Origin of the sequence: Noviluteimonas gilva (genome assembly GCF_009740395.1) — a bacterium.
Taxonomy (GTDB): domain Bacteria; phylum Pseudomonadota; class Gammaproteobacteria; order Xanthomonadales; family Xanthomonadaceae; genus Noviluteimonas; species Noviluteimonas gilva.
The window spans coordinates 229640-285653 of sequence record NZ_WOXT01000001.1; the positions used below are offsets into that span (position 1 = coordinate 229640).

The 56014-nt window shown below is 67.3% G+C and carries 57 protein-coding genes and 1 tRNA gene (2 of these 58 cut by a window edge); 25 read left to right on the forward strand and 33 right to left on the reverse strand.

Going from position 1 to position 56014, the window contains the following annotated elements; genetic code table 11:
- Positions 1-59, reverse strand: the 5' portion of a protein-coding gene (gene waaA, locus GN331_RS01000) for a lipid IV(A) 3-deoxy-D-manno-octulosonic acid transferase (RefSeq protein WP_156639534.1). It extends 1252 nt beyond the left edge of the window; only the first 59 of its 1311 coding nucleotides appear in the window; the start codon lies at positions 57-59; the stop codon falls past the left edge of the window.
- Between the two features lie 439 nt (positions 60-498).
- On the opposite strand from waaA, the gene lpxL reads away from it, so the two are divergent.
- Entirely contained in the window at positions 499-1407 is a 909-nt protein-coding gene (gene lpxL / locus GN331_RS01005) for an LpxL/LpxP family Kdo(2)-lipid IV(A) lauroyl/palmitoleoyl acyltransferase (RefSeq protein WP_156639535.1), read from the forward strand.
- On the opposite strand, the gene GN331_RS01010 is transcribed toward lpxL, so the two are convergent.
- Genes GN331_RS01010 through GN331_RS01040 form a run of 7 tightly spaced genes read right to left on the reverse strand, consistent with a single transcriptional unit; the run spans position 1398 to position 6822 of the window.
- Positions 1398-2159 carry a glycosyltransferase family 2 protein gene (locus GN331_RS01010; protein ID WP_331713317.1) on the reverse strand — a complete coding sequence of 254 codons (762 nt, stop codon included), beginning with the start codon at positions 2157-2159 and terminating at the stop codon, positions 1398-1400. The two genes, lpxL and GN331_RS01010, sit on opposite strands and share 10 nt — an antisense overlap.
- The gene (locus GN331_RS01015; protein WP_156639536.1) at positions 2156-3484 is read right to left on the reverse strand and encodes an O-antigen ligase family protein; all 1329 of its coding nucleotides are present in this window, start codon (positions 3482-3484) and stop codon (positions 2156-2158) included. Before GN331_RS01015 ends, GN331_RS01010 begins: the two co-directional genes overlap by 4 nt.
- Positions 3462-4580 carry a glycosyltransferase gene (locus GN331_RS01020; protein WP_156639537.1) on the reverse strand — a complete coding sequence of 373 codons (1119 nt, stop codon included), beginning with the start codon at positions 4578-4580 and terminating at the stop codon, positions 3462-3464. The genes GN331_RS01015 and GN331_RS01020 overlap by 23 nt, the downstream gene beginning before the upstream one ends.
- Positions 4581-4593: 13 nt before the next feature.
- The gene (locus GN331_RS01025; protein WP_156639538.1) at positions 4594-4809 is read right to left on the reverse strand and encodes a zinc-finger domain-containing protein; all 216 of its coding nucleotides are present in this window, start codon (positions 4807-4809) and stop codon (positions 4594-4596) included.
- A 59-nt stretch (positions 4810-4868) separates the two neighbouring features.
- Entirely contained in the window at positions 4869-5579 is a 711-nt protein-coding gene (locus GN331_RS01030) for a pirin family protein (protein WP_156639539.1), read from the reverse strand.
- Positions 5576-6163 (reverse strand): YceI family protein, encoded by a 588-nt coding sequence (locus tag GN331_RS01035; protein ID WP_156639540.1) that lies wholly within the window; start codon positions 6161-6163, stop codon positions 5576-5578. Before GN331_RS01035 ends, GN331_RS01030 begins: the two co-directional genes overlap by 4 nt.
- A gap of 50 nt (positions 6164-6213) precedes the next feature.
- Positions 6214-6822 carry a malonic semialdehyde reductase gene (locus GN331_RS01040; protein WP_156639541.1) on the reverse strand — a complete coding sequence of 203 codons (609 nt, stop codon included), beginning with the start codon at positions 6820-6822 and terminating at the stop codon, positions 6214-6216.
- A gap of 121 nt (positions 6823-6943) precedes the next feature.
- Here GN331_RS01040 and GN331_RS01045 point away from each other — a divergent pair, with 121 nt between their 5' ends.
- Positions 6944-7912, forward strand: coding sequence for a mitochondrial fission ELM1 family protein (locus GN331_RS01045; RefSeq protein ID WP_156639542.1), 969 nt, complete (start codon positions 6944-6946; stop codon positions 7910-7912).
- A gap of 6 nt (positions 7913-7918) precedes the next feature.
- Here GN331_RS01045 and glnE read toward each other — a convergent pair whose 3' ends face one another.
- The 8 genes from glnE to groES form a co-directional block, all read right to left on the reverse strand.
- Positions 7919-10690, reverse strand: a complete 2772-nt coding sequence (gene glnE / locus GN331_RS01050; protein ID WP_156639543.1) for a bifunctional [glutamate--ammonia ligase]-adenylyl-L-tyrosine phosphorylase/[glutamate--ammonia-ligase] adenylyltransferase — start codon at positions 10688-10690, stop codon at positions 7919-7921.
- A 156-nt stretch (positions 10691-10846) separates the two neighbouring features.
- Positions 10847-12460, reverse strand: a complete 1614-nt coding sequence (locus GN331_RS01055) for a flavin monoamine oxidase family protein (RefSeq protein WP_156639544.1) — start codon at positions 12458-12460, stop codon at positions 10847-10849.
- Positions 12461-12518: 58 nt separating this feature from the next.
- Positions 12519-13265 (reverse strand): TorF family putative porin, encoded by a 747-nt coding sequence (locus GN331_RS01060; RefSeq protein ID WP_197426949.1) that lies wholly within the window; start codon positions 13263-13265, stop codon positions 12519-12521.
- 51 nt (positions 13266-13316) lie between these two features.
- On the reverse strand, positions 13317-14549 hold the full coding sequence (locus GN331_RS01065; protein ID WP_156639546.1) for a S8 family peptidase: 1233 nt from the start codon (positions 14547-14549) through the stop codon (positions 13317-13319).
- 3 nt (positions 14550-14552) lie between these two features.
- Entirely contained in the window at positions 14553-15209 is a 657-nt protein-coding gene (locus tag GN331_RS01070; protein ID WP_197426950.1) for a zf-HC2 domain-containing protein, read from the reverse strand.
- Positions 15206-15814, reverse strand: coding sequence for an RNA polymerase sigma factor (locus tag GN331_RS01075; RefSeq protein WP_231734309.1), 609 nt, complete (start codon positions 15812-15814; stop codon positions 15206-15208). Before GN331_RS01075 ends, GN331_RS01070 begins: the two co-directional genes overlap by 4 nt.
- 215 nt (positions 15815-16029) lie before the next feature.
- Complete coding sequence (gene groL / locus GN331_RS01080) at positions 16030-17670, reverse strand: chaperonin GroEL (protein WP_156639548.1); 1641 nt, start codon at positions 17668-17670, stop codon at positions 16030-16032.
- Between the two features lie 59 nt (positions 17671-17729).
- The gene (gene groES, locus GN331_RS01085; protein WP_156639549.1) at positions 17730-18017 is read right to left on the reverse strand and encodes a co-chaperone GroES; all 288 of its coding nucleotides are present in this window, start codon (positions 18015-18017) and stop codon (positions 17730-17732) included.
- A 632-nt stretch (positions 18018-18649) separates the two neighbouring features.
- Between groES and GN331_RS01090 the strand changes: the two genes are divergently transcribed.
- The 14 genes from GN331_RS01090 to purD all read left to right on the forward strand — a co-directional run bounded on the left by GN331_RS01090 (position 18650) and on the right by purD (position 32680).
- A complete protein-coding gene (locus tag GN331_RS01090; protein ID WP_156639550.1) occupies positions 18650-19078 on the forward strand; it encodes a helix-turn-helix domain-containing protein in 429 nt (142 codons plus the stop codon).
- Between the two features lie 79 nt (positions 19079-19157).
- Positions 19158-19484, forward strand: coding sequence for a divalent-cation tolerance protein CutA (gene cutA, locus GN331_RS01095; protein WP_331713318.1), 327 nt, complete (start codon positions 19158-19160; stop codon positions 19482-19484).
- Positions 19485-19497: 13 nt separating this feature from the next.
- On the forward strand, positions 19498-21690 hold the full coding sequence (locus GN331_RS01100) for a protein-disulfide reductase DsbD (RefSeq protein ID WP_197426951.1): 2193 nt from the start codon (positions 19498-19500) through the stop codon (positions 21688-21690).
- On the forward strand, positions 21687-22283 hold the full coding sequence (locus GN331_RS01105; RefSeq protein WP_331713319.1) for a TlpA disulfide reductase family protein: 597 nt from the start codon (positions 21687-21689) through the stop codon (positions 22281-22283). The genes GN331_RS01100 and GN331_RS01105 overlap by 4 nt, the downstream gene beginning before the upstream one ends.
- A gap of 126 nt (positions 22284-22409) precedes the next feature.
- Positions 22410-22862, forward strand: coding sequence for a type II 3-dehydroquinate dehydratase (aroQ, locus tag GN331_RS01110; protein ID WP_156639551.1), 453 nt, complete (start codon positions 22410-22412; stop codon positions 22860-22862).
- Positions 22863-22870: 8 nt separating this feature from the next.
- Complete coding sequence (gene accB, locus GN331_RS01115; protein WP_156639552.1) at positions 22871-23347, forward strand: acetyl-CoA carboxylase biotin carboxyl carrier protein; 477 nt, start codon at positions 22871-22873, stop codon at positions 23345-23347.
- 10 nt (positions 23348-23357) lie between these two features.
- On the forward strand, positions 23358-24725 hold the full coding sequence (gene accC / locus GN331_RS01120) for an acetyl-CoA carboxylase biotin carboxylase subunit (protein WP_156639553.1): 1368 nt from the start codon (positions 23358-23360) through the stop codon (positions 24723-24725).
- 52 nt (positions 24726-24777) lie between these two features.
- Positions 24778-25464, forward strand: a complete 687-nt coding sequence (locus GN331_RS01125; RefSeq protein ID WP_156639554.1) for a hypothetical protein — start codon at positions 24778-24780, stop codon at positions 25462-25464.
- 120 nt (positions 25465-25584) lie between these two features.
- A complete protein-coding gene (locus GN331_RS01130) occupies positions 25585-26862 on the forward strand; it encodes a hypothetical protein (RefSeq protein ID WP_156639555.1) in 1278 nt (425 codons plus the stop codon).
- Positions 26863-26889: 27 nt separating this feature from the next.
- The gene (gene prmA, locus GN331_RS01135; RefSeq protein WP_156639556.1) at positions 26890-27810 is read left to right on the forward strand and encodes a 50S ribosomal protein L11 methyltransferase; all 921 of its coding nucleotides are present in this window, start codon (positions 26890-26892) and stop codon (positions 27808-27810) included.
- 33 nt (positions 27811-27843) lie between these two features.
- Entirely contained in the window at positions 27844-29361 is a 1518-nt protein-coding gene (locus GN331_RS01140) for a DUF3426 domain-containing protein (protein WP_156639557.1), read from the forward strand.
- A 97-nt stretch (positions 29362-29458) separates the two neighbouring features.
- Complete coding sequence (gene fis / locus GN331_RS01145) at positions 29459-29728, forward strand: DNA-binding transcriptional regulator Fis (protein ID WP_156639558.1); 270 nt, start codon at positions 29459-29461, stop codon at positions 29726-29728.
- Between the two features lie 65 nt (positions 29729-29793).
- The gene (gene purH, locus GN331_RS01150) at positions 29794-31365 is read left to right on the forward strand and encodes a bifunctional phosphoribosylaminoimidazolecarboxamide formyltransferase/IMP cyclohydrolase (protein WP_156639559.1); all 1572 of its coding nucleotides are present in this window, start codon (positions 29794-29796) and stop codon (positions 31363-31365) included.
- 22 nt (positions 31366-31387) lie between these two features.
- Positions 31388-32680, forward strand: coding sequence for a phosphoribosylamine--glycine ligase (gene purD / locus GN331_RS01155; RefSeq protein ID WP_156639560.1), 1293 nt, complete (start codon positions 31388-31390; stop codon positions 32678-32680).
- Between the two features lie 3 nt (positions 32681-32683).
- Here purD and GN331_RS01160 read toward each other — a convergent pair whose 3' ends face one another.
- The 4 genes from GN331_RS01160 to GN331_RS01175 form a co-directional block, all read right to left on the reverse strand.
- Positions 32684-33052 (reverse strand): BrnA antitoxin family protein, encoded by a 369-nt coding sequence (locus GN331_RS01160; protein ID WP_197426952.1) that lies wholly within the window; start codon positions 33050-33052, stop codon positions 32684-32686.
- Positions 33012-33281 carry a BrnT family toxin gene (locus GN331_RS01165; RefSeq protein ID WP_156639561.1) on the reverse strand — a complete coding sequence of 90 codons (270 nt, stop codon included), beginning with the start codon at positions 33279-33281 and terminating at the stop codon, positions 33012-33014. Before GN331_RS01165 ends, GN331_RS01160 begins: the two co-directional genes overlap by 41 nt.
- 75 nt (positions 33282-33356) lie before the next feature.
- Complete coding sequence (locus GN331_RS01170; protein ID WP_156639562.1) at positions 33357-35216, reverse strand: MFS transporter; 1860 nt, start codon at positions 35214-35216, stop codon at positions 33357-33359.
- A 33-nt stretch (positions 35217-35249) separates the two neighbouring features.
- Positions 35250-36605 (reverse strand): hypothetical protein, encoded by a 1356-nt coding sequence (locus GN331_RS01175; RefSeq protein WP_156639563.1) that lies wholly within the window; start codon positions 36603-36605, stop codon positions 35250-35252.
- A gap of 159 nt (positions 36606-36764) precedes the next feature.
- On the opposite strand from GN331_RS01175, the gene GN331_RS01180 reads away from it, so the two are divergent.
- Positions 36765-37160 (forward strand): helix-turn-helix domain-containing protein, encoded by a 396-nt coding sequence (locus tag GN331_RS01180; protein ID WP_156639564.1) that lies wholly within the window; start codon positions 36765-36767, stop codon positions 37158-37160.
- Between the two features lie 27 nt (positions 37161-37187).
- On the opposite strand, the gene GN331_RS01185 is transcribed toward GN331_RS01180, so the two are convergent.
- The 5 genes from GN331_RS01185 to GN331_RS01205 all read right to left on the reverse strand — a co-directional run bounded on the left by GN331_RS01185 (position 37188) and on the right by GN331_RS01205 (position 40683).
- Positions 37188-38102, reverse strand: a complete 915-nt coding sequence (locus tag GN331_RS01185) for a hypothetical protein (RefSeq protein WP_156639565.1) — start codon at positions 38100-38102, stop codon at positions 37188-37190.
- Positions 38103-38175: 73 nt separating this feature from the next.
- Positions 38176-39084 carry an NAD(+) diphosphatase gene (nudC, locus tag GN331_RS01190; protein ID WP_331713320.1) on the reverse strand — a complete coding sequence of 303 codons (909 nt, stop codon included), beginning with the start codon at positions 39082-39084 and terminating at the stop codon, positions 38176-38178.
- Complete coding sequence (erpA, locus tag GN331_RS01195; protein ID WP_156639566.1) at positions 39081-39446, reverse strand: iron-sulfur cluster insertion protein ErpA; 366 nt, start codon at positions 39444-39446, stop codon at positions 39081-39083. Before erpA ends, nudC begins: the two co-directional genes overlap by 4 nt.
- A 71-nt stretch (positions 39447-39517) precedes the next feature.
- Complete coding sequence (locus tag GN331_RS01200; RefSeq protein ID WP_156639567.1) at positions 39518-39943, reverse strand: bactofilin family protein; 426 nt, start codon at positions 39941-39943, stop codon at positions 39518-39520.
- Between the two features lie 5 nt (positions 39944-39948).
- Entirely contained in the window at positions 39949-40683 is a 735-nt protein-coding gene (locus GN331_RS01205; RefSeq protein ID WP_156639568.1) for a DUF6776 family protein, read from the reverse strand.
- A gap of 93 nt (positions 40684-40776) precedes the next feature.
- On the opposite strand from GN331_RS01205, the gene GN331_RS01210 reads away from it, so the two are divergent.
- From GN331_RS01210 to GN331_RS01220, 3 genes are all read left to right on the forward strand, one after another.
- Positions 40777-41382 (forward strand): DUF4126 domain-containing protein, encoded by a 606-nt coding sequence (locus GN331_RS01210; RefSeq protein WP_156639569.1) that lies wholly within the window; start codon positions 40777-40779, stop codon positions 41380-41382.
- Positions 41383-41488: 106 nt separating this feature from the next.
- Complete coding sequence (locus GN331_RS01215) at positions 41489-43678, forward strand: EAL domain-containing protein (RefSeq protein WP_231734311.1); 2190 nt, start codon at positions 41489-41491, stop codon at positions 43676-43678.
- Entirely contained in the window at positions 43678-46128 is a 2451-nt protein-coding gene (locus tag GN331_RS01220; protein ID WP_231734312.1) for a hybrid sensor histidine kinase/response regulator, read from the forward strand. Before GN331_RS01215 ends, GN331_RS01220 begins: the two co-directional genes overlap by 1 nt.
- 6 nt (positions 46129-46134) lie before the next feature.
- Here GN331_RS01220 and bfr read toward each other — a convergent pair whose 3' ends face one another.
- The 3 genes from bfr to GN331_RS01235 form a co-directional block, all read right to left on the reverse strand.
- Positions 46135-46605, reverse strand: a complete 471-nt coding sequence (gene bfr, locus GN331_RS01225) for a bacterioferritin (protein WP_156639570.1) — start codon at positions 46603-46605, stop codon at positions 46135-46137.
- Between the two features lie 122 nt (positions 46606-46727).
- Positions 46728-46934 carry a (2Fe-2S)-binding protein gene (locus GN331_RS01230; protein WP_156639571.1) on the reverse strand — a complete coding sequence of 69 codons (207 nt, stop codon included), beginning with the start codon at positions 46932-46934 and terminating at the stop codon, positions 46728-46730.
- Between the two features lie 59 nt (positions 46935-46993).
- Positions 46994-47590: an RNA pyrophosphohydrolase gene (locus tag GN331_RS01235; protein WP_331713321.1), complete on the reverse strand. Its 597-nt coding sequence runs from the start codon at positions 47588-47590 to the stop codon at positions 46994-46996.
- 129 nt (positions 47591-47719) lie between these two features.
- On the opposite strand from GN331_RS01235, the gene GN331_RS01240 reads away from it, so the two are divergent.
- Positions 47720-47796, forward strand: a tRNA-Met gene (locus tag GN331_RS01240).
- 42 nt (positions 47797-47838) lie between these two features.
- On the opposite strand, the gene GN331_RS01245 is transcribed toward GN331_RS01240, so the two are convergent.
- Entirely contained in the window at positions 47839-48945 is a 1107-nt protein-coding gene (locus tag GN331_RS01245; protein WP_156639573.1) for a DUF1254 domain-containing protein, read from the reverse strand.
- Positions 48946-49036: 91 nt separating this feature from the next.
- Here GN331_RS01245 and queD point away from each other — a divergent pair, with 91 nt between their 5' ends.
- A complete protein-coding gene (gene queD / locus GN331_RS01250) occupies positions 49037-49393 on the forward strand; it encodes a 6-carboxytetrahydropterin synthase QueD (protein ID WP_156639574.1) in 357 nt (118 codons plus the stop codon).
- A gap of 27 nt (positions 49394-49420) precedes the next feature.
- Here queD and GN331_RS01255 read toward each other — a convergent pair whose 3' ends face one another.
- From GN331_RS01255 to GN331_RS01265, 3 genes are all read right to left on the reverse strand, one after another.
- Positions 49421-50020 carry an RES family NAD+ phosphorylase gene (locus GN331_RS01255; RefSeq protein ID WP_197426953.1) on the reverse strand — a complete coding sequence of 200 codons (600 nt, stop codon included), beginning with the start codon at positions 50018-50020 and terminating at the stop codon, positions 49421-49423.
- A gap of 93 nt (positions 50021-50113) precedes the next feature.
- On the reverse strand, positions 50114-50410 hold the full coding sequence (locus GN331_RS01260; RefSeq protein ID WP_156639578.1) for a KGG domain-containing protein: 297 nt from the start codon (positions 50408-50410) through the stop codon (positions 50114-50116).
- 105 nt (positions 50411-50515) lie between these two features.
- A complete protein-coding gene (locus GN331_RS01265; protein WP_197426954.1) occupies positions 50516-51106 on the reverse strand; it encodes a DUF4142 domain-containing protein in 591 nt (196 codons plus the stop codon).
- A gap of 194 nt (positions 51107-51300) precedes the next feature.
- Here GN331_RS01265 and GN331_RS01270 point away from each other — a divergent pair, with 194 nt between their 5' ends.
- A complete protein-coding gene (locus tag GN331_RS01270) occupies positions 51301-52686 on the forward strand; it encodes a sigma-54-dependent transcriptional regulator (protein WP_197426955.1) in 1386 nt (461 codons plus the stop codon).
- Between the two features lie 69 nt (positions 52687-52755).
- Here the strand turns inward: GN331_RS01270 and GN331_RS01275 are convergent, their stop codons facing one another.
- Complete coding sequence (locus tag GN331_RS01275; RefSeq protein ID WP_197426956.1) at positions 52756-53718, reverse strand: BON domain-containing protein; 963 nt, start codon at positions 53716-53718, stop codon at positions 52756-52758.
- A 172-nt stretch (positions 53719-53890) separates the two neighbouring features.
- Here GN331_RS01275 and GN331_RS16465 point away from each other — a divergent pair, with 172 nt between their 5' ends.
- Complete coding sequence (locus GN331_RS16465; protein ID WP_197426957.1) at positions 53891-54430, forward strand: sensor histidine kinase; 540 nt, start codon at positions 53891-53893, stop codon at positions 54428-54430.
- 162 nt (positions 54431-54592) lie between these two features.
- A protein-coding gene (locus GN331_RS01285; RefSeq protein ID WP_156641177.1) for a HAMP domain-containing protein crosses the window boundary here: on the forward strand, positions 54593-56014 show its 5' portion. 3990 nt of this gene lie beyond the right edge of the window; only the first 1422 of its 5412 coding nucleotides appear in the window; the start codon lies at positions 54593-54595; its stop codon lies off the right edge, out of view.

Consider the following 56014-nt stretch of genomic DNA (forward strand, 5'->3'; position numbering starts at 1 on the left):
ACATACAGCGCGACCGAATACAGGCCGCGCAGCAAGCGCTCGATGGGGTCCTTCCGCATCACGGCAGGATACGGGGGAGGCTGCGTGGGCGGAAGGTGCGTTGGCGCAATGCGACATCGGATGGACGCCTCGCCTCGACTGAATGACTTCCTCTTCGTTCATCCCCCTCGATCGCGCTGCGCGCGTTCGATCCCCCTTGAAAGGGGGATGAGCGACAGAGCCACCACAGGTCACCGCGAAGGCGCCGATGCCCGCCGCCCGTCTGGTGTGCTGGCTGTAGGCGCGAATCAATCACTCGCAACGCGCCCATCACCACACCGAGCTGTCGAGAAACCCGAAGCAGAGTGCGCAGTGGACGTCGTGTTGGAGGCCACATTGCGGAGCTTGAGCTCTTGCGGAGCAATGTGGCCTCCAATGCGGCGCGCCGCTGCGCCGCTCTGGAGGACCCGCCCCATCCACTCGACACAGTCCCCGCGCACCCACCCTTAGAATCAACCAATGACGCAAGCGCCCGACCGCCCACCGCTCAGCCCAAGGCACTGGCCGACCTGGTTCGGCATCGGGCTGATAGCCGCGGCCGCACGCTTACCCTGGCCGCTCCAGCGCGGGCTCGGCCGCGCGATCGGCGACTTGCTGCGCGTGGCCATGCCCTCGCGACGTCGCATCGCCGCGCGCAACCTCGAACTGTGTTTCCCCGAACGCGACGCCGCCGCACGCGAAGCGCTGCTGCGCGAACACTTCGCCTCCCTCGGCATCGGCCTGTTCGAATTCGCGCGCGCCTGGTGGGGCTCGGTCGACCCGATGCGCAAAGGCCTGATCGTCGAAGGCCTCGAACACGTGCAAACCGCGCGCGCAGAAGGCCGCGGCATCATCGTCGTCTCCGGCCACTTCACCACGCTGGAAATCTGCGGCCGCCTGATGTGCGACCACATCCCGCTCGCCGGCATGTATCGCCCGCACGCGGAGCCGGCGATGGAGTGGGCGGTGAAGCATGGCCGCCTTCGATACGCCGTCGCGATGTTCACCAAACAGGAACTGCGCCCCGCGGTGAAACACCTCAAGCAAGGCGGTTTGTTGTGGTACGCGCCCGACCAGGATCCGAGCCGCGGCGACACCGTGTTCGTGCCCTTCTTCGACCAGCCCGCGAACAGCCTCTCGTCGACGCATCAACTCGCGCGTTTGTCGGGTGCGGCCGTCGTCGCGTTCCAGCATTTGCGTCGCGCCGATGGCGGTTACACGTTGCGCATCGTGCCGGGCCTGGAAGGCATTCCGTCGAAGGATGCGACCACCGATACCGCGCAGGTCATGTCGTCGATCGAATCGATGGCGCGCGCCTCGCCCGATCAATACCTGTGGATCCATCGCCGCTTCAAGCGGCAACCCGACGGCACTTCGCCCTACGCCTGATCCTTGCTGCGCTGCGTTTCCAGCACCTTCGCGTACTTGAGGAAGGTGTAGAACGCCTGCGTGCGCGCGGCGAGATAGCCGGCCCAACCGTCGAGGAAATAGCGCTTGCCGATGTAGAGCTTGAGGAAGGCGAGCGTGGGCTGGAACAGGATGCGCGCGCCGAGCCCGCGCACGCCGCGGCGATGCTTGTGCACGACCAGGCCGCTCGAATAGCGATTCACCTTGTCGACGCGATCGGCCAGCCGCGGTTCGCCGTAATGGCGGAAAGGCGCGCGCAGATCGCGGCGCACACCGTCGACGACAGGCGCGGCGTGCACCGGCACCTCGTTCATGCGCCCGCGCGATTTCCGGAACAGCCGCAACTGCCAGTTCGCGCGCGTGCCCAGGTGCGCCCATTTCCAGAACAACCATTCCTGCCGCGGCAAGCGATAACCGTCGGCGCGTGGGTCGCGCAACTCACGTTCGATGATCTCGCGCGCGGCTTCGGTGAGGTGTTCGTCGGCGTCGAGCAGCAGGATCCAGTCGTGCCGCGCCATGTCGATCGCGCGCTGCTTCTGCGGGCCATAACCTTCGAACGGATGCTCGGCGATGCGCGCGCCGTGGCGTTCGGCGATCTGGCGCGTGGCATCGGTCGACCCCGAATCCAGCACGATGCGCTCGTCGCAGAACGCCAGGCTGTCCAGGCACGCATCGAGCGTGGCGGCGTTGTTGAACGTGGTGACGACGCCGGAGATCGGCGCGCGGCCGCTCACGCGCGGCCTTCCTCTGGCTCGGCGTCGCGCGCCAGCAAACTGCCGGCGTAAAGCGCGGCGAGCAGCAGCACCAGCCCGCCCCAGAACGTCGAATACGACGCCAGGTGCGTGTTGAACGGGAACAGCGTGACGACGAGTGCGAGCATCGCAGGCCGCGCGTGTTCGCGCGCGAGCGGCGTGGACCAACGCCATGCACGCCAGCCGAGCGCGAGGCCCGCGAGCCACATCACCAGGCCGAACGTGCCGGTTTCGCTCGCCACTTCGAGCACCCATTGGTGCGCGTGCAAGGCCGGGCCTTCGCCCCACGCCGCAAGGCTGCCCTTGCCCGGGTCGCAGGCGGCGAACGCCTCGCGGAACCCGCGTGCGCCCACGCCATTGAACCAGTGCGTGCGATACATGCACGTCGCCGCTGCCCAGATGCGCGTGCGGCCCGACAGTGCGGTGTCGACGTTGGCCTCGTTCGTCGAAGCCAGGTGCGTGGTGCGCTCGATGCGTTCGGCGACCTGCGGCACGAAGGTACCGAGCACGACGAGCGTGATCGCACCGACGGCGAACACGAGGAGCAGGCGCTTGAACCCGAGCACGCGCCAGCCCGACCACAGCAGCACGAGCGCATAGACGATCCACGCCGCGCGCGCGCCGGCGAGCAACACGACCGTCCCGATCGCGAGCGCCGCCACGCACCAGCCCACGACGCCGAAGCGTTTCGCCGCGTAATACAGGCCGAACGGCGACAGGCTGGCGAGCATCGGCCCGAACTTGAGATTGCATGGCCCGAGGATGCCGCTCAGGCGATCGAGCGCGAGTACGGCTTCGCTCGAGCACATGCCGTGGCCGCTGATCGCCTGCTTGGCCGAATCGATGGCGAAGAACAACGGACTGGTGCCCGACACCGCCTGCAGCAGCGCGTCGACCGTCCAAATGCCGACGATGATCGCCAGCCCACCGAAGGTGATGCGCCGGCCGCGCGCATCGGCGACCGCGGCCGCGACGAGCCAGAGGAACGGGAGATAGCGCAGGTCGACCGCGGCTTCGCGCAGCGCGCGCGCAGGGTCCACCGCATCGAAGGCCGACACCGCTTCGGGCAACCAGTACGCGAAGAACAGCACGCTCGTCAGCGCCCATGCGGGCGCGCTCAACAGCTGCGCGCCACCGCGGAAGCGGACGAGCAGCAACTTGATGATCGCCGCGAGCGCGCCGAGCACGAGCACGCCTTCGGCATAGCCGGGCGCGGGCCACAGCGCGACGAACGCCAGCACCCAGGCCGGCGCCCAGCGCCAGCCTTCGGGGGATTGCGCGATGTCAGTCTCGTTGGAGTTCTGCATAAACCGCGAGCGTCGCCTCCTGCATCGCACGCAAGGTGTGGGGCATCGTAACCGGACGTGGCGGCGGTGCGTCCAGCATGGCGAGTGCCGTGCGCACCAGCAGCGTCCCGTCGAAGGGCGGCACGGCCCCGCGCGGATCGAAGCGGTGCAGCAATTCGCCGACGCCGCCGTGGTCCCAGCCCACCACCGAGCGACCGGTCACGATGGCTTCGAGCACCGTGCGGCCGAAGGCTTCGGGCCTGCGCGAGAGTTGCAGCACCAGGTCGCTCGCGGCGTAGGCATCGGCGATGGCGTTGGTCGGCGGGGTGAAGGCGACGAAATCGCTGATGCCCAGTTGCGCGGCCAGCTCGTGCAACTCGCCGAGATAGCGTGCGCGATCGTCTTCGCGGCTGCCGGGCGACCACAGGCGCGCATCGCGTCCCTGTGCACGCAGCGCCGCGAGCAACACCAGCGCATCGGAGTGGCCCTTCAGGCGCGTGCCGCGACCGGGCAACAGCAACAACGGGCCGTCGCCGCCGAGCGCGGGATGCAACGTGGCCGCGCGACGGCGTGCATCGCGATCGGGCCAGGGACGATGCGGGAAGGCCGCAACATCCACGCCGCGCAGGATCACGCGCAACTTGTCGGGATTGGTGCGCGGATAGTGCTGCATGACGTAATCGCGCACGGTCTGCGACACGCAGATCACGCGTTCGCCGCTGGTCATGATCGCGCTGTAACGCGACGGCGAATTCAGGCCGTGCACGCTGGTCACCCAACGCGGCGCGGCGGCGCCCATGCCACGGATCGCGCGCCAGCCGAGCCACGCGGGCAGCCGCGAGCGCGCATGCACGAGATCGACGCGTTCGCGTTCGAACAAGCGCCGCAACGCAGGCACATGCCGCAACGTGAGGACCGACTTGCGGCCGATGTCGAGCGTGATGTGTTCGGCGCCGACCGCGGTCAGGCGCGGCACGAGCCGGCCGCCGGCGGACACGACGATCGCGCGATGGCCGGCGCGCACCAGCGCGTCGGCGATTTCCAGGGTGGAACGTTCGACGCCACCCGCATCGAGTGCGGGCAGGAGTTGGACTATCGTCCTGCGAGTGCCCGGCATCGCTCCGCGTGCGTCAGTCGACGAGCACGAAGTGCGCGCCGCAATACGGGCACTGGCTTTCGCCGCCGTCCGCCTCGATGGGCAGGTAGACGCGCGGATGCGAATTCCACAGCGCCATTTCGGGCAGAGGGCAGCTCAGCGGCAGGTCGGCGCGGCGCACTTCATAGCGCGTCTTCGCGTTGGCCGGTGCACCGGCGACGGGCGGATGGGGCTGCTGGGCTTCGGCCATGGCGCGGGCACTTCGTGGGGATGGTGCGGGCCCGAAGTTTAGCAGCCGGGCCCGCCGCCTCACGCAGGCAGGTCGAAGAACAGCAGGTCCGCAGGCTCCGCGCCGCGGCCTTCCAGCCGATGCGTGCCGGCTTCGTCGGCGAAACCGAGCGCATCGCCGGCGGTCAGCGCGCGGCTGTCGTACGCGATATCGCCGGTGGCCACGTGCAGCCAGTACTTGCGCGCCGGATCGAGCACGACGTCGACCGACTGGCCGGGCGCCAGGCGCACCGCGCGCAGCCAGGCCTGCTGGCGCAGCGGCAATCCGCCGTCGGCGCCATCGGGCGCCGCGAGCGTCTGCCAGCGGCCTTCGCGCGCGGCCGGATCGAACGCACGCTGCTCGTACGCCGGTTGCGCGTTGAGGCGATCGGGCTGGATCCAGATCTGCAGGAAGTGCACCGGCGCATCCTTCGCGCCGTTGAACTCGCTGTGCTCCACCCCGTGCCCGGCGCTCATCCATTGGACTTCGCCCGGACGCAGCACACCTTCGCCGCCGGTGTTGTCCTTATGCGCGAGCGCGCCCGACAACACGACGCTGAGGATTTCCATGTTCGCGTGCCGGTGCGGCGGAAACCCACCGCCCGGCGCCACGATGTCTTCGTTGATCACGCGCAGCGGCCCGAACCCCATCCACTTCGGATCGTGGAAGTGGCCGAACGAGAAGGTGTGGCGACTGTGCAACCAGCCGGCCGACACCTCGCCACGCGATCCCGCGAGCCGCTCGTACATCATTTCTTCGTGTCCTCGGCCTGCGGCACGGTGGCTTCGGTCGTGATGCGCAGTTCGATCTCGTCGCTGACGTTGGGGATGAACTTCGCCACGCCGAATTCCGCGCGCTTGATCGTGGTGGTCGCGTTGAAGCCGACCTTCGGCTCGCCGTTGCGGCCCTGGCCGGCCTTGTTGAGCGTCACGTCGAGCACGACCGGCTTGGTCACGTCGCGGATCGTCAGATCGCCGGTGACCTTGAGCTTGTTGCCTTCGCCCTTCTCGACCTTGGTGCTCTTGAACGTCGCGTTCGGCCACTTCTCGGCGTCGAAGAAATCGGCGCTCTGGAGGTGCTTGGTCAGGTCGGGCACCAGCGCATCGAGGCCCGACAGCGGCAGCGTGACGTTGACGCTGGAGGCTTCGACCTTGTCGGGGTCGTACACGAGCGTGCCGTCGACGTTGCCGAAGTTCGCGATCGGGTTGGAATAGCCGAAGTGGTTCCAGCTCGCGATGACCTGCGTGTGGTTCGGATCGAGCTTGTACGTGGCGGGCGCGGCCTGCGCGAAGCCGGCGGCCAACAGGAGCGAAGCGAAGAGCAACTTGCAGCGCATCAGGCGATTCCTTTGCGGGGGGATGGAATGGGAGATACGGAGGGAACGGGTCAATCGATGCGGCAGGCTTCGTCGAAATTCAGGCGCGGCGAGCGCGGGAAGATCGACGCCGGGTCGCCCTTGCCGAGGTTGACGAGGAAATTCGAGCGCCACGTGGTGCCGGGGAAGAAGGCCGCGTCGACCTTCGCGTTGTCGAAGCCCGACATCGGCCCGCAATCCAGGCCGATCGCGCGCGCGGCGAGCAACAGGTAGGCGCCCTGCAGGCTGCCGTTGCGCAGCGCGATGGTGCGCAGGTCGGCTTCCGGCTTGGTGTCGAACCAGCCGCGTGCATCGGTGTGCGGGAACAGCACCGGCACTTTTTCGAAGAACGCCATGTCGTAGGCGACGATCGCCGTGCACGGCGCGGCCATCGTCTTCTTGTAGTTGCCTTCGTCGAGCGCGGGGCCGAGCTTGGCCTTGGCTTCGGGCGAACGCACGAACACGTAGCGCGCCGGGCAACTGTTCGACGTGGTCGGGCCCCACTTCAGCAGGTCATAGAGACGATGCAGCGTCGCGTCGTCGATCTGCCCCGTGAAGCGGTTGTAGGTGCGGGCCTGCCGGAACAACTGGTCGAGCGATGCGTCGGGCAGCGTCGGCTTGAAGGCGTTGTCGTCTTGCATCGTGGGAGCGGTCCGTGCAGTGGGGCGCAGTTCGCGCCGAGAGACGCAGTGTAGAGTGTCGCGCGTCAAGCGGCCGAGACATGGCCGCAACGGCCCATCCGACTGGTGGAACGCATACCCGATGACGCAGCCCCCTGCCGCTTGCTGGACGCTCACCGACGGCCGCGCCGGCAACGTGCGGCAGGCGCGTGCGCTCGCGGCCGCGATGGGCTTCGCCGATGCGCGAGACATCGCGCTGCGCCCGCGGGCCCCGTGGCGCTGGGGCGCGCCGCGCGCGTGGCCCGGCAGCGACCGCGCCTTCGCCGATTTCGCACCGATGCTGGATGCGCCGCCGTCGCTCGCGATCGGCTGCGGCCGCCAGGCGGCGCTGGCCACGCGCCGCTTGCGCGATCGCGGGGCGCGCGCGGTGCAGATCCTCGATCCGCGCTTGCCGCCGGCGCTGTGGGACCTCGTCGTCGCGCCCGAACACGATGCATTGTCCGGCGACAACGTCGTCACGCTGGTCGGCAGCCTGCATCCGGTCGACGATCTGTGGCTGGCGCAGGCGCGCAGCGATTATTCGATCCTCGGTGAGCTTCCTCCGCCGCGCACCACGTTGATGCTCGGCGGGCCGAGCGATCACAGCGCTTACGACATCGCAGGACTCACGCGCGATCTGCAACGCCTCGCCGCGCGCATTCGCCAAGACGGCGGCAGCCTGCTCGCGACCACGTCGCGACGCACGCCGCCGGATTGGGCGCAGGCGATGCGCGCGCAATGCGGCGACATTCCCGGCCTGCGGTGGTTCGCACCATCGACGGCGAACGGCGACGACAGCGACAACCCGTATCCCGGCCTGCTCGCCTGGGCGGACCGCATCGTGTGCACGGGCGATTCGGTGAACATGCTCAGCGAAGCGTGCGCGACGCGCGTGCCGGTCTACGTCCTCGGTGGCGAAACGGTGCGCGGACGCGTGAAGCATTTCCACGACGCGCTCGATCGCCTCGGCCGCGTGCGCGCATTCGACGATGCGCTGGCGCCTTACGACGTCGAGCCCTTGCGCGAAACCGCGCGCGTCGCCGCGGAAGTGCGCAGCCGCCTCGGGCTTTGAGGGTCGTTACTCCCGCGAAAGTGGGAGCCCGGCGCGAAGCGTTGCCTCCCGGATCACGACGCGCGCCGCGGCGATCGCCTCAGTCTCCGGCATGATCCGCGGCCTGCGATCCAGCGTGCATTTCAGCCCCGCTTCCAGCAACGCCGCATGCGCCGCGATCAGCGCATCGCAGCTCGCGCGATCCACCATGTCGTCCGTGCACGCCATCTGCAACAAGCCCGGCGTGTCGCGCGGCGCAAGCCAACGCGCATCGTCGTCCGCGCGATCGAGCACGCGCCACTGCAGCAGGAATTCCAGGTCGACCAATCCGCCCTCGCCCTGCTTGAGGTCGAAGCGCGCCGCATCGCTGCGATCCAGTTCCGCGCGCATGCGCTGGCGCATCTGGACCACTTCGTCGCGCAAGGTCGCCGGATCGCGCGCACGCGCCAGGGTCTGCGCGCGCACCTTCTCGAAATCGGCGATCAGCGACGGATCGCCCGCGACACCGCGCGCGCGCACCAACGCCTGGTGTTCCCACGTCCACGCACGTTCGCGCTGGTAGTCGGCGTAACTGGCGAGGCTGGAGACCAGCAAGCCCTTCGCACCATCCGGCCGCAGGCGCACGTCGATGTCGTACAAACGCCCCGCGCCCGTCACGGTGCCGAGGAGCGCGACGACTTTCTGCGCGAGCCGCGCGAACCAGCGCGAGGCATCCAGCGCACGCGCACCATCGGACTGCGCATCCGCCGGCGCGTCGTAGAGGAACACGAGATCGAGGTCGGACCCGAAGCCCAATTCTTCGCCACCGAGACTGCCGTAGCCGATCACCGCGAATCGCGCATCCGGCACGCGGCCATGCGCGCGCTCCACTTCACGCGTCGCAAGTTCGAGCACGACCACGACCACGGCATCGGCGAGCCATGCGAGTTGCCGCGCGCTGTCCTGCGCCGATTGGCGCGCATCGAGCGTCGCCAGTGCGATGCGGAAACTCAGCGCCTGGCGGACTTCGTTCAAAGCCATCAGCACGGCTTCGGCATCGTCGTCGCCCAGCGTCTCCATGCACGCGGCGGCGAGTGCATCGCGGTCGGGCAAGGCATCGGAGTTGCGGCGGTCGAGGAGTTCGTCGAGCAACAACGGATGCGCGGCGATGCGTTCGGCGAGCAACGCACTGCCGGACACGACATCCACCAGGCGCGCGAGCGCCGCGGGCTGTTCGTCGAGCAAGGCGAGGTAACTCGCGCGTCGCAGCAGCGTGTGCAGCAGCGGCAACACGCGACGCAGCGCAGCATCGGGTTGCGATGAACGCGCAGCCGACGTGAGCAACGCCGGCAGCACGCGATCCAGTCGCGCACGCGTTGCGTCGGACAATGCCTTCACGCCCGGCGCGCGCGCGAAATCGCGCAGGCTGCCATCGAGCGTTTCGGTATCGCGGAAGCCTGCATCGGCCAAGGCCTGCATTTCGCCTGCGTCGGGCAGCGCGCGCCAGTAGGTCGCGAGATCGCTGGGCGCCACGGCGCGTCCGCGCGGTGCGAGGAGTTCCTCGAATTCGGTGGCCACGCGGTCGCGGTGCGCATCGAGCGCGGCGCGCAGCGCGGCCCAATCGTCGTAACCGAGCCCACGCGCGATGCGATGCCGGTCGAGCTCGTTGGACGGCAACGCGTGCGTCTGCGCATCGCGCAACATCTGCAGGCGGTTTTCGAGCCGGCGCAGGAAGCGATACGCATCGGCCAATGCGACGCCCATTTCCGGCGTGATCTGCCCCGCATGCACGAGCGCATCAAGCGCCGGCAACAATCGGCGTTCGCGCAACACGGGCTCGCGACCGCCGCGGATGAGCTGCAGCGCCTGCACCAGGAATTCGATTTCGCGAATGCCGCCCGGGCCGCGCTTGACGTCGTCGGCGAGCTCCTTGCGCGCGACTTCCGCGGCGATCGCCGCCTTCATTTCACGCAGGCCGTCGAGCGCGCCGTAGTCGAGATAGCGGCGATAGACGAAGGGACGCAGGGTTTCGAGGAAGCGCAAGCCTGCGGCGATATCGCCCGCCACCGGCCGCGCTTTCTGCCACGCGTAACGTTCCCAGTCGCGGCCTTCGCGCTGGAAATACTGCTCCATGCCGGCGAACGGCAGCGCCACGCGGCCCGCGTTGCCGAAGGGGCGCAGGCGCAGGTCGACACGATGCGAGAACCCGTCGGCCGTGGTTTCGTCGAGCAGCTTCGCGAGTTGTTGGCCCAGCCGCGCGAAGTGGTCTTCGGCCGCAAGCGCACGCGCGCCGTCGCTCTCGCCATCCTGCGGATAGGCGTAGACCAGATCGACGTCGGAAGAGAAATTCAGTTCACCGCCGCCGAGTTTGCCCAGGCCGAACACGACGAGGCGCTGCACGCTGCCATCGCTCGCGCGCACCACGCCGAAGCGTTCTGCGAACTCGCCTTCCAGCGCTGCGAGTGCGGATTGCAGACAGGTCTCGGCCAGGCGCGTCGTGCCGGCGAGCGTTGCATCGACGTCATCCAGGCCCGCGACATCGCGCCAGATCAGGCGCGTGGATTCGGCGGTGCGGTAACGACGCAGCATCGCGGGCCATTCGGAACGCAATTCGCGCGACAGCACGAGCGGCGGCGTGGGGACGTGCGATGCGAACGCATCGACGAGCGCCGGCTGTTTGAGCAGGGTCTCGATCGCGAAGTCGCTCGCGCGCGCAATCGCGAACAAGGTCGGTTCGATCTCCGGGGCCCAAGTGGTGGGCACGGTGGCGCGCAGGCGTTCGAGCTGTCGCGCGGCGTATGCGTCGGCGGGGTCCGTCATCGCTCCATGATCGCATCGCAAATAAAAAGCCCGCCCCGGACGAACCGGTTGCGGGCCTGCTCCCTCCCCCACGTCGGGATGCGGGGCGAGAGTGAAGGAATCGTTAGGTGGTTTGCACGCTGCACTGCAAAAAAAGACTGGCGGGTATAGAAACGGTCATGCGGTCCGGGCAATTCGCCGCGCCTGAATGGGGAAATGCGGAGCCGACGAGACGCCCCGGAGTTGCGCGAGGACCGCTTCGGCCGCCAGCTGCCCCGACTCGCATCCGCCTTCCATGAAGCCCTGGGTGTCGAGCGCGCAGTGCTCGCCTGCGAAGAAAAGCGGGCCGACGGGTTCGCCCATCACGCCGCGCAGGGTGGACCAGTCGTTCGGGCGGAAGCATGCGTAGCTCCCCAGCGACCAGGGATGCGTGGGCCAGTGGAAGCGCGCTTCGCGCGCGTTTGTGCGCAGAGCGGCAAGACCGGGCCACACGCGATCGAGTGCCGCCGTCGCCGCTTCGGCCTGCGCGCGCGGCGTGCCCTGCCCGAGTTCGACGCCATGCCGGCCGCCGGTGAAGTTGGTCAGCGTGCCCGCTTCGCCGGCTTGCTTGCGCGAGGTCTCCCAGGTCGTTTGATACGGCAGGTCCGACATCGACGCACCGTTCGCATCGTGCTGGCGCCACGCGCGTCGGTCGTAGCCGATCATCAACTTCGCGTTCGTGCCGTAGGCCAGGTGATCGATGGCGTTGCGCTTGTGCGGCGGCAACGGGACGTCGATCTGCACCTTGCGCAACAAGGTGAAGGGCAAGGCCAGGATCACGTGGCGTGCGCGGATGTCCACGCGCCCATCGTCGAGCGCGAAGGTCAGGCGAACGCCATCACCGTCGGCGTGCACGGCTTCGAGCACGTGGCCGGTGTGGATCGATTCGGCCATGCGCGAGGCGAGCGTGCGCGGGATCAGATCGTTGCCGCCGCGCACGTGGAAGCGTTCATCGCTTTCGCCGAAGATCTTGAACGCGTCGGCGTCCTCGGTGCCGATGAAGGTGAGGAAGTTCAGCGCGCTTTGCTGGTCGATCTCCAGGCCCATCTCGGTGGTGTAGGCCACGTCGATCAGCTTGCGCAGCCAACCGGACACCTGGTGCTTGTCGAGCCAATCGGCGATCGACATCGCATCGAGTGCGCGAAACGCGGGGTTGGCGTCGCGGTAGTCCAGTGCGCCGTCGCCGAGCGCCTCCACATCGGCGATGATCGCAGGCACCAGCGGCGCGAGGGCCTGTACGATTTCCGCTTCGCCGATGCGGCGGCCATCGAACCACCACGTATCCGCCGCGGTTTCGCCTTCGAGCAGATCGTCGAGTACCAGGCCCAGGTCTTGCGCGAGTTTGCGGATGCGCACGTGGCCGGTGTCGATCAGTTCGCCGCCCAGTTCGATCACCTGCCCGTTCGGGAAATGATCGCGCAGGCTGAGCATGCGGCCGCCGACGCGCGCTTGCGCTTCGTAGACGCGCGATGGCACGCCCGCCTGCCGGAGCGACCACGCGGCACTCAGCCCCGCGATGCCGGCGCCGACGATCACGACTTCAGGGCCGCCAATGGCGCGCGGCGTGATGGGCGCGCAGGCCGCGAGTGCGAGGCTCGCGGCGGCGCCCTGCAACAACCGGCGACGCGTGGCGTCGACGCGCATCTCCATGCCCCGCTCGTGGAATTCCTCCAGCGGCATGTCGACTTTCGCCGCGTTGCGCGCGATGCGCGCGGCGCGTTGCAGCAGGGCGAACAACGGCGTGCGTGCCATGGTGGGACTTCCTTGTGGGTCGATGCAGGACAACGCGAAGCCTGCGGGCGACGGGCCACTACCAGCGATGCACGCAGCCGAGCACCCAACCGGCGCGATCACGGGAATCGTAGGGCGCGGCGTAGGCCGTGCGGTCGTCGCCGTCGACGTGCTGCCAGGTCAACTGCACATCGCACAGGCGCGTGGTGAGCGCCACGCCCGTGCGGAGGTCCAGGCGCGTGCGGTCGTCGCTGGTTTCCACCGGTACGTAGGCGGCGTAGCGCGCGGCGTAGTTGGGTGGCGGATACGTAGGCGGGGAATAGGAATACGTGCGTTCGGTCGATTCACCGCTGCGCGCCACGCCCGCGTGCCACAGCCAGCGCATGCGTTCGCCGATCGGCAGGCTGCCGTCGGCTTCGAGATACCAGTTCGACACCTGGCCGAAGTAATCGGGCGCGTAGTGCACGCGGAATGCGGCGCGGCGGAATGCGACGCCGACATGCGCTTCGAAGTAGCTCGCTTCGCTGTCGGTGGTGAAGTGCGAATAGCGCACGCCGAAGTCCCAACTGCGGCCCTGCTTGTCGCGTCGCGCATAGCCGGCGTAGGGAATGAGTTGCGCGCCCGTGTCGCCCGCGTAATCGGTGCTCGTAGCGAACACACCCGCGTACGCGCCGCGCGACCAGTCATGGGCGATGCTCGCCTGCACCGCGGGGTTTCCATCGCTCAGCGAGTAACCGCGATAGCGATAATCGGAAACGACGCCGACACTGCCCGACACCTGTGCATGCACCGGCCACGCGCAACACGCCGTCAATGCAGCGAGCACGCATCGCAGTCGTCGGCCGTTCCGTTCCCTGGCGTCGCGCACCACCTGCCCTCAGTGGCGCGGCGTCTCCTGTGCGTCGGCGAGCCTGCATCCGCAGGCGCATCCGGGGCCCGCGCGCACGAAGGCGGCACAGGCATCGATCGGCAGGGGTCGCGCCGCCGCCGAGCCTAGCGCAGGCGCGTCGGCGAGGACATCACGCACGGCGGTGCCGCGGAGTTTCGGTGCGGCGTCGCGCAACAGGGCGATGAGCCCGCTGACCTGGGCCGCGGCGAACGAGGTGCCGTTGACCAGACCCCATCCGCCGTCGACGGTCGTGGTCGGCAAGGCATCGGCCGGCGCGAGGAATGCGCGAATGGGCAATGCGCGCAACGGATCGCCGGCCACCGCGATCACGCCGGGCAGCGAGGCCGGAAACCCTGCGTCGGCCGCACGCGGATCCACGGCCGCGACCACCGAGGTGCCGCGCGCGAGTGCGACGTCGACCAGACGCCCGAGCAATACATCGCGCGGGCCGCCGAGGCTGAGGTTGATGACCTGCGCGCGTTTGTCGATCGCGAATTGCATCGCCTTGGCGAGCGTGAAGCTGTTGCAGCGCGCGCGTCCATCGGCGCCGGCCTGCCAACAGGCGCGCAGCGCGAGCAAGCGTGCCTGCGGTGCAACGCCTGCGATGCCGAGTGCGTTGTCGGCGCGCGCGGCGATCAGGCCCGCGACTTCGGTGCCGTGCGTTTCGGGCACGACGCGCTGGCCGTCGTCGCCGACGAAGTCGCGCGATTCGACGATCTGTCCGCGCAAATCCGCGTGCGTTGCCGCCACGCCGCTGTCGATCACCGCGACGGTGATGCCGCGGCCGGTCGCGTGTCGATGCACTTCATCGAGGTTCCAGAGTTTCTGCGCGGGTTGCGCGGGCGAAAGCGGATCGCCGAGCACTTCGAACTGCTGCATCGCCTGCACCGATTCCACGCGCGGGTCCTTCGCGAGCGCTTCGACGGCCGCAGTGACGGCGCTTTCATCGCGCGCCTGCAGCACGTAGCAATCGACGCCGAGCGCCGGCATCGCCCAATCGTTGCGCACCGTCAAACCGTTCGCATCCGCAAGCCTGTGGGCGATGCGCGCCCGCGCTTCCCGGCCGGGTGCGTTGCGATAGTCGCCGACGTAACCGGCTTCGGGTGTGTCGTGCACGGCCGGCGCGCGCAGCATGACGAGCAGTTCGTGCGCATCATTCTGCGGAGCGGCGAACGCGCCACCGGAGAAAGCGGCAAGCAGCAGGAGGAGCAGCCCGCGCACGCGCTACTCCGGCGGCGCGAGGCGTTCGGCCATCGCCACGCCAGGCGATGCGCGCAACGCGTTGCGCACCAATTCGGCCTGGCCCGGCGGCGCGGCGACGAGGAAGGCGCCCGCCGCGTTCGGCCCATCGACGATGCGCGCGCGGTTAGCGCCGAGCAATTCCCGCAGCTGCGCATCGGTGGTTCGCGGGTCGAACACGACGAGCAGGGTGTCGCGCGAGGCCTGCGGTGCGGGCGTCGCGGAGAGCGTCGTGAAGGTTTGCGTCGCCGGTTGCGGTTCGCCGATCAGGAACATCGCGAGCACCGCGATGAAGGCGAACTGCGCCGCGACCGCGACGCGCAACCAACCCGGCGTGCCGGACCAACCGGCGCGCACGCGGCGCCAGTCGAAGCGCGCACCGGGCGTGCGTCGTGCGGCATGCAGGCGATCGCGCATGCGCATCCAGCCGCGATCGGTTTCGCGCGCGTCGGTCGCCGGCGGCGCGAGATCCATCACCGCACGCAGCGTGGCGAGGTCGGCGCGACAGGCGGCGCATTCGATCAGGTGCGCGCGCACGCGTGCGTCGTCGTCCGGATCGAGCGTGGCGTTGGCGTACCACGGCAGCAGGCGTTCGACGTCGCGATGCGCGTGGCCTTCGAAGGAGAGCACGTGTCCGCTCACAGCGCTTGCGCTCCTTCGTCGCCGAGCAGGGATTTCATGTGGCGTCGCGCATAGAACATGCGCGTTTTCACCGTCGCCACCGGGCAACCGACGACTTCGGCGATCTCCTTGCAGCTGTAACCGTGGAAGTAGGTCATTTCGATCACGGCGCGGTGTTCGGGAGAGAGTTGGGCGAGGACGGCATCGAGGCGTTCGCGCAGTTGCACGTGCGCGAGTTCGCGATCGGGCTCGCCTTCGCGCGGTGCTGCGGGTTCGTCGACAGGATCGGGCAGCGACCAATCCAGGCGTCGCAATGCCTTCAGCGCCTGGCGATAAGCGATGGCGAACAACCACGTCGACACGCGCGAAGTCGCATCGAAGGTATGCGCCTTGCGCCACGCGACGAGCATCGTGTCGTCCAGCACTTCGTCCACCATCGTCGACTGCCGCAACATGCCGCGCAGGAAACGGCGAAGCCTCGGGTGATAGGCGCGATACAGCGCTTCGAACGCGCGCACGTCCTCCATCGCCACGAGGCCGACCAGGTCGACTTCGTCCATTGCGATGGATCGATCGGTCTCGCGGGGCATCCCGCCGCCGGGGCCTTCGAGTGGAACCTGCGCCATCCAACCCTCCTGTCGCCCGTCAGTACCTGAGCGGGGCGGAGCGGTTCAAACGATACGCCGGGGACGTGAGGGCAAAAGAAAAGGCCCGCTCGCGCGGGCCTTCTCTCTCTGGAGCAGCGGCTTCTTGGACTAGCCCCCAAGTTGGGGGCGGTGCCGGCCAAAGGCCGGCAAGTCGGGGATGGCGCTGCGCACATCTCTGATCTTGCGAAGCAAGATCAGAAATCCATTCCACCCATGCCGCCCATGCCGCCGCCGCCCGGCATGGCCGGTTCGTCCTTCTTCGGCTGGTCGGCCACCATCGCTTCGGTGGTGATCATCAGGCCGGCGATCGACGCTGCGTTCTGCAGCGCGGTGCGCGTGACCTTGGTCGGATCCAGGATGCCCATCGCAACCATGTCGCCGAACTCGCCGGTCTGCGCGTTGTAACCGAAGTTACCCGAGCCTTCCTTGACCTTGTTCAGCACGACCGACGGCTCTTCGCCGGCGTTGGTGACGATTTCGCGCAGCGGCGCTTCCATCGCGCGCAGCGCGATCTGGATGCCGTGGTTCTGGTCTTCGTTGGCGCCGGTGATCTTGCCGACCGATGCCAGCGCGCGGATCAGCGCAACGCCGCCGCCCGGAACCACGCCTTCTTCCACCGCCGCACGCGTGGCGTGCAGGGCGTCTTCGACGCGCGCTTTCTTTTCCTTCATCTCGATCTCGGTCGAAGCACCGACCTTGATCACCGCAACGCCGCCGGCGAGCTTGGCAACGCGTTCCTGCAGCTTCTCGCGGTCGTAGTCCGAAGAGGTCTCTTCGATCTGCGCCTTGATCTGCTTGATGCGCGATTCGATCGCGGCCGATTCGCCCGCGCCGTCGATGATCGTGCTGTTTTCCTTGGTGACCTGGATCTTCTTGGCGCGGCCGAGATCCTTGATCGTCGCCTTCTCGAGCGAGAGGCCGACTTCCTCGGAGATCACGGTGCCGCCGGTCAGGGTGGCCATGTCTTCCAGCATCGCCTTGCGACGATCGCCGAAGCCCGGCGCCTTCACGGCGCACACCTTGACGATGCCGCGGATCGTGTTGACGACCAGGGTCGCCAGCGCTTCGCCTTCGACTTCCTCGGCGACGATCAGCAGCGGCTTGCCGGCCTTGGCCACGCCTTCGAGGACGGGCAGCAGGTCGCGGACGTTCGAGATCTTCTTGTCGTGCAGCAGGATGAAGGGATCATCCAGCTCGGCCGACATCGACTGCTGGTTGTTGATGAAGTACGGCGAGAGGTAGCCGCGGTCGAACTGCATGCCTTCGACGACGTCGAGCTCGTTCTCCAGGCCCGAGCCTTCTTCAACGGTGATCACGCCTTCCTTGCCGACCTTCTTCATCGCGTCGGCGATGATGTTGCCGATCGACTCGTCTGAGTTCGCCGAGATCGTGCCGACCTGGGCGATCGCCTTGTCGTCGGCGGTGGGCTTGCTGATGTTCTTCAGCTCGGCGACCGCGGCGATGACCGCCTTGTCGATGCCGCGCTTGAGGTCCATCGGGTTCATGCCGGCGGCGACCGCCTTCATGCCTTCGCGGATCAGCGCCTGGGCCAGCACGGTCGCGGTGGTGGTGCCGTCGCCGGCGTTGTCGGACGTCTTGGACGCGACTTCCTTCACCATCTGCGCGCCCATGTTCTCGAACTTGTCGGCGAGCTCGATCTCCTTGGCGACGGACACGCCGTCCTTGGTGATCGTGGGGGCGCCGTAGCTCTTCTCGAGCACGACGTTGCGGCCCTTCGGGCCCAGGGTGGCCTTGACGGCATTGGCGAGCACGTTGACGCCGCGCACCATCTTGGCGCGCGCGTCCTCACCGAAACGAATTTCCTTGGCAGCCATTGCGGATTACCTCAGTAGAAAGTTTTTGCTTGTGTGCGTTGAAGTGCGAAGGGCGACGCTCAGCCGAGGACGGCGAGGATGTCGTCTTCCTTCACCACGAGGTATTCGGTGCCGTCGAGCTTCACTTCGGTCCCGCTGTACTTGCCGAAGAGCACCTTGTCGCCGGCCTTGACCTTCGGGCTGCGCACCGAACCGTTGTCGAGGACCTTGCCTTCGCCGACGGCGACGACTTCACCCTTGATCGGCTTTTCGGTGGCCGAGTCCGGGATCACGATCCCGCCGGCCGAGAGCTTTTCTTCTTCCATGCGCTTGATGACCACGCGGTCGTACAGCGGCTTGATATTCATTGGCAACCCTCGCAAGTGCTTGATGTGGTTGGTGAAAGGGCGCGAATTCTAGCAGTCGCCGGAAACGAGTGCCAAGGATTCGCGCAAAACGAAGCCCGCGGTGCGGGTCGGGCTATCAAATCGGGCTGGCGGGGCGGGCTTTCAAGGGGCGCGGGCGCGTTTCGAACATCGTGCGCTTCGAAGAAGGAACCCCCCCTCGGCTGGCGCAGGGGGGAAGGGCCAAGGAGGGGTTCCGCGGAGACGGTCTCCGAAAAAAAGGGGCGCGCACGTGGCCGTGCGCGCCCTGGGGTCGGGAGTTACCTAGTCCGTGGCGGGCGATCCATCGCCGTCCTCCACCCCCAGTCCGTTGTGCTTGCCGAAACTTCCAATCGACACAGCTGGAGAATTGCGGACTTCGTCGCCGTTGTGAAGGGTGGTGGCGGGCGTGAAACGGTGCAGGTTGGTAGCTAAAACCAGCATTTACAGGCTGTGTTCCAGATTCCTGCTGGCGCCCGCTACCAAAAGTAGACAGGTTGCTGCCATTATCATTCACGGGGTGACTGGCGGTAACATTGTCCCTTCATACCGGCAGTTGGCGTGTGTAACGTGCGGACTCGCCTTCACATGGCACGGATTTTTCTACGTAGCCCATCATGACTTCCCAGCAACGCATCCGGCTAGCGCGCCGTCACGCCGCCATGTCACAAACGCAACTCGCCCAGGCCGTGGGCGTGCAGCGCAGTGCCGTGAGCCATTGGGAGGCCCCGCAAGGGAAGAACCCGAGCGTCAAACACCTGCGCGAAATCGCGATGACCACGGGCGTGCAGTTCGAATGGCTCGCGACCGGTCGCGGCCAGATGGCGCCATCGCGCGAAACGGTGCTCGACTCCGTATCGGCCGTCGATGCCTTGCTGGTCGACGACTCGCTCGAGCAACGATTACTCGTGGCCTTCCGCGAAGCCCCGGTGCGCGCGCGCCTGGCGCTGGTGGAGCTGATGGAAGAACTCGCCAGCCAGCGCACGGGCCGTCCGCGCGGGAAATCGCTGATGACCAGCGACGCGTATTACGACAGCCTGGACTGAAGTTGCCCGTCTAAGCGGCGGCACTTAGCCCCGACCGGGGACGCGAGTACGCTATGGCGCCCCCGTTCGGCGCCTTGTCGTGACCGCACTGCTCTGCCTCACCACCTGCCCCGACTTCGATACCGCGCAACGCATCGCGAACGCGCTGGTCGAAGCGCGCCTGGCCGCGTGCGTGAATTTCGTGCCGGGCATGCATTCGACGTATCGCTGGCAGGGCAAGGTCGAACACGCCGGCGAAGTGCTGCTCCTGGTCAAGACCACGCGCGTGCGCATGCCCGCGGTGCAGGAACGCATCGTGGCGCTGCATCCCTACGAACTGCCCGAAGTGCTGACGATCGAAGCCGGCGGCCTGCCCGCGTACCTGCAATGGATCGCGCAAGAAACCGATCCTTCCGCTCAAGACTGACGACCCCCACTTCATGACGATGTACTTCCGACGCGCCGCGACGGCCCTGCTCGCCCTGCTCATGGGCACCGTTTCGTTCGCGGCGAACGCGGTCGACGAGAAAGACTTGTTGCCGGTCGACCAGGCGTTCGCGTTCGAGGCGAAGGCGACGTCGCGCGATGCGATCGCGCTGACCTGGCACGTCGCGCCGGGCTACTACCTGTATCGCCATCGCACGAAGATCCAGTCGGCCGACTTCACCGGCGCCGCGTTGCAGATGCCGCCGGGCAAGCACAAGCGCGACGAATTCTTCGGCGATGTCGAAACCTATCGGACGCTGCTGGAAGCGAAAGTCGTCGGTACGCCTGCGCCGGATGCACGTTCGGTGACGCTGAAAGTGATGTACCAGGGCTGCGCGGACGTCGGCGTGTGTTATCCGCCGCAGACGCGGAGCGTGCAGGTCGCGCTGCCTTCGACGGTCGGCGGCTTGCTCGGTGCGCCCGCGCCGGCCGGGCCGTTGCAGTTCGGCGTCGCGAAAGGCGAGCCGCTGCCGGAAACGCAGGCCTTCCACATCGAAGCGATCGCCAACGGCGGCAACGCGCTGCTCGTGCGCTTCGCGCCGGCGCCGGGCTATTACCTGTATCGCGACAAGACGCAGCTCAGCTTCGACGGCGAAGGCATCTCGCTGCGCGCGCCGGAATGGCCGCCGGGCAAGCAGCATCGCGATGAGCATTTCGGCGACGTCGTCGTGTATTTCGATCCGGTCGACGTCAACGTGCCGGTGCAGCGTTCACATGCGCGGGCAGTGGACGGCACCTTGCGCGTGACGTTCCAGGGCTGCCAGGACGGCGGCATCTGCTATCCGCTGATGACGCGCAGCTTGCCGGTGTCGTTGCCGGCGGGCGAGGTGTCGAGCGCGAAGGTCGACGACACCAGTGCGCTCGCGGAAGACCAGCGCCTCGCGCAAAGCCTCGGCGGCAAGCATCGCGCGTGGGCGCTCGTGTTGTTCTTCGCGTACGGGCTCGGCCTGGCGTTCACGCCGTGCGTGTTGCCGATGGTGCCGATTCTCTCCGGGCTCATCGCGGGGCGCGGCGAACGCGTCGGTGCGTGGCGCGGGTTCTCGCTGTCGACGGTGTACGTGCTTGCGAGCGCAGTCGTGTTCACGATCGCCGGCATCCTCGCCGGCTTGCTCGGCGCGGCGGCGAACCTGCAGGCGTGGATGCAGAACGTGTGGGTGCTCAGCGCATTCGCGTTGTTGTTCGTTGTGTTGTCGCTGTCGATGTTCGGACTTTACGAATTGCAGCTGCCCGCGGCCTTGCGTGCGCGCCTGGGCGCGGCGAGCGATCGCCAGCGCGGCGGTTCGTGGGTCGGTGTCGCGGCGATGGGTGCGTTGTCTGCATTGATCGTCGGTCCGTGCGTCGCGCCGCCGCTGATGGGCGCGGTGCTCTACATCGCACAGGCACGCGATCCGATCTTCGGCGGCGCGGCGCTGTTCCTGCTTGCGCTCGGCATGGGTGCGCCGCTGATTGCGTTCGGCATCGCCGCGGGGCGCGGGATGCCGACGAGCGGCCCGTGGATGCTCGCGGTGCAGCGCGTGTTCGGCTTCGTGTTCCTCGGGCTGGCGATCTGGATGTTGTCGCGCGTGTTGCCCGCGGCGTGGACGCTGGCGTTGTGGGGCCTGCTCGCGCTCGGCGCGGCGACGTGGGCGTTCACGCTCGGCAGTCGGCCGGGTTCGAAGATGGCGGCGCGTTTCGCCGGGCTCGTGCTCGCGATCGTGGGTGCGGCGCAGTTGCTCGGTGCGTTCGCGGGTTCGCACGATCCGCTGCGGCCGCTCGCGGGATTGCGCGCCGTGCGGGAGGAAGCGATCGCGTTCAAGCGCATCAAGTCGGTCGAAGACCTCGATCGCGAAATCGCCGCCGCAAACGCGGCCGGCAAGCCGCTGATGCTCGATTTCTATGCCGACTGGTGCGTGAGCTGCAAGGAGATGGAGAAGTACGTCTTCACCCAGCCGAAGGTGCACGCGGCGTTGCGCGATTACGTGTTGCTGCAGGCCGACGTCACCGCGAACGATGCACAGGACCAGGCGCTGATGCAGCGCTTCGGCATCATCGGACCGCCGATGTCGCTGTTCTTCCGCGATGGGGAAGAGCGCCGCGGCCTGCGGCTCACCGGGTTCGAAGAGGCCGACAAGTTCGTCGAACGCGCGCAGCGCGGCGCCGCGCCGTGAATGGCTCGACCAAGGTCGTGCTCGTCGCGATCGCTGCGGGAGCGCTGGGCGTCGTCGCGAGCCTGCTGACCTCCGGCCCGGGCCCGTTGTGGCGGACCGAAGTCGGCCAGCGCGCCCTGAACTCCGCGATGCAGGCCTCGGCACCTCCGGTTCCGAAAGGCGTGGTTGTCGCGAAACGCGGCGAACGCGTGCCGAACATGCAGCTTCGCGCGCTGGACCGCACCCGTGTGGAGCTCCCCGCGCAGTACTCCGGCCGCCCGGTCCTCATCAACGTGTGGGCCAGCTGGTGCGGCCCGTGCGTGAAAGAGATGCCCGCGCTCGAAGCCTTCGCCCGGGAACAAGGGGCCAACGGCGTGCAAGTGGTCGGCATCGCGCTCGATGACGTCGATGCGGTGCGCGCCTTCGTCGAACGCACCGGCGTGACCTATCCGATCCTCATCGACGCCGCAGGCCCCGCCGATGCCGGCGTTCGCCTGGGCAATCCGAAGGGCGTCCTGCCCTACTCCGTCCTGCTCTCCGCCGACGGGCTGCTGCTGAAACAACGCATCGGGCCTTTCGAAGAAGGGGAAATCGCAGGCTGGGCAAGGGATTAGAGGGCTTACTCAAAGGTCGGCATAAGTCCGGCTAACTTCTTCGATACGGTAGAGAACTGCGGCTTGCGTTCTGGACACCCGGGGTCGGTTCGGCCAGACTGCGCGTCCGCATTCCCGGCCCCATCGATGGCGAAGCTGCTGGTCCTGCATGGCCCCAACCTCAACCTGCTCGGCACGCGCGAGCCGGAGGTCTATGGCCGCACGACCCTCGCGCAGATCGACGCCGACCTCGCGCAGCGCGCGCAGGCCGCCGGCCACCAGCTCGAGAGCCTGCAGTCCAACGCCGAGCACGTGCTGGTCGATCGCATCCAGGCCACGCGCGAAGACGGCACCGCCTTCGCGCTCGTGAACCCCGCCGGGTTCACCCACACCTCGGTGGCGATCCGCGACGCCCTGGCCGCGGTCGCACTGCCCTTCATCGAAGTCCACCTGTCCAACCCGCACGCGCGGGAACCGTTCCGACGCACCAGCTACTTCAGCGATCTCGCCGTCGGCGTGGTCGCGGGGTTCGGCGCGGCGAGCTACCTGCTCGCGCTCGATGCCGCATTGCTGCGGCTTTCCAACAACACTGCTTCCTGAGGCCCGCCATGGACCTGCGCAAAATCAAGAAACTCATCGATCTCCTCGAAGAATCCAACCTGGCCGAGATCGAGATCAAGGAAGGCGAAGAGTCCGTCCGCCTGGCGCGCGTGCCGCGCGGCGGCGTGACCGTGGCCGCGCCGCAGGTCATGCCGATGCATGTCGAATCGCGCCCCGCGCCGGTGATGCCGATGGCGGGCCCGACCGAAGGCGTCAGCGGCGGCAGCGCCAAGTCCGCCGACCTGCCGGAAGGCCACGTCGTCCGCGCGCCGATGGTCGGGACGTTCTATGCCTCGCCCTCGCCGGACAAGCCTGCGTTCGTCACCGTCGGCCAGGCGGTCAAGGCCGGCGAGACGCTCGGCATCATCGAGGCGATGAAGATGTTCAACCCCATCGAGGCCGACGTGTCGGGCACGGTGCTGAAGGTCCTCGTGGAAAGCGGTCAGCCGATCGAATTCGACGAACCGCTCTTCGTGATCGGCTGAGGTCGCACTGATGCTGGACAAAGTCGTCATCGCCAACCGCGGCGAAATCGCGCTGCGCATCCTGCGCGCGTGCCACGCGCTGGGCATCCGAACGGTCGCGGTGCATTCCACCGTCGACCGCAACCTCAAACACGTCGCCATGGCCGACGAATCGGTGTGCATCGGCCCCGCGCCGTCCACCGACAGTTACTTGAACATGGCCTCGATCATCGCCGCGGCCGAAGTCACCGACGCGCAGGCGATCCATCCGGGCTACGGCTTCCTCAGCGAGAACGCCGACTTCGCCGAACGCGTCGAGAACTCGGGCTTCGTGTTCATCGGCCCGAAGGCCGACACGATCCGCCTGATGGGCGACAAGGTCGAAGCGATTCGCGCGATGAAGGCCGCCGGCGTGCCGTGCGTGCCCGGCAGCGGCGGCCCGCTGGGCGACGACCCGGCGACCAACGTCAAGATCGCGCGCGAGATCGGTTATCCGGTGATTGTGAAGGCCGCTGGCGGCGGCGGTGGCCGCGGCATGCGCGTGGTCCACACCGAAGCGCACCTGCACAACGCCATCCAGACCACGAAGACCGAGGCGAAGGCCGCGTTCTCCAACGACATGGTCTACATGGAGAAGTTCCTGGAGAACCCGCGCCACGTGGAGATCCAGGTGCTCGCCGACGGCCAGGGCAACGCGATCCACCTGGGCGAACGCGACTGTTCGATGCAGCGTCGCCACCAGAAGGTCGTCGAAGAAGCGCCTGCGCCGGGCATCACGCCCGAGCAGCGCGCGGAGATCGGCCGCGTGTGCGTGGAAGCGTGCATCCGCATCGGCTATCGCGGCGCGGGCACGTTCGAGTTCCTGTACGAAAACGGGCGCTTCTACTTCATCGAAATGAACACCCGCATCCAGGTCGAACACCCGGTGACCGAAATGGTCACGGGCATCGATCTGGTGCGCGAGCAGTTGATGATCGCCGCCGGCCACAAGCTGTCGATCCGGCAGGAAGACATCGTGCTCAACGGGCACGCGATCGAATGCCGCATCAACGCCGAGGACCCGGACACGTTTATGCCCTGCCCCGGCCTGATCCAGCACTTCCACGCACCGGGCGGCCCGGGCGTGCGCGTGGACAGCCACATCTACGAGAGCTACCGCGTCCCGTCGAACTACGACTCGATGATCGGCAAGCTCATCGTGCACGGCCCCGACCGCGCGACCGCGATCGCGCGCATGCGCGTGGCGTTGAGCGAGATGGTCGTCGACGGCATCAAGACGAACATCCCGTTGCAGCAGCGCATCCTGGCCGACGGCGGCTTCCAGCAAGGCGGACAGAACATCCACTACCTGGAAAAGCGGCTGGCGGAACGGAAAGAGAAGTCGCTGTCGATCGTTTGATCCACACAACACCCCCGCTTCGGCGGGGGTGTTTCGTTTCAAGGAGGCGTCGATGAACGACTTCCGCCGCGAAGCAAAAGCCGAACTCGACAAGACCGTCGTCGGCATCGAGCTGACGCTGATCTCGATCATCCAGGGCCTCGCGCTTGCGGTGCTCGCCACCGCCTCGGTGCCACCGCTGCTGCAACTGCAATTCGCGACGTGGCCTTACATCTTCACCGGTCTGCTGGTGATCCTGATCTTCTGGTCGCGTTCGCTCATCCATACGTTGAGCTTCATCGGTTGGCCGCTGGAGTTCGGACACACGTTCGGTTACTTCGGCGCGACCTTGATCGAAGCGGCGGCGTTGACGCAGGTGGCCGATCCGCGTGCGTGGTTCGCGCTCAACGCGTGCTACGCGGCCGCGGTGTGGGGCCTGTATGCGTGGGACCTGCGCGTGGTGCAACAACAGGCGCACGACTTCGCGACCGATGAAGAGCGGCTCCTCCATGAAGACATCGTGCGCGACCAGCGCACGAACATCCTGGTGCTGATGCCTGCGGCGGTCGCGTTCCAGGGGATCGCGTGGTGGCTCGTGCATCGCTTCCCCGATGCGATGCTGCGCGGCCACTGGCACCTGTTGCTCATCGGGCTGACGATCGCCTTCAGCCTGCACTACCTGCACGGTGGCGTGCGCCTGCTGCAGCGCCGACGCGACTGGATCCTCGCGCGCCAGGCGCAGGAACGCCGCGAAGGCTGAACGAACACCGAAACTCGGCCGCGCCGGCAATGGCCGGTTCCCCGGCGAACGCGCGTTCCCTTGATCACACCCGCCCGCTGCGGGTGTTTTCGTTCCCGTTCCGCATCCGAGGTCGTTCGCATGTCCCGCTCTTCGATCGTTCGCAACACCAAACGCGCATTGCTCGCCACGGCGCTCGTCGGCGCGTTGCTCGCCCTGCCCGCCGCCAGCCAGTCGGGCAAGTTGCCGAAGACGCAACTGTGGATGGACGTGGCCACGCACACGATGTCCGGCATTCCCGGCATGTCGGAAACCGGCGGCGGGGTCAGTGGATTCGCGATGCGCATGATGGGCGGCGATGCCGCGCAGAATCATTACGGCGCCGCGCAGACGCCGGGCATGCCCGGCCGTTATCTCGATGTCGCGCTGCTCAATCAATTGAACCCGGGCGCCGAAGCCGAAGACCTGATTCCCACCGGCATGCAGCTCGGCAAGACCTTGCCGCTCGTGCCGCCGAAGGCGCTCGAACCTTCGCAACCCGGCGGCAAGTCGACGCCCGGAATGAACGACGGCAACGCCAAGGCGCGCATCCTCATCTATTGGGGCTGCGGCACCGAAGTGCGCGCGGGACAGCCGCGCGAGATCAAGTTCGAAATGAACAACGGCAAGGTCACGACCAGCGGCACGCAGTACGCGAGCGCGATGTCGGGCCGTTACGCGCCCAATCGCGACGCGAAGGTCGATCCGCGTTACGCGCTGTGGCCCAACGAAAAGATGCGCAAGATGGTGCCGGCCGGCGCTTCGCTCGTCGGCAACCACGACATCGAGGGCGCGAAGATCCCCGAGTCGATGAAGTTCGACCTGACCCAGCAGCAGGATTTCATGCCCGCGATCGCGCTCAGCAGCACGGGCTCGCTGGCGACGGGCCAGACCTGGAACTGGAAGCCGGTGGATCGCGCGAAGGGTTACTTCCTCGCGGCCTTCGGCACGCAGGACGATGCGATGGTGCTGTGGAGTTCGTCGGAAGTGCCGGATGCCGGCATGCAGATCATCGATTACGTCGCGCCGAACACCGTCGAAAAGTGGATCAAGGAAAAGGTCGTCCTCGCGCCGACCGTGACCTCGTGTGCGATGCCCAAGGGCATCTTCGCCGGCAAGGAAGGCCAGCCCGGCGGCGGCATGATGTCGATGATCGCCTACGGCCCGGAAACCAACATCGTGTATCCGCCGAAGCCGGCGGATGCCAAGACGCCGTGGAATCCGGAATGGAACGTGCGCGTGCGCAACAAGTCCACGACGATGGCGATGCTCGGCATGTCGATCGACGCCAGCCAGTCGGCGCAGCAGCAGGACGGCCAACAGCAACAGCCGCAAGAGTCGAAGGGCAAGAAATTCCTCAAGGGCCTGCTCGGCCGCTGATCGGCACGGGCGGTTAAACTGCCGCCCATGCCCTGGCTCGAACTCACGCTGCGCTGCCGCGAAGACGAACAACCGCGTTACGAACGCGCGCTCGACGATGTCGGCGCGCTCGCGGTGACGCTGCTCGACGCCGACGTCGACACCCCCAACGAACACGCGATCCTCGAACCCGGCGTCGGTGAGACGCCCTTGTGGGGCGAGATCAGTTTGTCGGCGTTGTTCGACGCGGAGACCGATGCGCTCGTGCTGCTTGCTGCGCTCGAATCCTTCGACCCGGAGCTGGATTGGTCGAACGCGAGCTTCCGCAAGGTCGAAGACCAGGATTGGGAACGCGCGTGGATGGATCAGTACGTGCCGCTCGCTTTCGGCGCGCGCACGTGGATCGTGCCGTGGAATCGCGAATTGCCGGTCGAGGCGCAGGCGCATGACGCGGCGGTCGTTCGGCTGGATCCGGGCCTGGCATTCGGCTCGGGCACGCATCCGACGACGTCCCTGTGCCTGCAGTGGCTCGACGCGCTCGCCGAGGCCGGGCAACTCGACGGCCTGACGGTGCTCGACTTCGGTTGCGGTTCGGGGATCCTCGCGCTCGCGGCGTTGAAGCTCGGCGCGGCGCGCGCGGTGGGCGTCGACAACGATCCGCAGGCCTTGATCGCCACGGCCGACAACGCGCAGCGCAACGGGGTCGATGATCGGATGAACGTGTTCCTGCCCGACGACGAACCCGCGGCGCAGTACCCGGTCGTCGTCGCCAACATCCTCGCCTCCGCGCTCGACGCGCTCGCCGATACGCTGGCTTCGCGCGTCGCGCCGGGCGGGCGGATCGCGCTGTCGGGCATTCTCGCCGGGCAGGAAGACGCGTTGCTCGATCGCTACGGGGAATGGTTCGACGCCCTGGCCGTCGCGCAGGAAGGTGACTGGATTCGCATCGACGGCGTGCGCGCGGCCTGAGCCGGTTGCGTTGCGGCGTGCTTGAATAGCCGCATGTTCGTCCTGTGCCCCCATTGCCAGTTCCTGGTCACCCTCGATCCGCGCAGCGGTCGGGCGCCGGAGGTGTGTCCGAGTTGCGGGAAGCCGCTTGACGCGCAATCGCAGGAAACGGTTGAAAGCACCGACGTGCCGGTGGAGGCGACACCGGAACCGGAAGCGCCCGTCGCACCGCCCGAGCCGACGCCCGAGCCAACGCCCGAGCCACCGCCGGCGGAACCGGACGCCGAACCCGCGCCGCAGCCAGCCCAACTCAACGCGGACGCCGTCATCGCGCTGATGGCGCAAAAACCGCCACGCAAGGCGCGCGCCGAAAAGCCGGTCGAGAAGCCTGCGAAACGCAAGCGCGAACCCGCACCCAAGCCTGCGCCCGTCGTCAAACCGCCGGCGCCGCCGAAGGTCGAACGCCCCGCGGGTCCGCCGATGTCTGTGCGCATTGCGGCGTGGTGGGCGTCGGTGAAGCCCAAGGCGAAGCCGAAGGTCGAAAAACCCGTCGCCGACAAGAAGCCCGCGGCGGACGAAACGAAGAAGAGAGCCACCGTCAGGCCCGTGTCCTCGTTGCGCGAGCGCGCCGCGAAGCGTGCGGAAGACGCGCGAGTCGCACCCGCCGTGCAAGTGGAAGCGCCCGTTGTCGAGACGCAGGTCGTGGTGTCGCCTGTCGTCGATGCACCTGTGGTTGAGACGCCTGTCGTTGAGACGCCTGTCGTTGAGACGCCTGTCGTCGCAACGCCAATCGAACCCGCGCGCGTCGAAACCGCGCCCATCGAATTCATTCCGCTCGCGCTGACGCCCGTCGAAGCGGCACTCGCGGTCGAAGCCTTGCGCACATCGACGCCGCCTGCCGTCGAACCTGCGCCTGCACCCGAATCCGAACCCGATCTCGTCGCCGCACCCCCCATCGCGGTCGAAGACACCCCCCCATCACGCGAACCCGCGTTACCGCCCGTCGCCCCTCAGCCACCCACGCTCTCCCCGGCACCAAAACCGCGCGTGGCCACCGCCGCGCCGAGCTTCGCGCGCACGCGCGCAGGCTTGCGCGGTGCGATGCCGACGCGTTGGCAGTCGTTCGCGACCATCGGCGCGTTGTCGGTGTTGCTCGTCCTGCAATTGTTGCTCGCGCAACGCGACGCGCTCGCGCAAACCGCGCGCTGGCGCCCGACGATGTCGGCGCTCTGCGCCGTCGTGCGATGCACGTTGCCTGCGTGGCGCGACCCTGAAGCCTTCACGATGCTCAGCCGCGACGTGCGCCCGCATCCGAGCGCGGCGGGGACGTTGCAGATCGATGCGAACTTCCGCAACGACGCGCGCTGGGCGCAGGCCTGGCCGCGCCTGGTGGTGAGCCTGTCGGACATCGACGGACGCGTGCTCGGTACGCGTGCGTTCACCGCGCGCGAGTACCTGGGCGACGCCGCGGCGACGCAAGCGACCCTCGCACCCGGCCAGACCGCGGCGATCAGCCTGTCCGTCGTCGAGCCCGCGCCGGGTGTCGTGGCCTTCAGTTTCGAATTCCGCTGAGCGGTCGTTCGCGGGTCGTGCACGTGCCCCATCGCCGCGCTAGACTCGCCCTCCCGTTCGGCTCGAGCGGGCGCGCCATCGCAGCAGGGGATTTCGTTTGAACGCCGCCGCCGACCGACAAGACAACCGCGCCGGCCCGCGTCCGCCGCTGCGCGAGCACGTCGCCAATTCCGTACGTCGCTACCTGCGCGACATGGACGGTTGCGAAACCGAAGACCTGTACAACATCGCGCTGCGCGAGCTCGAGATTCCGCTGTTCGCCGAAGTGCTGAACCATTGCGAAGGCAACCAGAGCCGCGCCGCCACGATGCTCGGCATCCATCGCGCCACGCTGCGCAAGAAACTGCGGGATTACGGGCTCGGCTGAGCCCCGTAAACGGGCCGCGCGCCCACGCCGCTATAATTCGCGGCCCCACATCCCGGTTTCCCCCGATGTCCGCCGATCGACTGCCCGTTCGCCGGGCCCTGCTGTCCGTTTCCGACAAGACCGGCCTGGTCGACCTGGCGCGCGCGCTGGCCGCGCTGAACGTCGAACTGGTGTCCACCGGCGGCACGTCCAAGGCCTTGCGCGATGCGGGCCTGGCGGTGCGCGACGTGAGCGAACTCACGCAGTTCCCCGAAATGATGGACGGCCGCGTCAAGACGCTGCACCCGCTGGTGCATGGCGGCCTGCTGGGTCGCAGTGGCACGGATGATGCGGTCATGCGCGAGCACGGCATCGCGCCGATCGACCTGCTGGTGCTGAACCTGTATCCGTTCGAAAAAGTGTCGGTCGATCCGAACAGCACGATGGAAGACATCGTGGAGAACATCGACATCGGCGGCCCGGCCATGCTGCGCTCTGCCGCGAAGAACTTCGCGCGCGTGGCGGTGGCGACCGACCCGATGCAGTACGCCGGCCTCATCGAAGAATTGACGGGCAACGACGGCACGCTGTCGGCGCGCACGCGTTTTGCGATGTCGGTGGCCGCGTTCAATCGCGTCGCGCAGTACGACGCATTCATCAGCGACTATCTGTCCTCGATCAACGAAGACGGCACGCGCGCGCACTTCCCGGCGCAGCAGAACAGCAACTTCGTGAAGGTCATGGACCTGCGCTACGGCGAGAACCCGCACCAGCAGGCCGCGTTCTATCGCGACCTGTGGCCGGTGCCCGGTACGCTGGCGACGTTCACGCAGTTGCAGGGCAAGGAACTGTCGTTCAACAACTTGGCCGACGCCGATGCAGCGTGGGAATGCGTGCGCCAGTTCGACCAGCCCGCGTGCGTGATCGTCAAACACGCCAACCCGTGCGGCGTGGCCGAAGCGGTCGATGTCGGCACCGCGTATGAATTGGCCTACGTCACGGACCCGACGTCGGCATTCGGCGGCATCATCGCGTTCAACCGCGCGCTCGATGGCGCCACGGCGAAGGCGATCCTCGACCGACAGTTCGTCGAAGTGCTGATCGCGCCGGAGTTCGACGACGCCGCGCTCGCCTATGCGAAGAAGAAGGCGAACGTGCGCGTGCTGCGCATCCCGCACGGTTGGGGCCGCAACAACGCCGACGTCAAGCGCGTGGGTTCGGGCCTGCTGATGCAGACCAGCGACATCCGCGAAGTGACGCGCGACGAACTCAAGGTCGTCACCAAGCGCGCGCCGACGCCGCAGGAGCTCGAAGACCTGCTGTTCGCCTGGCGCGTGGCGAAGTACGTGAAATCCAACGCGATCGTCTATGCGCGCGAAGGCCGCACCATCGGCATCGGCGCGGGCCAGATGAGCCGCGTGGTGTCGGCGAAGATCGCCGCGCTCAAGGCCGAAGAAGCCGGGCTCACGGTGCCGGGTTCGGCGATGGCCTCCGATGCGTTCTTCCCGTTCCGCGACGGCATCGACGCGGCGGCCCTCGCCGGCATCCGCACCGTGATCCAGCCGGGTGGTTCGATGCGCGACAACGAAGTGATCGCCGCCGCGGATGAGCACGACATCGCGATGGTGTTCACCGGTATTCGCCACTTCCGCCACTGATTCGCCCCGCCAGGAGCAACGCATGAAGATCCTCGTCATCGGTTCCGGCGGTCGCGAGCACGCGCTCGCGTGGAAGCTCGCGCAACCCACGCGCGTGACCGAAGTGCTGGTCGCGCCGGGCAACGCGGGCACGGCGATGGAGGACAAGTGCCGCAACGTCGGCGTGGACGCGAAGGACATCGACGGATTGCTGGCGCTGGTGGAACGCGAGAGTGTTTCGCTCACCGTCGTCGGGCCTGAGCAGCCGTTGGTGGCGGGCGTCGTCGATCGCTTCCGCGCCGCGGGCCATCGCGTGTTCGGGCCGACGGCCGCCGCGGCGCAGCTCGAAGGCAGCAAGGCCTTCGCGAAGGATTTCCTCGCTCGCCACGGAATTCCCACCGCGCATTACGCGGTGCACACGAAGGTCGACGAAGCGCTCGCCTACGTGCGTTCGAAAGGCGCGCCCATTGTTGTGAAGGCCGACGGCCTCGCCGCGGGCAAGGGCGTGATCGTCGCGATGACCCTGGAAGAAGCCGAGCACGCGATCGAAGACATGCTGTCCGGGGACGCCTTCGGCGCCGCGGGCGCGCGCGTGGTGATCGAGGAATTCCTCGACGGCGAAGAAGCGAGCTTCATCTCGATGGTCGACGGCGCGCACGCGCTGCCGATGGCGACCTCGCAGGATCACAAGCGCGCGCACGACGGCGACACCGGTCCGAACACCGGCGGCATGGGTGCGTATTCGCCCGCGCCCGTGGTGACGCCCGAAGTGCATGCGCGCGTGATGCGCGAAGTGGTCGAACCCACGGTGCGCGGCATGATCGCCGACGGCGTGCCGTTCACCGGCTTCCTCTATGCGGGGCTGATGATCGACAAGGCCGGCGCGCCCAAGGTGATCGAATACAACGTCCGCTTCGGCGACCCGGAAACGCAGCCGGTGATGATGCGACTGCGCTCGGATCTCGTGGACCTGGTCGAAGCGGCGATCGACGGAAAACTTTCGACGACGCAGGCCGAATGGGACACGCGCAAGTCGCTGGGCGTCGTGATGGCGGCCGAGCACTACCCTGCCACGCCGCGCTTGGGCGACATCATCAACTCGATCGATGCGCCCGATGTCGAAGACACGAAGGTCTTCCACGCCGGCACGCGTTTTGAAGGCGACCACGTCGTGACCTCCGGCGGCCGCGTGCTGTGCGTGTGCGCATTGGGCGATACGGTGGCGGAGGCGCAGCAACGCGCTTACGCGGAGATCGCCGGGATCTCGTGGCCGGGGGAATTCCATCGCCACGACATCGGTTGGCGGGCGATTGCGCGGGAGCGTGGCGAGGGGTGAGGCTCAGCGCTTCCTGGGTTTTGTCGCCTTTGTAACCGCGCCACCACGCGGCGAGCGCTTGGTCACCGGCCGCGGTTTGGGCGCATCGACGATCCTGACGCCTTCCAGCACGCCCGCGATTGCGCTCTGCAGCCGGGCCAGCAACGCTTCATGCTTCGATGCGCTCGCCACGAGCGAACGACGCAATGCCTCGTTCATGGCGGTTTGATAGCCGCGCCCTTCCGCTTCCGCGCGATCGCGGAACGCATCGAGCACGTCGTCGTCGATGTAGATAGTGATGCGGGTTTTGCCCGGCGTGGCGATGACTGCGCCGCGCCGCGCATTGGACCAATCAAGTTCGCGTGCCATGGTATTTCCTTCGTTCGCGCGCATCTGCCTTGCGTGCCGAAATGATTCGGATGTCGTGACTGCGCTCCGTCCATGTCACGACAAGCAATTTTCCCAGGGCATCCATTCCTATCGTGTTGAACCGATGCTCGCCTTCGGACCAGTCTTCTTGCGTCACTGCGCGCGGGTCCAACAAAACCGCTTCACAGTCGGCGAACGCCATCCCGTGCTTACGGACGTTGCTCCTGGATTTCCTGGCGTCGAACTCGACCATATATGCACATCGTGCATATGTCGACCCATCCTCCGATAGACGGCTTTTCCGCGACTGTCGCGGAAAAGCGGACGCTTACGCCGCGTCCCCTCTCAACTCCCGCACCTTCGCTTCCAGCAACTCGGCCGTCGCGATCTGCCCTTCCATCGGCGGCGCGGCAACGACTTCGACATGCGCGCGGAAGCGCCTCGGCACACGCATCCGCTTCAGGCGGCCGTCGCGCCTGCTCCACATGCTGGTCCACATGCCGCGCAGGGCCATCGGGACGACGGGGACGTCGCGGCGCGCGAGGATTTTCTCGACGCCCGACTTGAACGCGGTCATCTCGCCATCCTTCGTCAGCGCGCCTTCGGGGAAGATGCCCACGAGTTCGCCTTCGGCAAGGGCCGCGTCGATTTCGTCGAACGCGCGTTGCATCAATTCCGGGTTTTCGCGCGCGCCGGCGATCGGGATCGCTTTCGCCGTGCGGAAGATCCAGCGCATCACCGGGATGTTGAAGATCTTGTAGTACATGACGAAGCGCACGGGGCGCGGGATCGTCGCGGCCAGGATCAGCGCGTCCATGTAGCTGACGTGGTTGCACACCAGCAGCGCGGGGCCTTCGTCGGGCACGTTGTCCTCGATGCCGCGGGCGCGCAGGCGATACAGCGCGCGCACCAGCACCCAGCTGAGGAAGCGCATCAGGAATTCGGGGACGACGGTGAAGATCCACAGCGCGACGAGTGTGTTGGCGATCGCGAGCGCGAGGAACAACTGCGGAATCGTGAGGTGCGCGTACTGCAGGCCGACGATGCCCAGCACGGCGGCGAGCACGATGAAGCCGGCGTTCTGGATGTTCATGCCCGCGATCACGCGCGAGAGCTCGCCCTTCGGCGTGCGGCTCTGGATCAGCGCGAACAACGGCACCACGTAGAAGCCCGCGAACAAACCGATGCCGCTCAGGGCGACGATGGTGTGCATCAGGCCGTGTGCGTATGTCGCGCCGCCCTCCGGCAGCCACAACGACAGCACGAACAGGAACACGCTCATGCCGAACGCGCCGAGCGGCACCAGGCCGATTTCGACCGTGCGCGCGGAGAGCCTTTCGCAGAGGATCGAACCCACGCCCGTCGCGATCGAGAACACCGCCAGCAGCACGGTGTAGGTCGACACGTCGCCGCCGAGGTTTTCGTCGCCGTAGGTCGGCAGCTGCGCGGTCAGCATCGTGCCGACGAACCAGAACCACGACACGCCGAGCACGCCGTTGCGCACCGCCGGCTGTTTGCGCACCAGGCGCAACACGCGGATGGATTCGGGAATCGGATTCCAGCCGACCTTGAGGTCCGGCGCGCCGGCTTCGGTCGGCGGAATCGCGCGACTGACGAGGTTGCCCGCGACCGCGAACAGGATCACGGCAGTCGCCGCAACGATCGGGCCGTTGCTGCCTGCGACCTGGAAGATCATGCCGCCGAGCAGCATGCCGACGAGGATCGACACCGACGTGCCCATCTCGACCAGGCCGTTGCCGCCGGTGAGTTCTTCCGGCTTCAGCACCGAAGGCAGGATCGAATACTTCACCGGGCCGAACAGCGCCGATTGCACGCCGGTCGAAAACAGCGCGATGAGCAGCACCACCATGTTCTGCGTCATGAAGCCGATCGCAGCGCCGGTCATGATGGCGATTTCCATCATCGTGGTGATGCGGATCAGCCGCGACTTCTCCAGCTTTTCCGCGATCTGCCCCGCGGTGGCGGAGAAAAGGAAGTACGGCAGGATGAAGATCGCCGGCGCAAGGTTCGTATAGAAACTGCGCTCGTCGCTCGCAACGCCCATGAAGAACAGCAAGCCGATGATGGCTTGCCGGAAGACGTTGTCGTTGAAGGCGCCGAGCGACTGGGTCGCGAAGAACGGCAGGAAGCGCCGCTGGCGGAGGAGTTCGAACTGGTTGTGCGCCATTCCGTGCAACCGCCGCAGGGGATGGCGCGGAGCCTAGCAGAGCGCTTCGACCTGCGCGCTGGCCGGTGCCCGCGCGGGGATGGCATGCGGTTGCGCCGGCCCGCCGGCCTGTTGCGCGTGAACGACGAACAGCAGCTCGCTTGCGCGACCCTGCGCATCCAGCGCGCGAATGCACACGCGGCGCGGCGCGGCCTGCCAGGGCAGGCGCAGGCGGACGGTACGCACGCCGGCATGTGCGTCGCGCAAGGCATGCCACCCACCGCGGAAGACCAGGCCGTCGTGGTCGGCATCGACCGCCCAATCCTGGGGCGGCTCGCCGCGTGTTTCGCCGAGTTGGACCACGAGCCATTCGACATCGGGCGCGCTGCGCGAGCGTTCGCGTTCCACCCATGCCTGCGACAGCCCGCCGACGGGGGCGAAGCCCTTCGGATCGACCCGCAGCGATGGCCCGCGTTCGCCGCGCGGCAGGCAGGCGATAGCGCGGACATCGATGCGGGAATCGCAGCGCATCGCGAGGTGCTGCGACAACGTGGCCCTGAAGTGCCACCCCAGCACTATCACGCGCGAATAGTGGCCGTGCTCGCAGCGCGTGATCGCGCGGCTGAGCGTGGATTCGCCGGTGCGGCGATCGGGCGCGTCCACCCACACCAGCGTGCGTTCGCCTTCGCGCACGATTTCGCCGAGCAGCACGTCGCCGCCTGCGCGACGGCGCCCCGCGGCCGTCGTGCACACGGCCGACATCGAGAGCGGCCTTGCACCGAACGCCGCGAGCGCGGCGTGCATCGCGTTGACCGGTTGTGCGGCGGCATGGCGGCGCGTCCACTCGGCGGGCGTGGCGCCGACGTCCTCGATGCGGAAGCTCGTGTCGCCGCGCAGCAGCAGCGTGCGACGCAACGCCGCGCAACCGGCGGACTCGCGGACACACGCGATCCACGCCGTATGCGCGAGCGCGAGCGCCGGCAATCGCGACGCATCGTCGGCGATCAGCAACACCGTGCCGTCGCGACCGCTGGCGTTGCGCCGCACTTCCGGCCAACCGAACGCGTCGAGCACGAGTTGCACGGGACCGTGTTCGTTGGCGGGAATCTCGACGACGAGCGCCGCCTCCGGCGCGAGCGTGCGCAGCAACGCGAAGCAAGGCGTCCAACGCGCCAGACGTGTTGCGAGCGTGTCGTCGTCGCCCGCGGGATGCAGGTCGAGCACGATGCGCCCCGGCGGCGCGCCGAGGCCCTGGCGTTGTTCGGCGATCAGGGCGGCGACGCACAATGCCGGTGCACCGCACAGTACGCGGCGTGCGGGCGCGCGATGCTGTTGCACGGGATCGTCGGGCGCGAGCACGAGTTCCACCGGCACCGCGCGTTCGCGGTTCCGTCCGGTGGACGATTCCATGAGCCGTTGAGCCTGCCGGCGCCCGTTTGCGACCAGGCGCGGCAGCCGTTCCAGAAGCGAGGTGGCCATCGCGAATTACCTGCCATGAACCCGATTGGTTCAATGAGAATAACGCGATAATTGCAAGGCGTTCGCGCGCCAGCGCCTAAGGTCGGCGCCATGAAAAGCGAACAGGCGATGTTCGGCGAGCGCTTGCGAAATGCGTTGAAGGCCGCTGGTTATGCGGAGAGTGCGACGGAAATCTGCGATGCCCTTCCGCGGCATGAGGGTGATCCCACGACGCCGCAAGCGGTTTCGCGCTGGTTGCACGGAAAGAGCATCCCGCGTCAGCGCAATCTCATCGCGTTGGCGAAACTGCTCCGCATCGAACCTACCGCGTTGCAGTACGGAACGGTGCCGACTTCCCGCGTTCGCGAGACGCGCGTCGAATTTCGCATTCCGGCGACGGATCAGCACGCGATCGATGCGTTCATCGCGTTGCCGGCCAAGTCGCGCAAGATCGTGCGGGAATTGATCGAGACGCTGCGCGAGAACGATCAGAAGAAGAAACGCTGAGCGCGTAGCGCGCCCACGGTTCGAGGATCAGGCGACCCAGCCCGCGATCACGAACAACGCCAGCACCGCCAGCCACAGCAGCAGGATCCGCCACACCAGGCTCATGGCATCGCGCAGTTCGGGCAGGCCCGGCACGCCGCGCGAGACGGCCACGCCGCCGTCGGCGACGTATTCGGTGTCGATGTCGTCGAGCGCTTCTTCCGCCAGTTCGCTGCGCACGCTGGCGCGCGCCGCGGCCGCGAGGAAGCGCGTGTCGCCCGAGTAACCCGCGCCACCGGCGGCCTTCCAGGCCTGGAAGACGCTGTCGAAATTGCCGACGAGCGCCAGCGACAGGGTCATCAACTGGGCGACCGGCCAATCGAGGAATGCGAGCACGGTGCGCGCGGCCTGCGATGCGCCTTCGGGCAGGCGCTTCTGTGCTTCGCCCTGTGCGCACAGCGACACCAGGCGATAGAGCAACGCGCCGAACGCACCGAGCAGCAGGAACCAGAACAGCACGCCGAACCACCGCCACAACGCGCAACGGAACACCGCTTCGACGAGCGAGCCGCCATCGAGCGTGGGTTCCACTTGATCCGGGAACAGGCGCGCGGCGGCCTCGCGGCGGGCGGCGGGATCGGCGGCGTTGACCACCGATTCGACATCGTGGTCCAGGTCGCGCGGGCCCCACGCATAGAACAACGCGGCGAGCGCGAACACGAAGGCCGGGAATCCGTAGAAGTCCCCGCGCAAGGCGATCTGCAACAACGCGACGAGCAACAGCGGCGGGCCAATGGCGAACAACATCCCGCCCGCGCCGCGCCACGCCGGATTGTCGCCGAGCTGCGCGGCGAGCCATTCGAGCCAGCGGATGAACCAATCGTAGCGGCGCAACGCGACCAGCGCCGGCATCGAGTGGCCGACGAGGAGCGCGATGACGACGGCGATCAGCGTAATGGACATCGACGACCTCGATCGAGCGGGACCGTGACATCGGACCCGTCAGCGGGATGATACGGAATCATCCCATGCGCAATCAGCGCGTGACGGATGCCAACCAGGACTGGATCAACCAACGTGCGATGGAAATCGGCGCGGACAGCGCGATGCCGCCTTCCTCTTCTTCGGGCCCGACGGCCCAGTCGCGCGCCAATCCGGCGCGGATGGTGTCGGCATCGAACCAGCGCGCGTCGTCCAGTTCCTCCCCCACCACGGGGACGTCGGGGCCGGCTTCGGCAAGGAATCCGAGCATCAGCGAACCGGGAAACGGCCACGGTTGCGAGGCGACGTAACGGCACGAGCGCACGATCACGCCGGTTTCCTCGAGCACTTCGCGGGCGACGGTTTGTTCGAGCGATTCGCCCGGCTCGACGAAACCGGCGATCACCGACCAGCGCCGCGGCGGCCAGTTGCGCTGGCGCCCGAGCAACAGGCGTTGTCCGTCGGTGACCGCGGTGATGATCGCCTGATCGGTGCGCGGGTAGTGCTCGCTGCCGCAGCGCGCGCACTGGCCCAGCCAGCCGGCGCGCACGAATCCGAGTTCGCCACCGCACACGCCGCAGAACTTGTGGCGCGCATGCCAATGCAACATCGCGCGCGCCTGCGCGAACACGGTGGCCTCGAAGGTGGGCCATTGCGTGGCCGCGGTGCGCAGTTCGATGCGCGCCGGTGCGTCGTACGCCACGAGCTTGGCCGATTGCGCGAACCACGCCTGCCCTTCGCGCAAGCCGAGGAAGATCGCGGTGCCGGGGCCACCGCCGAGGGTTGCGCCTTCGGGGGCGAGCAAGGCGTCGTTACGGTCGGCGTACGCGCGGCCGTCGTCTTCCAGCACGACGATGCGTGCCTGCGGCCACAACGATGCGAGGGTTTCAGGGTCGTCGCGAAGATGGTCGGCGCGATCGAGCGCGCCGTCGACGAAGGCGAAAGGCGATGGGTTGTTCGTCACACGGTGAAGCTGCTGCCGCAGCCGCACGTGGTCTTCGCGTTGGGATTGCGGATGACGAACTGCGCGCCCTGCAGGCTTTCGCTGTAGTCCACTTCCGCGCCCATCAGGTATTGCAGGCTGAGCGGATCGACGAGCAGCGTGACGCCGTCGGTTTCCACCGCCACGTCATCCTCGCCGCGCGATTCGTCGAATTCGAACCCGTACTGGAACCCCGAGCACCCGCCGCCCTGGATGTACACGCGCAGCTTGAGGTCGGCGTTGCCCTCCTCGGCGATGAGTTCGCGGACCTTCGCGGCCGCGGCCGGCGAGAACTGCACGGGGGCGTCCAGCTGCTGCCAGGTGGGGAAATCGATCAGTTCCATGCGCGACAAGATGCGGGCCGACGGCGCCGCAATCAAGCGGCGCGGGGCCAAAGGCGAGGAAACCGCCTGACTCAGGCGGCGTTGACCGCCACCAGCGTCGGACCTTCGTGCACGGCGGCCGTGGTGGCATCGGCGTGGACCAGGCGGCCCGTCAGCTGGGCGCCGGCGTGCATTTCGACCATGCGGTAGTGCACGTTGCCCTGCACGCGGGCCTTGGCGGCCAGTTCGATGCGCTCGGCGGCGTGGACGTCGCCTTCCAGGCGGCCATCGATCATCACGACCGGCGCGCGCACTTCGCCCTCGATGCACCCGTGTTCGGAGAGCATCAGCACGGCCTGCGTGCCTTCGGTGGCGGTGACGCGGCCGATGATGCGGCCTTCGACGTAGAGCCCGCCGCTGAATTCGATATCGCCGCGGATGGTGACCTGCGGACCGATGAGCGTGTCGACGGCCTGGCCGTCGCGCGAAGAAGGCTTTGCTTGTGAACCCTTGAACATCCCCACTACTCCCCGGGTGACGACATCGATGACCACGCGAGCGCCGTGTCGACGTTCGCGCCCTTGCCGCGCAGCGCCACCTTGACGCGCTGCGGCGTGAATCCGGCGGGCAACACGATGCTGCCGCCAAGCCGCTGGAAATAGCGGAATTCGTATTGTTGCCCCGCGGCCGCCGGCTTTTGTTGCATCTCGTCCCACTTCACCGTCGTCAGGCGCCCGTCCCTCACCCCTTCGACGTCGAACTTCATTTCGCCCTGGCTCACCGCGCCGCGATTGAGGCTTTGCGTGAGCACGACCTGGTAGCGCCAGCTGCCGCCGGCTTCGCGTTCGAATTCCGCCGAATGCACGGTCAGGCCCTTGCGCTCGGCACCGCTGCCGACGAAACGTTCGTAGAAGGCGACGTCGGCGCGCAGGCTCGCGATCTGCTCGTCCTTGTCGGCCAGCATCGCCTGCACGTCGCGGTTGGCGTCGCGGGTGATCTGGTCGGAGCGCGTGAGCGTGGAGACGCGTTGCTGGAGTTCGGAGACCTGGGCCTGCGAGGCCTTCAGGCGGCGATCGCTCTCGGCGATGCGGGCTTCGGGCGAACCGACCGTGGGTTTGGCGAGCCACCAGGCCAGGCCACCGCCGACCAGCAGGCCGAACACCACGGCGCCCACGAGCCAGCCCCAGGCCGGCACGCGGCCGCGGCCTTCACGGGGGACGATCTCGAATTGCGGGCTGGGCCTCGGGGTCGGCTCCATCGCGGGCTCCACGGGACGACGCGAGGGCCGCGCCTATACTCGGGCCGGCGAGTGTACGGCCTTTGCCCGCCGGCCGATTGGAGGAACGTTCCCATGTCCGAAGCCCATCTTTTCGCGATCGGGATATTGCTGGCCTGGCTGGCGGGGATCCGCGTGTACCTCACGGTGTTCGGCATCGGTCTTGCCGGCGCGATGGGCTGGCTCGACCTGCCGACCGCGCTGGAACCCACGACCTCGCCCTGGGTGCTCGGCGTCTCGGGCCTGCTGGCGGCGGCGGAGTTCTTCGCCGACAAGATTCCCGGCGTCGACTCGGGCTGGGACCTGCTGCACACGGTGCTGCGCGTGCCGGTCGGTGCATTCCTCGCGGCGGCGACCCTTTCGCCCGACGGGAGCCTCGGCCCCGGCATGCTCGCCACCGGTGCGGGCGTGGCCCTCACCAGCCACGTGCTGAAGGCGGGAAGCCGCGCGTTGCTGAATACTTCCCCGGAACCGGTGAGCAACTGGACCGCCTCGGTGACCGAGGACGTGGCGGTGGTCGGCGGACTCGCGCTCGCCTTCGCGCATCCCTGGATCGCGCTGGCGATCGTCATCGTGATCAGCGTGCTGATGGCGACCGCGGTGTGGTGGCTGTGGCGGAGCATCCGCCGCGCGCTTTTCGGGCCCCGCACGGTGCCGGCGACCACGAATGTGCCGCAGTGAGGAACACGTCACGTCTTGCAAGCGGCTGGCCGAAGGCGTATCCAGTTTCCGTGCTCTTCCCTTGATGGGGAGCAGGGGATAATGGCGGCACACGCCGGGGGAGCCGATGCCCGCCACCAAAAAACGCCAACAGGCGTCGACCGATCCGCTGTCGCAATTCCGCGGCGGCGTGGATGGCCTTGCGCAACATTTGCGCAATCGTCGCGCGATGGGCTGGGATCCCGGCTCGTTCGAGCAGATCGCCCATGAAGTCGACCGCCTCCACGGACAGGCCGTGCGCCTCGACCAGCGCTGGGCGGGCATGCTCGCGCAGTTGCACGGGCAGATTTCGGCCGCGCGCGTCGCGCAGCACATGCCGGATGCCGCTTCGACCGCGCAGCTGATCTCGGTCGCCGAAAATCTCCTGCTGCAGTTGCCGACCGCCGCGAAAGCCGCCGACGACGAGCCTGCCGCGCGCGCCGAAACCCCGCCGCAGGGTTACTGGCGCCGCTGGAGCGAAGACGCACCGGCGGTCGACGCCGCCCCCGACGCGACCGCGCAGGACGCCACGCCCGGCGAACCCGTGCCGACGTCCGCATCCGCTTCGACCGGATCGTCCCCGACGCCCGCAACGGCCGACAACGTCCCCCTGCCCCCGCTGGGCACGGGCGAAGAACCGCCGTATCGCGTGCTCATCGTCGAAGACGACCGCGCGCAGGCGATGTTCGCCGAGGGTGTGTTGAACGGCGCCGGCATCGAAGCCGTCGTCGCCGCCGAATCGCGCGACGTGCTGGACATGATGGAGCGCGTCAAGCCGGACCTGGTGCTGATGGACCTGCACATGCCCGGCATGTCGGGCACCGAACTGACGACGATGATCCGCGCGCACGAGTCGTTCCTGCACACGCCGATCGTCTTCCTCACCGGCGATCCGGATCCGGAAAAGCAATACGAAGTGCTCGAAGTCGGCGCCGACGATTTCCTGCAGAAGCCCATCCGCCCGCGGCACCTGATCGCCGCGATCGAAAGCCGCGTCAAGCGCGCACGCGCCCTGGGCAAGCAGCGCATGACCGAAGCCAGCCGCCACCCGGCGACCGGCCTGATGGCGCGCCCGGTGTTGTTGCAGCAGTTGAGCACCGCGTTGCCGGTGAACGCCGGCGGCGTGTACTTCCTCGAAATCGAAGGCACCTCGACGCTGCGCGAACGCTTCGGCTACGCCGCGCTCGAACGCCTGATGACCGAAGCCGGCCGCCGCCTGGGCGCGCTCGCCGGCGCGCATCCGGCCACGCGACTAAACGATCACTCGTTCCTGATCTACACGCCGAACCTCGAAGACCTCGCGCTCGATCGCCAGGCGCGCGTATGGCGCGACGGGCTGTCGCAGAAGCCCTTCGATGTCGACGGGCACTCGATCAAGTTGCGCGTCACCGTCGGATACACGGCGCTGCGCCACGGCTTCACCGATGCGGGTAGCGCGCTGGAAGCCGCGGAACAGGCGTCGCGCCACGCGCGGTCGCAGGCGCTGGGCATCTTCGCGTACGAACCGCCGAACCACGGCCAGACGAGCGACTTGTCCGACTATCTGCGCGACGCGCTCGCGGACGATCGCTTCGAATTGATCTACCAGCCGATCGTCGCGGTCGCCGGCGGCGACGAAGCGCAATACCAGACGCTGCTGCGCATGCAGGCGGCCGACGGCACCCTGCACAACGCCGCCGAAATCGTGCCCGCCGCCGAACAGGCCGGGATGATCCACGACATCGATCGCTGGGTGCTGGAACGCGCGCTCGACGTGTTGCAACAACGTCGTGCGCAGAGTCGACCGGTGCGTTTGTTCGTGCCGCAGTCTTCGCGCACGCTCGCACGCGATGCGTATGCCGAATGGCTCGCCTCCGCGATCGCGGTGCGTGGCCTGGAAGGCCCATCGCTGGTCATCGACATTCGCCTGGCCGACGCGCTGATCCACGCGGTGACGCTGAAATCCTTCTGCGATCAGCTCGTGCCGGTGGGCGTGCAGTTCTGCCTGAGCCAGTACGAGCATTCGCCGGACGCCGATTCGCTGCTCACACAGTTGCCGCTCGGCTACATCCGCCTGTCGGCGCGTTACGCGCATGCCGATGGCGGCGCGTTGCGCGATGCGATGCGCACGTCGATCGACCGCGCGCATCGCCAGGGCCTGCAAGTGATCGGACACAGTGTCGAAGATCCGCAAGCCGCAGCGACTTTGTGGATGAGCGGCATCGACTTCATCCAGGGCAACCTCGTCCAGCAGGCGGCGAGCGAGCTCGATTTCGACTTCAAGAACGCGGTGCTCTGATGCCCGAACGCCAGGCCACGAGCCGCTGGCTCACGATGCGGTGGCTGGCGCTCGGCGCGGCCGCCGGTGCAGCGGTTTCGCTCGCGCTGGAAGCGGGCGGGATCGAAGGTCCCTGGCAATTCGCCGCGCTGCTCTTCGTGCTGACCGCACTGATCGCGCTGATGGCGATCGTCTACGTGCTGCATCGTCGCGACCAGCAGATGGCGGCGATGGAAGAGAAGGCGCAGAAGGACCAGTTCCAGGTCGACCAGTTGCAGCGCGAAATCCAGCGCCACCACGAACTCGAACAGCAATTGACGAAGGCCAAGCAGGCGGCCGAATCGGCGGTGCTGGCCAAGGGCGAGTTCCTCGCCACGATGAGCCACGAAATCCGCACGCCGCTCAACGGCATCGTGCCGATGCTCGATCTTCTGTTGCACGCGCGCTTGCTGCCCGATCAGCACGAGCTCGTGCGCACGGCGTACACCTCGTCGCAGCAGTTGCTGCGCATCGTCGACGACATCCTCGACTACTCCAAGCTCGAAGCGAACAAGCTCGAACTGGAAACCACGACCTTCAACCTGCGCGACCTGCTCGAAGCGGTCATGCAGTTGATGGAGCGTCCTGCCGAATCCAAGGGCCTGCGCCTGCACCTGCACCTGGATCCCGGCGTGCGCCTGCCGGTGCGCGGCGATCCGGTGCGCCTGCGCCAGGTGCTGACGAATCTGATCAGCAATGCGGTGAAGTTCACCGAGCGCGGTTCGATTTCGGTCAGCGTGCGCCGCGTGGGCGAAACCACGGCGCAGCACCAGTTGCGTTTCGAAGTGCGCGACACCGGCATCGGCATCGCGACCGATGCGCAGTCGCGCCTGTTCCATGCCTTCACGCAAGCCGACGCGTCGACCACGCGTTTGTACGGCGGCACGGGCCTGGGCCTGGCGATCTGCCACCGCATCGTGGATTTGATGGGCGGCCGCATCGGCGTGCAATCCGAACCCGGGCACGGGGCGACCTTCCATTTCGAAATCCCGCTGCTCAAGGTGCTCGGCGACATGCCGACGCGCGAATCCGACCTCAGCGGCCAGCGCCTGCTGCTGCTCACGTCGGACGCGCGCCTGCGCACGCGCCTGAGCATGTTGATGCCGAATTGGGGGTTGCGCGTCACGACGGTGGAGACGACGCAGGAAGCGCTCGATCGCCTGCGCGCCGCCGCGACGCAAGGCCCGCCGTGGACCTACGGCGTCGTGCTCGCCGATCTGGGAAGCATGCGAAACACGGCGATCGCACTGCATCGCAACGTCGGCCGGCACGCGAGTTTCGGCGACGTGCGCCTGGTCTATCTGTATTCCGACGAAGAAGTGCCGCAGGAACTGCACACCGGCGCGACGCTGCTGCCGCGCCAGGCGCCCGACGCGGAACTGCGCGCGGCGCTCGCGCAACGCGCCCCGCGCGGCGAAACGACCGAAGAACGCAAGGCGTACGACAGCGACAAGCCCGCCAAGCATTGGCAGGCGCGCGTGCTGCTGGTCGAAGACAACCCGGTCAACCTGCTCGTCGCGCAGCGCCTGTTGAGCGTGCTCGGCCTGGAATGCGACACGGCCACCAACGGCGAAGCGGCGTTGATGCGGATGCGCGATGGCAACTACGACCTCGTGCTCATGGATTGCCAGATGCCGGTGCTCGATGGCTACAGCGCCGCGCGCAAGTGGCGCGAAATCGAAGGCGCCGATCCGACCGGTCCGCACCTGCCGATCGTCGCGATGACGGCGAACGCGATGGCCGGCGATCGCCAGCGCTGCCTCGAAGCGGGCATGGACGACTACCTCGCCAAGCCCGTGACGCGCGGACAACTCGAACATTGCCTGCGCCGCTGGCTGCAGGACACGCCGCGTGCGCGCGGTCCGTCGGCGGAAGCGTTCGCCGATGCGACCGCCGGCCCGTCGATGCCCGCCAGGCCTGCAACGCCCGTGCCGCCGGTCGCGCCGACGTCGTCGCGTCCGCCTTCCTTCGCGATGCCGACCGTGGAGTCCGCCGACATGCCTGTTGCGCCGCCGAAGCCGCCTGCCGCACCGTCGCCGGAGCCGACGCCGACCGTGATGCAAACCGCGCCGGTCGATCCGATCATCGACGACGGCGCGCTCGACGAGCTCTACGCCGTCATCGGCGCGGACGCCTCGCGCATCGTGCAGGTCTTCCTCGAAGATGCGCCGCACTTGCTCGCGCAACTCGAACGCGCGGCGCTGGCGCCGGACTACAACGCATTGCGCGAAGCGGCGCACTCGCTGAAATCCTCCAGCGCGAACCTCGGCGCGATGGCGCTGTCAGCCGCCGCCAAGCGCATCGAACTCGGCGCGCGCATGGAAACGCTGGACCGTCCCGCGGTCGCGGTGACGATGCTGACGGACGAATTCGAACGCGCGCGCGCGGCGTTGCAGCTCAGGCTGCGCAAGCGCCGCACGGCGGAGGTTTGACGCTGACTACTCTTCGATCTTCGTGATCAGGTAGTTCGCTTCACCGACGCGTCCGATCAAGTCGAGCTGCGTTTCGATCCAGTCGATGTGTTCCTCTTCCGAATCGAGGATGTCGGTGAACAAGCGGCGGCTTACCGAGTCGCGGATGCTCTCGCAGTAGGAGATCGCATCGCGCAGCACCGGCAGGGCTTCGAGTTCCAGCGCGAGGTCGGCCTTGAGCACTTCGACCGGGTTCTCGCCGATGCGAATCTTGCCGAGCGCCTGGAAGTTCGGCAGGCCTTCGAGGAACAGGATGCGCTCGGCCAGTCGATCGGCGTGCTTCATCTCGTCGATCGATTCCTTGTATTCGTGCTCGGCCAGTTCCTTCAGGCCCCAGTTCTTCAGCATCTTGGCGTGCAGGAAGTACTGGTTGATCGCGGTCAGCTCGTTGTAGAGCGCCTTGTTGAGATGTTCGATGACCTTGGGGTCGCCCTTCATATCCGTGCTCCGTGCGGGAATGCGCGGATGCTAGCGCTCCTGCGCAAGGCACGACGAAACGCGATGCGTTTGCATTCAACGCACCGCGGTCGGTTGGAGTTGGGTCGAAACGAAGGGCCGCCTCAGGCGGCTTGCAGCACCGGCAGTTCGGCGAAGCCCGGCTCGGCGGGCGCGTGGCGCGCCAGCAGGTCCGCGGCCATGTCCATGCAGCTGCCGCAGGTGGAGCCGGCGCCGGTGCGCATCGTCAGCTCGGTCACGCTCGTGACGCCGCTTTCCGCGGCCTCGCGAATGGTGCTGTCGGTGATGCCGTGGCAGATGCAGACGAACATGGGGGAGGAACCGCAGGCCGGGGAGGACGGCGCCATTTCCCCATAAATGCGAATCATTGTCAATTCGTTTCGGGTGCGGATCCGCCGCTCCGTTCACCCGCCGCTGCCCGGCGGCGCGGGCGCTGGCTGTGGCCGCTGGGCCGCAGGTCCTTGCCCGGGTGCGGAACCGCCGTTGCGCCGGCCACCTGTCGCGCAAACGGCGCCAGATGCCCCAGGGCGCTGGCATACACGCTGCGCTTGAAGTTCACGACGTGCTCGACCGGGTACCAGAAGTCCACCCAGCGCCAATTGTCGAATTCAGGTTTCTCGGTGCCGTCCAGGCACAGATCGCACTCCTGCCCGGTGAACTGCAGCAGGTACCAGACCTGCTTCTGCCCGATGCAGACCAGCTTGTCGTTGCGGCGGATGGCCCGTTGCGGCAGCCGATAACGCAGCCAGCCCGGCGTGACGCCCAGGACGGCGACGTGGTCCGGCAGCAGGCCGGTTTCCTCGCGCAGCTCGCGATACATGGCCTCGAGCGGCGTCTCGTCCGTATTCATCCCGCCTTGCGGGAACTGCCAGCCGTCGCGGTGGACACGGCGCGCCCAGAACACCCGTCCATCCGGGTGCATGAGGACGATGCCCACGTTGGGGCGGTAACCGTCCGGATCGATCACGATGCGGACTCCGAAATGCACTGCGACCGACTCTGCCACGCCCCCGGCAGACCCACAAGCGGACATTGGTGAAGGCCGGCGAGCATTGACGCCACAGCCCCCCGCCGTGAATAATTCGCGGCTCTCCGTGGCTATGTAGCTCAGCCGGTTAGAGCACAGCACTCATAATGCTGGGGTCGGTGGTTCGAGTCCACCCATAGCCACCACAGTCGAAAGGCCGGCCTTGCGCCGGCCTTTTGCTTTTCCGGTCAGCCCTGCACGGGCGTGGCCTCCGGGAATTTCCACGTGCCGTCGAGCACTGCCTTGTGCGGCCGATACAGGCGCACGAGGTAATTCCAGCCCGGCGTGATCGGCAGGCAATTGGGCACCTTGCCGTCGCAACCACCGAACTGGATCGCGATCGAACCATCCGGCGATTTCTGCCCGGTGATGTTGTTGAACGAGTACGCGTTCTGCGGATTGGCCTGGAAGAACCCATCCTTGTCGTACACCGTGACCGACCAGAAGCCCTCGACCGGCACGTCCTTCACGACGAGGCGGTGCACGGTCTTGCCGTCGTTCTGCGCCGGCGTGAAGTTCAGATAGGTCGCTTCCTTTTCCGGATTGCCGCCCCAGGCCGTCGCCACGCCGATGAGGCGACGCACGGGGTCGACGTCGGCCTTCATGCCGAACATGTGGTTCTTGTCGGGCAAGGTATCGCCGAGCACGGTCAGTGCATCGGTGAGTTTCTTGTAATCGGCGAGGTTCCATTTCGGAACGTCGAACTTGCCCGGCCCGCCGGGTTGCTCGACTTTCGCTTCGTCCTGCTTGGCGTGCACCGCGGCGAGATCGTCGGACTTGTTCGGATCCACCAGCATGCGCAGTGCGACGAGGGCGTAGCGCGTACCGATGTCCTTGCGCGTGATCGTGTATTTGCCTGGCTTGTAGGCGACCTGGTGCGAGTACTGGTCTTCGTCGAAGACCTGCATCGACATGAAGCGATCGCCGACGTCGGGCAAGGTCACGGTCACCGGCCCGGCATCCAGATCGACCACCACGGCCGAATACAGCGTGTCGCGGTTCTGGCGGACGACCCGCTGCTTGTCGATCGGCGTGAGTTCGCGGTTGTGGTTGAACTTGCCGAACCCGCCATCCTTCACGACGTTCGCGAACGCCAGGTCGGTCGCGGCGCGCCCGTAGTTGTCGGCCGTGACGGGCGTCGAGCCCGGTTCGGGTGCCGCGGTGGCCGCCGGCGTCGCGGCTTCCGCACTCGGCGCGGCGGCGTGGGTGGTGGTCGACGCAGGCGCAACGGGCGTTTCCGCGCGCTGGCAACCCGCGAGGGCGAAGGCGATGGACGAGATCAGGATCAGGCGCATGGCGGGCAATCCCTGGTGGAAACGATCGGGAGGATGCCTCCACCGGTCCGCGTTGCGCGTCAGTAGTTCTACGGAGCGATAGAATCAGCAAATGGACATTTTCAAATCCTTCACGCTCGAAGCCGCGCACCGGTTGCCGAACGTTCCGCCGGGGCACAAGTGCGCGCGGCTGCACGGGCATTCGTTCCGCGTGGAGATCCACGTCTCGGGCGAGCCCGGCGCGGACACGGGCTGGGTGATGGATTTCGCCGACATCAAGTCCGCGTTCCGACCGCTCTACGACCAGCTCGACCACCACTATCTCAACGACATCGAAGGCCTGGACAACCCGACGAGCGAAGTGCTCGCCAAGTGGATCTGGACGCGCCTGAAGCCGGCGCTGCCGTTGTTGTCGGAAATCGTGGTGAACGAAACCTGCACGTCCGGCTGCCGCTACCGCGGCGATTGAGCCGGAAGCGCGCGCGTTCGAAGCGCGTCAGATCCGCAGGCGCGGATCGACTTTGAGCGGCGTCAGGTGATCCAGGTGCAGCTTCGCAAAATCCGGATGCTGCGGATTGAGCACGACGTTGCACTCGCCCTCGCACACCGCGCTCGGCACGCGCAGCGCGAGTGAATCCTGCGCCTTCGCCCATCGGTCGCCGATCTGGCGCACGGTGTCGCGATACGGACGTTCCTTCCAATCGCTCGGCAGATCGAGCTGCGCGAGCACGGTGCTCATCGGCACCGTGGCCTGCGCGAGCAGGAGTTTGTCGGGCGTCTCGCCTTCCAGGTGCACGAGGTATTCGAGGATCGCCGCGGCCGGCGTCAGCGATGCATACACGCCCGGCGTGCGCGGCGACGTCCAACGTCCACCTGCATCCGCGCCCGAGCCCGAAAACGGCTCCGCGGCCTTGCGCGGTTCGATGACGCGATACACGTGCAACTCATCGCCCGTGAGTCCCGTTTCGTGCAAGGGCACGCGCGATTGCGTCGGCGTTGCGGTGACGGGCGTGGTTCGCGACGGCGGATCGCTCGCGGGAAACGAATCGGCGATGGATTTGTCCAGCGCGAGTTCTTCGGACTTTGTCGTGCTCATGCACGTAGCGTCGTCGCGCGTGCGTTGCGCACGCGTGAATGATGGAGTGCGGGAGAAAAATGGGGGCGGCGACATCGGTCGCCGCCCGCCCCATCAGACGTGGCCGCCCCTTGGCACCTCGTCGGACATCGCGTGCATCGGGCTGACCGGCGGTGCTTCCTGGATGTCGCGATCGGCGCTGGCCAGATTGGCCGCGCGCGATGCAGCGCTCCGGCTGCTGCGTGCCTGGCCGCCCTTGCGCCCCGCGGCGCGTGCTTCTTCCGAATCGAACTCGTGGGCCACGCCTTGCGCGTGGGCGGCACGCCCGCCTTGTGCGGCGATGCTGCGTTGCTTCTCGGGATCCATCGATGCGAAGCCGCGATTGCTGGTCCCTGTTCCTCGTGTTGCCATTGACGTTCTCCTTCACGCGCCCGGGGGATGGAGCGGCTCTTCAGTGACGCACGAACCGGGCCATTCATCCGGTCCTGACCGAAGGCGCGCGCCGACGCGGGAATTTCATTCCGGTGCGCCGGCGGCCTGGACCGCCGTCAGATGGCTCCTGAGCTTGGGAAGGGCGTCGCTGGCAAGCAGGCGGACCGATTCGCTGAGCGTGGTGTCGGTGCTGGCGGAGGTGAACATCGCGATCGCTGCTTCGTGTTGTTCGCGATAGGTCGCGAGCAAGCGAGCGTCGAATGCTTCGCCTTGCAGATCGGAGAGTTCCTTCGCCACCTCGACCGTGGGCGGCGTCCCGAGCGTCGGCGCGAGCGAGGTGATCTCATCGCGCAGCGCCACGTGGTCGCCGTTTAACATGCGCGAAAGCTGCTTGTTTTTCGCGTTGCCGCGCGACATGCCGAGTTCGGTCGTCGCGATCTCCGCTTCATTGCCGCGCGCGGCCGCCGACAGGAACGAGAGGTCGCCGGGATTGAGCTGCGCAGTGCCCGGTGTCGCGGCGCCCGGCGCTGCAGGCGCGATCGTCGATGCCGTCGCGATCGTCGAAGGCGATACGGCGACGGTGCTCGCCGCGCTCGTGCCGCGGTCTGCGTACGCGTCCTGCTTGCCGCGATCGCAACCGCTGGTCGCCGCGATCGCCGCAAGCGACAGCCACATCAAGTTGTGAGGAATGTGAAGACGCATCGGCCTGCCTCCTGCCACTCGGGGGACGCCTGAGTGACGCAATCGGCATGCCCACCGCGTGAATGCGCCGGAAAATCCTTCCGGTTGCGGAAAATCTAGCTCGGCCTTCACCCCGGGATCGCTTACTGCGGAGTAAACCGCAACGCGTCCCCCGCGCCGAGCCCGACATGGATGCCTCCCAGTCGTCCGAGAAGACGACGAGCGACCCCAATACGATCCGCGCGCCGACGCTGCTCATCGTCGACGACGATGTCGGCTTCGTGCACGCGACAGCGGAAGTCGCGCGACTGGAGGGATTCGAAATCACCATCGCGAGCGAACTCGGCCAGGCGCTGCATCGCATGCGCCAGCACGATTACGATCTCGCGCTCGTCGACCTCGACCTGCCCGACGGCAGTGGGCTGCAGTTGCTCGAGGACATCGATGTGCAACGCACGCACGCCGTGATCGTCACCGGTCGCCCCACGGTCGAGTCGGCGCTGCAATCGCTGCGCAGTTCGGTGGTCGACTACCTGGTCAAACCCATCTGTCCCGATCGCTTGCGCGAACTGCTGCATGCCGCCGCCACCGATCGTCGCATCGCACCGCCGGTTGCGCCGACGCCGAACCACGGCATGGTCGGTGCATCGCGCGGGTTCCAGACGGTGTGCCGGATGATCGAGAAAGTCGCGCCGACCGACGCGGCCGTCCTCGTGCACGGCGAAAGCGGCGTCGGCAAGGAACTCGTCGCGCGCGCGATCCATGAAGCGAGCGGACGCACGGGACCGTTCGTTGCGGTGAACTGCGGCGCGGTCGCAGGCGAGTTGCTTTCGAGTCAATTGTTCGGCCACGAGAAAGGCAGCTTCACCGGCGCGTTCTCGCGGCACCTGGGGTTCCTCGAACAAGCGGCGCACGGCACCCTGTTCCTCGACGAGATCACCGAAATGGCGCCGGTGCTGCAGACGCACCTGCTGCGCGTGCTCGACTTCGGTTGCTATCGCCGCGTCGGCGGACATGCGGACCTGCCGGTGGAAGTGCGCATCGTGTCGGCCACCAATCGCGATCCGCGCGAGGCCGTCGCCAGCGGTCGCTTGCGCGAAGACCTCTATTACCGCCTCAGCGGTTTCGACATTCCCGTCCCGCCGCTGCGCGAACGCGACGGCGATGCGTTGCGCCTGGCCAATGCGTTCCTCGCCGAACTCAACACGCGCGGCGGCACGCGCCATGCCTTCGCGCCCGACACGATCGACGCGATCGCCCGCGCGGCCTGGCCCGGCAACGTGCGCGAATTGCGCAACGCGGTGCAGCGCAGCTACATCCTCGCCGAGGACGGTGTGGTGCGCATCGCGCCGCAATCGTTCCCGAAACCGGCGGACGAGTCCTCGCACACGATCACCTTCACCATCGGCACGTCGTTTGAGGAAATGGAACGACGGATCCTGCGCAAGACGCTGCAGCATTACGGCAACAACCGCAGGCGTGCGGCGGCGGCGCTGGGGATCACGGCGCGGACGATTCGGAATCGATTGGCGCGCGAACGCGGTGGCGCGGCGACGGATGACGACGAGGGTTGATCGAATGCGCCACCCGACTGAACCCCTCCCCGGCCCTCCCCTGCTTCTGCAGGGGAGGGAGTACTTCGATCAATGACGCTTGTCGTCCAGCTTCGTCTTCTCGATCGATGACGACGGCTGCTGCAGCGTGGTTTCCTGCGCCTGCACGCGCAACTGGTTGTTGATGTTCGCCACGCCGCCGACGCGTTCGACGAGATCCTCGGCGGCATAACGCATGCGGCGTTCGTTGACGGTGCCCGTCAGCGTGACGTTGCCTTCGTTGACGTCGACCGTGATCGAACGTGCGTCGATGACATGGCTGTCGGTCAGGCGTTCGTAGATGTCGTCGCGGATGCGTTCGTCGGCACGCTTGTAATGGCTCGGCCCCATGCCGCGGAAGGACTGCCGCGACGACGAGCCGCCGATGTCGCGCTGGTGCGTGCCGAGATCCCAGCCACCGTGGCCGCCGTAACCCGATGCGTGTCCGTAGCTCTGGCCGAACTCGCGCTCACGTCCGTACTGGCTGTCCGTGCCCAATCCCATGCCGGTGCCGACGTGGAAGGGTTCGTAGCGACGTTGCCCGGTCTCCAGGTTGTCGTCCCAACCCGAGGTCTCGTAACCGGGCCTGTCATCCTGCTGCGCTTCGCGCGACGGCGCGTTGCGTCCGCTACCGAAGCTGCGTTGTTGATACTCGCGTTCTTCGCGCATGCGCTGCTGATCGCGTTGGCCGTAATCGCGTCCGCCGAAATCGCGGTTGGTGCCCGCGCCCTGCGTGTTGTAACTCTGCGTGTTGTAGCCCTGCGCGTTGTAACCCTGGGCGTTCTCGCCCCACTCGCGTCCGCTGCCCGCGTAACTTCCGCGGCCGCTGCCGCCGTACCCGTATTCGCTGCCGCCGTACTGGCTGCCGCCGATGCCCGATTCGAACTCTTCGTCGCGCTGGCTGCCCCACGTGCGGTTTTCGCGGTCCTGCCGCAGCCATTGCGGTTCGGGGTTGTAGGTATCGCGCAGGCTGCGCGCGTAACGATGGTCTCGATCTCGATCTTTGTGGTTCATGCAACTCTCCTGCTTGGCGTTGTCCTGGACTCCGCCGCCCGAAAATACGAGCGAAACGGTTACGTGCCGATGAGAGGCCACATGAATGCACGGGGCCGGAAACGGGTTCCGCCTCACGCCGGTTAAACACGTCTTTGGCGACAGTGCGCGCTCCTCGGCGAGAGGGAACGCCGTGACCGAACTCCCCCATGAACACGACGCCACGCCGCACTCTTTGCGCGAAGGTGTCCACGACCTGCGCAATGTCTTGAACGCCGTCCAGATCAATGCTTTCGCCGCGCGCCAACTCGTCGACGAGCCCGCGCGCACCCTCGCCTGCCTCACGCGCATCGAAGCCGCGGTCGAACGCGGCAACGGCGTGCTGGCGCACATGCCCACCGACGAAACCTTGTCGACCGCCGCGCTGATCCTGCGCGACCGTTTGCAGGGCGAGGTCGACGTCTCCTGCGATGGTGACGCGTCCGCGCCGGTGCCCGGCCTGTTGCGCCAGGCGCTCTGCGTGGTCGCCGTCGAAAGCCATGCGCTCGGCGCCCACGCCTTCCGCCTGCGCGCCGGCGACGGCGGTGCACTCACGTGCGATGCGCAGGGCCTGGATGCGCCCGGACCGATCGCAACCGCGCTCGCCGGATCCCGGGTGGCCGAGCTCCGGGTGTCGGCGAAACGCGTGGACGGGGGATGGTCGTTCCGATGGTCCCTTCCTTCCCCAGAGTGAACGCCGCCTTCACATGGCCCCTACCCGCGTAAACGTAGCGTGCGCACCAGTTTGCCCGTGGGGACGGGTACCGGAGGTTCAGTGAACAACGAAAGCCCGCCCGCCCGGCGCACCCGCCGTGGCGCCGTTGCCGCAACGCCGGCAGAAACCAGTGCCGTGTCCATGCCACCTGCCGTCGACGCCAACGTCGCCGAGCAGCTGCAACAACTCCTGATGGCGATGAACTCGGTCCGCGAAGGCGACTTCTCGGTCCAGCTGCCGCCGCATTGGGAAGGGTTGAACGGCAAGCTCGCCGACGCCTTCAACGACATCGTCAATCAGAACAAACGCCTGGCCAACGATCTTGCGCGCGTCGCGCAGCGGGTCGGTGGCGAAGGCCGCACGCGCCAGCGCATGCCCGCGGCGAATCGCCAGGGCCAGTGGGCGGAGATGGAGCAGTCGGTCAACGGGCTGATCCGCGACATGGCGCGCCCGATCGAAACGATGACCGAAGCGATGGCCGCGGTGGCCAAGGGCGACCTCTCGCGCACCGTGCCGATGGACAACGATGGCCGGCCGCTGCAGGGCGAATTCCTTCGCGCGGCGGGCATCGTGAACCGCATGCTCGAACAGATGTCCGAGTTCTCCTCGGAAGTGACGCGCGTGGCGCTGGAAGTGGGTACCGCGGGCCGCCTCGGCGGCCAGGCGAAGGTGAAGGGCGTGTCGGGCGTGTGGAAGGACCTCACCGACTCGGTGAACCAGATGGCGTCCAACCTCACCGCGCAGGTGCGCAACATCTCCGAAGTGACGATCGCCGTGGCCAACGGCGACCTCTCGCGCAAGATCACCGTGGACGTGCGCGGCGAAATCCTGCAGCTGAAGGAAGCCATCAACACGATGGTGGACCAGCTGCGCGGCTTCGCATCCGAAGTGACGCGCGTGGCGCGCGAAGTGGGTACCGAAGGCAAGCTCGGTGGCCAGGCGATCGTGCCGGGCGTTGCCGGTACATGGAAAGACTTGACCGACTCGGTCAACGCGATGGCGTCCAACCTCACCTCGCAGGTTCGCAACATCGCCGAAGTGACGACCGCCGTGGCGAAGGGCGATCTCTCGCGCAAGATCACGGTGGACGTGCGCGGCGAAATCCTCGAATTGAAGAACACCATCAACACGATGGTCGACCAGCTCAACGGCTTCTCCTCGGAAGTGACGCGCGTGGCGCGCGAAGTCGGTTCCGAAGGCCGCCTCGGCGGCCAGGCGCAGGTGCCCGACGTCGCCGGTACGTGGAAGGACCTCACCGACTCGGTGAACTCCATGGCGTCCAACCTCACCTCGCAGGTGCGCAACATCGCCGAGGTGACCACCGCCGTGGCGAAGGGCGATCTCTCGCGCAAGATCACGGTGGACGTGCGCGGCGAAATCCTCGAGCTCAAGGACACCATGAACACCATGGTCGACCAGCTCAACGGCTTCGCGGCGGAAGTCACGCGCGTGGCGCGCGAAGTGGGTACAGAAGGCAAACTCGGCGGCCAGGCGCAGGTGCCGGGTGTCGCGGGTACGTGGGCCGACTTGACCGACTCGGTCAACGCGATGGCCTCCAACCTC

Bases quoted from the DNA above. Each gene is read 5' to 3' on its own strand.
- GN331_RS01210 (WP_156639569.1), top strand. From the start codon at position 40,777: ATGTCCGAAGCCCATCTTTTCGCGATCGGGATATTGCTGGCCTGGCTG.
- GN331_RS01255 (WP_197426953.1), bottom strand. From the start codon at position 50,020: ATGAGCACGACAAAGTCCGAAGAACTCGCGCTGGACAAATCCATCGCC.
- bfr (WP_156639570.1), bottom strand. From the start codon at position 46,605: ATGAAGGGCGACCCCAAGGTCATCGAACATCTCAACAAGGCGCTCTAC.
- prmA (WP_156639556.1), top strand. From the start codon at position 26,890: ATGCCCTGGCTCGAACTCACGCTGCGCTGCCGCGAAGACGAACAACCG.
- erpA (WP_156639566.1), bottom strand. From the start codon at position 39,446: ATGGAACTGATCGATTTCCCCACCTGGCAGCAGCTGGACGCCCCCGTG.
- GN331_RS01035 (WP_156639540.1), bottom strand. From the start codon at position 6,163: ATGCGCTGCAAGTTGCTCTTCGCTTCGCTCCTGTTGGCCGCCGGCTTC.
- GN331_RS01165 (WP_156639561.1), bottom strand. From the start codon at position 33,281: ATGGTCGAGTTCGACGCCAGGAAATCCAGGAGCAACGTCCGTAAGCAC.
- accB (WP_156639552.1), top strand. From the start codon at position 22,871: ATGGACCTGCGCAAAATCAAGAAACTCATCGATCTCCTCGAAGAATCC.
- GN331_RS01025 (WP_156639538.1), bottom strand. From the start codon at position 4,809: ATGGCCGAAGCCCAGCAGCCCCATCCGCCCGTCGCCGGTGCACCGGCC.
- GN331_RS01200 (WP_156639567.1), bottom strand. From the start codon at position 39,943: ATGTTCAAGGGTTCACAAGCAAAGCCTTCTTCGCGCGACGGCCAGGCC.
- GN331_RS01160 (WP_197426952.1), bottom strand. From the start codon at position 33,052: ATGCGCGCGAACGAAGGAAATACCATGGCACGCGAACTTGATTGGTCC.
- aroQ (WP_156639551.1), top strand. From the start codon at position 22,410: ATGGCGAAGCTGCTGGTCCTGCATGGCCCCAACCTCAACCTGCTCGGC.
- purD (WP_156639560.1), top strand. From the start codon at position 31,388: ATGAAGATCCTCGTCATCGGTTCCGGCGGTCGCGAGCACGCGCTCGCG.
- GN331_RS01265 (WP_197426954.1), bottom strand. From the start codon at position 51,106: ATGTGGCTGTCGCTTGCGGCGATCGCGGCGACCAGCGGTTGCGATCGC.
- GN331_RS01075 (WP_231734309.1), bottom strand. From the start codon at position 15,814: ATGGCGCAGGTTCCACTCGAAGGCCCCGGCGGCGGGATGCCCCGCGAG.
- GN331_RS01140 (WP_156639557.1), top strand. From the start codon at position 27,844: ATGTTCGTCCTGTGCCCCCATTGCCAGTTCCTGGTCACCCTCGATCCG.
- GN331_RS01275 (WP_197426956.1), bottom strand. From the start codon at position 53,718: ATGAACCACAAAGATCGAGATCGAGACCATCGTTACGCGCGCAGCCTG.
- queD (WP_156639574.1), top strand. From the start codon at position 49,037: ATGGACATTTTCAAATCCTTCACGCTCGAAGCCGCGCACCGGTTGCCG.
- GN331_RS01045 (WP_156639542.1), top strand. From the start codon at position 6,944: ATGACGCAGCCCCCTGCCGCTTGCTGGACGCTCACCGACGGCCGCGCC.
- groL (WP_156639548.1), bottom strand. From the start codon at position 17,670: ATGGCTGCCAAGGAAATTCGTTTCGGTGAGGACGCGCGCGCCAAGATG.
- GN331_RS01245 (WP_156639573.1), bottom strand. From the start codon at position 48,945: ATGCGCCTGATCCTGATCTCGTCCATCGCCTTCGCCCTCGCGGGTTGC.
- GN331_RS01130 (WP_156639555.1), top strand. From the start codon at position 25,585: ATGTCCCGCTCTTCGATCGTTCGCAACACCAAACGCGCATTGCTCGCC.
- GN331_RS01180 (WP_156639564.1), top strand. From the start codon at position 36,765: ATGAAAAGCGAACAGGCGATGTTCGGCGAGCGCTTGCGAAATGCGTTG.
- purH (WP_156639559.1), top strand. From the start codon at position 29,794: ATGTCCGCCGATCGACTGCCCGTTCGCCGGGCCCTGCTGTCCGTTTCC.
- GN331_RS01055 (WP_156639544.1), bottom strand. From the start codon at position 12,460: ATGGCACGCACGCCGTTGTTCGCCCTGCTGCAACGCGCCGCGCGCATC.
- GN331_RS01090 (WP_156639550.1), top strand. From the start codon at position 18,650: ATGACTTCCCAGCAACGCATCCGGCTAGCGCGCCGTCACGCCGCCATG.
- GN331_RS01015 (WP_156639536.1), bottom strand. From the start codon at position 3,484: ATGCAGAACTCCAACGAGACTGACATCGCGCAATCCCCCGAAGGCTGG.
- GN331_RS01260 (WP_156639578.1), bottom strand. From the start codon at position 50,410: ATGGCAACACGAGGAACAGGGACCAGCAATCGCGGCTTCGCATCGATG.
- GN331_RS01230 (WP_156639571.1), bottom strand. From the start codon at position 46,934: ATGTTCGTCTGCATCTGCCACGGCATCACCGACAGCACCATTCGCGAG.
- GN331_RS01175 (WP_156639563.1), bottom strand. From the start codon at position 36,605: ATGGAATCGTCCACCGGACGGAACCGCGAACGCGCGGTGCCGGTGGAA.
- accC (WP_156639553.1), top strand. From the start codon at position 23,358: ATGCTGGACAAAGTCGTCATCGCCAACCGCGGCGAAATCGCGCTGCGC.
- GN331_RS01030 (WP_156639539.1), bottom strand. From the start codon at position 5,579: ATGATGTACGAGCGGCTCGCGGGATCGCGTGGCGAGGTGTCGGCCGGC.
- GN331_RS01185 (WP_156639565.1), bottom strand. From the start codon at position 38,102: ATGTCCATTACGCTGATCGCCGTCGTCATCGCGCTCCTCGTCGGCCAC.
- groES (WP_156639549.1), bottom strand. From the start codon at position 18,017: ATGAATATCAAGCCGCTGTACGACCGCGTGGTCATCAAGCGCATGGAA.
- GN331_RS01205 (WP_156639568.1), bottom strand. From the start codon at position 40,683: ATGGAGCCGACCCCGAGGCCCAGCCCGCAATTCGAGATCGTCCCCCGT.
- glnE (WP_156639543.1), bottom strand. From the start codon at position 10,690: ATGACGGACCCCGCCGACGCATACGCCGCGCGACAGCTCGAACGCCTG.
- GN331_RS01270 (WP_197426955.1), top strand. From the start codon at position 51,301: ATGGATGCCTCCCAGTCGTCCGAGAAGACGACGAGCGACCCCAATACG.
- lpxL (WP_156639535.1), top strand. From the start codon at position 499: ATGACGCAAGCGCCCGACCGCCCACCGCTCAGCCCAAGGCACTGGCCG.
- GN331_RS01020 (WP_156639537.1), bottom strand. From the start codon at position 4,580: ATGCCGGGCACTCGCAGGACGATAGTCCAACTCCTGCCCGCACTCGAT.
- GN331_RS01170 (WP_156639562.1), bottom strand. From the start codon at position 35,216: ATGGCGCACAACCAGTTCGAACTCCTCCGCCAGCGGCGCTTCCTGCCG.
- GN331_RS01040 (WP_156639541.1), bottom strand. From the start codon at position 6,822: ATGCAAGACGACAACGCCTTCAAGCCGACGCTGCCCGACGCATCGCTC.
- GN331_RS01100 (WP_197426951.1), top strand. From the start codon at position 19,498: ATGACGATGTACTTCCGACGCGCCGCGACGGCCCTGCTCGCCCTGCTC.
- GN331_RS01125 (WP_156639554.1), top strand. From the start codon at position 24,778: ATGAACGACTTCCGCCGCGAAGCAAAAGCCGAACTCGACAAGACCGTC.
- GN331_RS01220 (WP_231734312.1), top strand. From the start codon at position 43,678: ATGCCCGAACGCCAGGCCACGAGCCGCTGGCTCACGATGCGGTGGCTG.
- GN331_RS01215 (WP_231734311.1), top strand. From the start codon at position 41,489: ATGCCCGCCACCAAAAAACGCCAACAGGCGTCGACCGATCCGCTGTCG.